Annotated in this window: 35 protein-coding genes and 2 pseudogenes; 16 read left to right on the top strand and 21 right to left on the bottom strand. The window is 65.6% G+C overall.

Annotated features, from left to right (window positions below):
• The 3 genes from ACYOEI_RS39430 to ACYOEI_RS39420 all read right to left on the bottom strand — a co-directional run.
• Positions 1-440 (bottom strand): hypothetical protein (locus ACYOEI_RS39430; protein ID WP_462856053.1); only part of this gene is annotated, 440 nt, incomplete at its 3' end.
• Between the two features lie 256 nt (positions 441-696).
• Entirely contained in the window at positions 697-1,935 is a 1,239-nt protein-coding gene (locus tag ACYOEI_RS39425) for an ISAzo13 family transposase (RefSeq protein WP_462856052.1), read from the bottom strand.
• A gap of 36 nt (positions 1,936-1,971) precedes the next feature.
• On the bottom strand, positions 1,972-2,991 hold the full coding sequence (locus ACYOEI_RS39420) for an ISAs1 family transposase (protein WP_462856050.1): 1,020 nt from the start codon (positions 2,989-2,991) through the stop codon (positions 1,972-1,974).
• A gap of 656 nt (positions 2,992-3,647) precedes the next feature.
• Between ACYOEI_RS39420 and ACYOEI_RS39415 the strand changes: the two genes are divergently transcribed.
• Positions 3,648-5,168: an RNA polymerase sigma factor gene (locus tag ACYOEI_RS39415; protein WP_462856048.1), complete on the top strand. Its 1,521-nt coding sequence runs from the start codon at positions 3,648-3,650 to the stop codon at positions 5,166-5,168.
• A gap of 140 nt (positions 5,169-5,308) precedes the next feature.
• Here ACYOEI_RS39415 and ACYOEI_RS39410 read toward each other — a convergent pair whose 3' ends face one another.
• From ACYOEI_RS39410 to ACYOEI_RS39400, 3 genes are all read right to left on the bottom strand, one after another.
• Complete coding sequence (locus ACYOEI_RS39410) at positions 5,309-6,496, bottom strand: hypothetical protein (RefSeq protein ID WP_462856046.1); 1,188 nt, start codon at positions 6,494-6,496, stop codon at positions 5,309-5,311.
• A 71-nt stretch (positions 6,497-6,567) separates the two neighbouring features.
• Entirely contained in the window at positions 6,568-6,858 is a 291-nt protein-coding gene (locus ACYOEI_RS39405) for a hypothetical protein (RefSeq protein ID WP_462856045.1), read from the bottom strand.
• Between the two features lie 121 nt (positions 6,859-6,979).
• Positions 6,980-8,026: a hypothetical protein gene (locus ACYOEI_RS39400; RefSeq protein WP_462856044.1), complete on the bottom strand. Its 1,047-nt coding sequence runs from the start codon at positions 8,024-8,026 to the stop codon at positions 6,980-6,982.
• Between the two features lie 263 nt (positions 8,027-8,289).
• On the opposite strand from ACYOEI_RS39400, the gene ACYOEI_RS39395 reads away from it, so the two are divergent.
• A complete protein-coding gene (locus tag ACYOEI_RS39395) occupies positions 8,290-9,201 on the top strand; it encodes an alpha/beta hydrolase family protein (protein ID WP_462856043.1) in 912 nt (303 codons plus the stop codon).
• Between the two features lie 27 nt (positions 9,202-9,228).
• On the opposite strand, the gene ACYOEI_RS39390 is transcribed toward ACYOEI_RS39395, so the two are convergent.
• The 3 genes from ACYOEI_RS39390 to ACYOEI_RS39380 all read right to left on the bottom strand — a co-directional run bounded on the left by ACYOEI_RS39390 (position 9,229) and on the right by ACYOEI_RS39380 (position 11,812).
• Positions 9,229-9,363, bottom strand: a complete 135-nt coding sequence (locus ACYOEI_RS39390; protein ID WP_462856042.1) for a hypothetical protein — start codon at positions 9,361-9,363, stop codon at positions 9,229-9,231.
• Between the two features lie 222 nt (positions 9,364-9,585).
• Positions 9,586-11,043, bottom strand: coding sequence for a hypothetical protein (locus ACYOEI_RS39385; protein ID WP_462856040.1), 1,458 nt, complete (start codon positions 11,041-11,043; stop codon positions 9,586-9,588).
• A gap of 25 nt (positions 11,044-11,068) precedes the next feature.
• Positions 11,069-11,812 carry a MerR family transcriptional regulator gene (locus tag ACYOEI_RS39380; RefSeq protein ID WP_462856039.1) on the bottom strand — a complete coding sequence of 248 codons (744 nt, stop codon included), beginning with the start codon at positions 11,810-11,812 and terminating at the stop codon, positions 11,069-11,071.
• Between the two features lie 324 nt (positions 11,813-12,136).
• On the opposite strand from ACYOEI_RS39380, the gene ACYOEI_RS39375 reads away from it, so the two are divergent.
• The gene (locus tag ACYOEI_RS39375; RefSeq protein WP_462856037.1) at positions 12,137-12,691 is read left to right on the top strand and encodes a YqgE/AlgH family protein; all 555 of its coding nucleotides are present in this window, start codon (positions 12,137-12,139) and stop codon (positions 12,689-12,691) included.
• 35 nt (positions 12,692-12,726) lie between these two features.
• On the opposite strand, the gene ACYOEI_RS39370 is transcribed toward ACYOEI_RS39375, so the two are convergent.
• Positions 12,727-14,112 carry an MFS transporter gene (locus tag ACYOEI_RS39370; protein WP_462856035.1) on the bottom strand — a complete coding sequence of 462 codons (1,386 nt, stop codon included), beginning with the start codon at positions 14,110-14,112 and terminating at the stop codon, positions 12,727-12,729.
• Positions 14,113-14,402: 290 nt separating this feature from the next.
• Between ACYOEI_RS39370 and ACYOEI_RS39365 the strand changes: the two genes are divergently transcribed.
• The 3 genes from ACYOEI_RS39365 to ACYOEI_RS39355 all read left to right on the top strand — a co-directional run bounded on the left by ACYOEI_RS39365 (position 14,403) and on the right by ACYOEI_RS39355 (position 17,242).
• Positions 14,403-15,275 carry a PDZ domain-containing protein gene (locus tag ACYOEI_RS39365; protein ID WP_462856033.1) on the top strand — a complete coding sequence of 291 codons (873 nt, stop codon included), beginning with the start codon at positions 14,403-14,405 and terminating at the stop codon, positions 15,273-15,275.
• Positions 15,275-16,156, top strand: coding sequence for a PDZ domain-containing protein (locus tag ACYOEI_RS39360; protein ID WP_462856032.1), 882 nt, complete (start codon positions 15,275-15,277; stop codon positions 16,154-16,156). The genes ACYOEI_RS39365 and ACYOEI_RS39360 overlap by 1 nt, the downstream gene beginning before the upstream one ends.
• Before the next feature lie 648 nt (positions 16,157-16,804).
• Positions 16,805-17,242, top strand: a complete 438-nt coding sequence (locus tag ACYOEI_RS39355) for a MarR family winged helix-turn-helix transcriptional regulator (protein WP_462856030.1) — start codon at positions 16,805-16,807, stop codon at positions 17,240-17,242.
• 432 nt (positions 17,243-17,674) lie between these two features.
• Here ACYOEI_RS39355 and ACYOEI_RS39350 read toward each other — a convergent pair whose 3' ends face one another.
• Positions 17,675-22,639 (bottom strand): M56 family metallopeptidase, encoded by a 4,965-nt coding sequence (locus tag ACYOEI_RS39350; protein WP_462856029.1) that lies wholly within the window; start codon positions 22,637-22,639, stop codon positions 17,675-17,677.
• Positions 22,640-22,789: 150 nt separating this feature from the next.
• A complete protein-coding gene (locus tag ACYOEI_RS39345) occupies positions 22,790-23,170 on the bottom strand; it encodes a BlaI/MecI/CopY family transcriptional regulator (protein ID WP_462856027.1) in 381 nt (126 codons plus the stop codon).
• Positions 23,171-23,350: 180 nt separating this feature from the next.
• Between ACYOEI_RS39345 and ACYOEI_RS39340 the strand changes: the two genes are divergently transcribed.
• The 3 genes from ACYOEI_RS39340 (at position 23,351) to ACYOEI_RS39330 (ending at position 25,137) form a co-directional block, all read left to right on the top strand.
• Entirely contained in the window at positions 23,351-24,043 is a 693-nt protein-coding gene (locus ACYOEI_RS39340) for a Uma2 family endonuclease (protein WP_462856026.1), read from the top strand.
• A 292-nt stretch (positions 24,044-24,335) separates the two neighbouring features.
• The gene (locus ACYOEI_RS39335) at positions 24,336-24,662 is read left to right on the top strand and encodes a type II toxin-antitoxin system HigB family toxin (protein WP_462856025.1); all 327 of its coding nucleotides are present in this window, start codon (positions 24,336-24,338) and stop codon (positions 24,660-24,662) included.
• Between the two features lie 61 nt (positions 24,663-24,723).
• Positions 24,724-25,137 (top strand): helix-turn-helix domain-containing protein, encoded by a 414-nt coding sequence (locus ACYOEI_RS39330; protein WP_462856023.1) that lies wholly within the window; start codon positions 24,724-24,726, stop codon positions 25,135-25,137.
• Between the two features lie 170 nt (positions 25,138-25,307).
• Here the strand turns inward: ACYOEI_RS39330 and ACYOEI_RS39325 are convergent, their stop codons facing one another.
• Together ACYOEI_RS39325 and ACYOEI_RS39320 are read right to left on the bottom strand one after the other, a co-directional pair.
• Positions 25,308-25,904: a 3-keto-disaccharide hydrolase gene (locus ACYOEI_RS39325; RefSeq protein WP_462856022.1), complete on the bottom strand. Its 597-nt coding sequence runs from the start codon at positions 25,902-25,904 to the stop codon at positions 25,308-25,310.
• Between the two features lie 113 nt (positions 25,905-26,017).
• A complete protein-coding gene (locus ACYOEI_RS39320) occupies positions 26,018-26,917 on the bottom strand; it encodes a LysR family transcriptional regulator (protein WP_462856020.1) in 900 nt (299 codons plus the stop codon).
• A gap of 135 nt (positions 26,918-27,052) precedes the next feature.
• On the opposite strand from ACYOEI_RS39320, the gene ACYOEI_RS39315 reads away from it, so the two are divergent.
• From ACYOEI_RS39315 to ACYOEI_RS39305, 3 genes and pseudogenes are all read left to right on the top strand, one after another.
• Entirely contained in the window at positions 27,053-27,712 is a 660-nt protein-coding gene (locus tag ACYOEI_RS39315) for an O-methyltransferase (protein WP_462856018.1), read from the top strand.
• 39 nt (positions 27,713-27,751) lie between these two features.
• A pseudogene (locus ACYOEI_RS39310) lies at positions 27,752-28,036 on the top strand (formylglycine-generating enzyme family protein); the annotation flags it as partial.
• A gap of 56 nt (positions 28,037-28,092) precedes the next feature.
• Entirely contained in the window at positions 28,093-28,626 is a 534-nt protein-coding gene (locus tag ACYOEI_RS39305) for a hypothetical protein (RefSeq protein WP_462856016.1), read from the top strand.
• Between the two features lie 80 nt (positions 28,627-28,706).
• On the opposite strand, the gene ACYOEI_RS39300 is transcribed toward ACYOEI_RS39305, so the two are convergent.
• The 3 genes from ACYOEI_RS39300 to ACYOEI_RS39290 all read right to left on the bottom strand — a co-directional run bounded on the left by ACYOEI_RS39300 (position 28,707) and on the right by ACYOEI_RS39290 (position 30,167).
• Positions 28,707-29,153 (bottom strand): hypothetical protein, encoded by a 447-nt coding sequence (locus ACYOEI_RS39300; RefSeq protein WP_462856015.1) that lies wholly within the window; start codon positions 29,151-29,153, stop codon positions 28,707-28,709.
• Positions 29,150-29,356 (bottom strand): hypothetical protein, encoded by a 207-nt coding sequence (locus ACYOEI_RS39295; RefSeq protein ID WP_462856014.1) that lies wholly within the window; start codon positions 29,354-29,356, stop codon positions 29,150-29,152. Before ACYOEI_RS39295 ends, ACYOEI_RS39300 begins: the two co-directional genes overlap by 4 nt.
• Before the next feature lie 280 nt (positions 29,357-29,636).
• Entirely contained in the window at positions 29,637-30,167 is a 531-nt protein-coding gene (locus ACYOEI_RS39290) for a hypothetical protein (RefSeq protein WP_462856013.1), read from the bottom strand.
• A gap of 300 nt (positions 30,168-30,467) precedes the next feature.
• On the opposite strand from ACYOEI_RS39290, the gene ACYOEI_RS39285 reads away from it, so the two are divergent.
• From ACYOEI_RS39285 to ACYOEI_RS39270, 4 genes are all read left to right on the top strand, one after another.
• Positions 30,468-32,840, top strand: a complete 2,373-nt coding sequence (locus tag ACYOEI_RS39285; RefSeq protein WP_462856011.1) for a DUF1592 domain-containing protein — start codon at positions 30,468-30,470, stop codon at positions 32,838-32,840.
• A complete protein-coding gene (locus ACYOEI_RS39280; RefSeq protein WP_462856010.1) occupies positions 32,837-34,183 on the top strand; it encodes a DUF1552 domain-containing protein in 1,347 nt (448 codons plus the stop codon). The genes ACYOEI_RS39285 and ACYOEI_RS39280 overlap by 4 nt, the downstream gene beginning before the upstream one ends.
• Positions 34,184-35,828: 1,645 nt before the next feature.
• Positions 35,829-36,740: a ThuA domain-containing protein gene (locus ACYOEI_RS39275; RefSeq protein ID WP_462856009.1), complete on the top strand. Its 912-nt coding sequence runs from the start codon at positions 35,829-35,831 to the stop codon at positions 36,738-36,740.
• A 152-nt stretch (positions 36,741-36,892) separates the two neighbouring features.
• The gene (locus tag ACYOEI_RS39270; RefSeq protein ID WP_462856008.1) at positions 36,893-37,900 is read left to right on the top strand and encodes a Kelch repeat-containing protein; all 1,008 of its coding nucleotides are present in this window, start codon (positions 36,893-36,895) and stop codon (positions 37,898-37,900) included.
• A gap of 93 nt (positions 37,901-37,993) precedes the next feature.
• Here the strand turns inward: ACYOEI_RS39270 and ACYOEI_RS39265 are convergent, their stop codons facing one another.
• From ACYOEI_RS39265 to ACYOEI_RS39250, 4 genes and pseudogenes are all read right to left on the bottom strand, one after another.
• Entirely contained in the window at positions 37,994-38,944 is a 951-nt protein-coding gene (locus ACYOEI_RS39265) for an MBL fold metallo-hydrolase (RefSeq protein ID WP_462856006.1), read from the bottom strand.
• A gap of 156 nt (positions 38,945-39,100) precedes the next feature.
• Complete coding sequence (locus ACYOEI_RS39260; RefSeq protein ID WP_462856005.1) at positions 39,101-40,582, bottom strand: TAXI family TRAP transporter solute-binding subunit; 1,482 nt, start codon at positions 40,580-40,582, stop codon at positions 39,101-39,103.
• Positions 40,583-41,222: 640 nt separating this feature from the next.
• Complete coding sequence (locus tag ACYOEI_RS39255; protein WP_462856054.1) at positions 41,223-41,453, bottom strand: transposase; 231 nt, start codon at positions 41,451-41,453, stop codon at positions 41,223-41,225.
• Positions 41,359-41,571, bottom strand: a pseudogene (locus ACYOEI_RS39250) (hypothetical protein); the annotation flags it as partial. The gene ACYOEI_RS39255 and the pseudogene ACYOEI_RS39250, both read right to left, overlap by 95 nt.

Below are 41,571 nucleotides of genomic sequence, written 5' to 3'. Positions count from 1 at the left end.
CGGAACTGAGTCCGCTGCAGCGCAGGCTCCTGAGCCTGTTGCGAATGACGGCGGCTTATAACCGCTGACGTGGCGACCGCCGGAAATTCGGAGAAATTGAATGCCGGATGTGCGGAACGTAGGCTGAAAGTAAAGCTTGGCAGGGAAATCTCCTCCTCATCGCACTCTTCTCTCTCGTCGCGATCTCTCTCCTCGGCCGCGTGGACGGGATATTCGATGTCTACGGCAACCATCAATCCCATGTGAATCTGGCTAGCCAACTCCGCGATCTGCTGGATCGTGGCCGTCTCGAGGTCAAAGCACGCAAGAGCGTCGGCAATCGAGGCGAATGATGGGCATGGTTGACATAGTTTCTGAATTGTCGAACAGTACTCCCTTGCTCCCGACAAATCGTTGCCAATCATTCGTGCGATTTCGCCGAGGGCCTCCGATTTCTCCATCGTTACACCTATTCTTCTTTCTGTAATTTCCGAAAAGTGTATCGATATAGTTGGATGACGGTGCAAAGCCAGCGCATGTCAAACCGCTTGCGGAGACAGGACTTGTGTAAGGTGGTCCGGATTTAGCATGCAGGACATCATCTTTCCGCGGAGGCTATCCTTGTCAGGATGACACTTGAGCAGAGTCACGGCGAACCGACGTAGCCAGCTCAAATTGTTGCCCAATTTAAGTCGGAGTTGTCGCAAAATAACTTTGTCAATTTATTTGCGGCTTGGGTTGTATCGTGTAATTCCATTCCCCATGGAATTCATCTCTTGTGATCCGCACACCGGCTAGCTGTTTGTCCGTGACTTTAATGCCTTTTGGATAGTGATTTTCGTCCAACTCTGCTTTGATGTGCAGGCCGGCTCGAGTCTTGGTATTCCCGATCAGATTCACGATGACCGCTCGACTGACCAAAGGTTTACCTCGCCAATTCTCTGTGATATGGCAGAACATGCGATGTTCAATCGAGTTCCATTTGCTTGTACCCGGAGGAAAATGACATACCGAGAGACTTAACCCTATGTCATCCGCCAACTCCTGGAGGGCGACTTTCCAGAGTCGCAGACGGCTCCAATTGCTGCCGCCAGAGTCGGCTGTTATCAGAAGTTCCTTGGCGTGAGGGTAAATCCTCGAACCCATCCTGGACCACCAACGTCTCACCGACTCTGTGGCGAACCGAGCGGTATCGTGATCGATTCCTACACTGACCCATCCGGCATTGGCCGTCAAATCATAAACGCCATAGGGAGCGACTTTCCCAAGTTGTTTGTCTTTGAAATCCTTGGAGCGCACCTTTTCGGGCTGACCGTTGGGGCGCCATTCGCTACCGGGATACTTGAAATCTCCCACCAATTCCTTCTTTTTTGTGTCCACCGAGACGACCGGTTGCCCACGATCTTGGAAGAACCGCACACGGTGGTAGATGTGCTCGAACTGGGCATTGCGATCCGGATGGGACGTCCCCTCAAGGGACTTGTGATTGACCTGGAGACTATAGTCCATCTCCTGAAGCAGTCGAGCCACCGTATGATGGCTGACAGGATGACCCTGACGGACAAGTGCCTCGGCAAGATTTCGAGTACTCTTGCAGGTCCATCGCAAGGGCGATTGAGGATCGCCGGAAGTGGTCGGTTCGACGAGTGCTTCGAGATCTTCAAGCAAAGTCTGGTCGGTTTCCTTGAGGCGATGACGGCCGCCCCCTGGGCGACGGATTCGCCCTTTGGCGAGTGTTGGATTGGACAGCGGCTTGGGAGAGACTTCAAGTTCCGCCAAGCCTGATTGGATCGTAGGTCGAGACAGCCCTGTCGCTTGAGCTACAGCGGTGATTCCACCCCATCCAATACTCGAGGCTTCAGTGGCAGCCCACCAGCGCCGCATCCTTTCGTCCATGATGGGCTCCAGGGCTTCATATTTCTGACGAATGTCGGCAATCAGTTCAGGATCGACCATTACACCAGTATACTGAATTTGCGGAATTTGACAAAGTTATTTTGAGACAATCCCCAACGTCCGTTCCTTGGTCTGGCTGGCGTCTTCTCGGAAGTTCACATCTAGCACCCAGTGCATCGAATCGATCCCCCAATGGCTACGGACCGCTTCGCCGAATCGCTTACCGCTGAGATACCGGCTGCTGATATAGTAACGCACCTCGTCCGAAGTTGTCCCATCGGCATGCTCCGTGATCCTCAGCGTATAACCGATGGCCTTCACCCAGGGCCAGTCCTTCCCGACCGCGAAATCACGCGGGACCTTCGTGAGGCAGTAGGAACGCTCGTCGATGCGACCATGCCCCGCGTTGCGGGTCTCGTGGCATCGATACCGCAGGTCCGCGAGGTCGCGTTCCAAATGATCGCAGAAGAATGTCTGGATCGCTTCCATCAGCTTCGGCTGGTTGTTCTTCACCGCGATCACGCAGTCGCCCTTACCCTTGACGATCTGTTCGACGATATCCTTCTGGCAGCCCATCGCGTCGATCGTGATGATCGTGTCTTCCAGTTCGATCGCCTTCAGGAGTTGAGGGATGGCGGTGATCTCGTTGGACTTGGCATCGGTCGCGACCTGCCCCAGCGCGATCCCTTCTTCCCTGGCCCAGGCGCTGACGATGTGGAGCGCCCCCAGGTCCTTGGACGCGACCCTGGACCCGCGACAGGTCTTGCCGTCGATGGCGACGAGTCGATCGGGAGATTCGTCGTCGCTCACCATCGTCTCTGCGACCCAGGCCTGGAAACAACGTTGGAACGCTTCCGGCTTGAGCACGATGAGCAAGCGTCGGATACAATCGCGCGAGGGGATGCCGTTGGGGAGTTCCAGGTGTTGGGCGAGCCAGGGTTGGCGATGTTTGGCCCATCGGTGGATAGCGGTGGGGCCATCGCACCCGCAGATGATCCCACAGATCGCGATGACGGCGATATCGGCGAGTCGGTGTTTGCGATTGCGCGTGTGGCGAGGGTCGGAGAGCGATTCGAAGTAGGAGCCGATGGAGCCGACATCGACGAGCTTTGGCACGGGAAACGTCCTGAGTTCGGTGGGATTGGGACGCCCTAGCCCTAAACCAAGCGTATCGAAAACCCTCTCACGCCCCTCCAACTTGGATTTAAGGGGTTTTGGCAACGGCACTTGCGCGAGCGTGTGCGTTTTCGAGTGAGCGCCTCTTCGATTTCCATAGTTTCGTGGCATGCCTTGTTTTATAGGGCGCAGATCGCTGTCATCCCTATGTCATCGTGCCGGGTACGCTTGTTTTAGGCCTAGCCAAGATGGGAGTCGCAGCGACCCAAGCTCATTGACCGAATCCAGGATATCGAGCCGAGGCGCATCGCGCCAGGCCTCATAAACCTTACAGGTCTCACATTTATGCGCGATGGCCGTGCCACTTTCCCGCCATCGCTTTCCCTCCTCAGAACCATCAATGTAGCTTAACAGGCGGTCCGATACGCGGTCTCCCCTATTCGCTACATGCGAGACCGTTTCGCCGGGTAAGGGCCGTTTGGGGCATCGGTGATGTTCCGAGACAACCCTTGCGCGATTCTTACCGAAGTGCCCGTCACGTCCCGCTCGTTGGCGATTTCCGGGCGATGGCTTGAAGAATTCGCGTATGAAACCGGGGCTGGGCGTGCAATGTAGGTATGGAGGCGGGGGCGACCCGGTTCGGCGAGGGGTGGCGGATGAGCATGTCGGGGCCTGGGCTTGGGGCATCGTCGGGCGACTTGCGGACGCTCTTCGAGGCGGGGGCGGTGGGTACTTTGTCGGACGGCCAACTGCTCGAGCGATTCGTCGTCAGGGGCGATGACGTGGCGTTCGAGGGGCTCGTGCGGAGGCACGGGCCGATGGTCATGGGGGTCTGCCGTCGCGTCCTCGGGGAGCCGAATGACGCGGAGGATGCCTTTCAGGCGACGTTCATCGTGCTCGCCCGCAAGGCGGCGACGGTCTTTCCCCGAGAACAGCTCCCGAACTGGCTTTACGGGGTGGCCCGGCGGGTCGCGACGAGGGCCAGGGGCGTGGCGCTTCGACGGGGGGCGAGGGAGAGGCCGGTGGGGGTGCTGCCCGAGGTCGAGGCGTCGCCCCGGCCCGATGAGGCGGACCTGCGCGAGGTGCTCGGCCAGGAGATCGACCGCCTGCCGTCCCGTTACCGGATCCCGATCATCCTCTGCCACCTCGAGGGCAAGGGGCACCAGGCCGCCGCCGACCAGCTTGGCTGGCCCGTCGGCACGCTCTCGGGACGGCTCTCGAGGGGCAGGGGGATGCTCGCCAAGCGGCTGACCCGTCGGGGCGTGGCCCCCTCGGCCGGGGCCTTGCTCGCATCCCTGTCATCCCGGCACGAGGCTTCGGCTTCCGTGGCCGACGCGCTCGTCGGCGGGACCATCCGGGCCGCGGGCGTGTCCGCGGCGGGCTCGGCGCCGGGGTTGGCCTCGGCCTCGGCCGTTTCGCTGGCGGAAGGAGTGTTGAAAGAGATGCTGATGACAAAGATTCGGGTCGGGTCGTGGCTGTTGGTCGCGGCGGCCCTCGGCGTCGGGGCGGCGGCCCAGGTGGCGGAGGCCCGCAGGACGACGCGGGCGGCCGAGGTCGGTGATGCCTCGCAGGCACCTCCCCCCCGGAAAGATCGAGACGTTCGAGGAGCGGGGGCGAAATCGCTGATCCAGGGGATGGATTGGGCCCTGACCGCGGTGGACGTCGACAGACGTCGCGTCAGCGCACTGACGCGGTGGACGTGGAATTCGTTGGCCAACGACGAGTTCGCCAAGTCGAGCCTCCGGACCGGGCTCCACCTGTCGATCCGCGACCTCCCCGTCGCCAAGGATGCGGAGATCCTGATCGAAGGGAAGCCGGGGACGCTCGCGAACCTCGCGATCGACAAGGAGACGTACGGGTTGCAGGCGATCCTCTGGCTCTCGGAGGACGGGACGACGATCACGAAGATCGAGGCGAAATCGCAGAATGCTTACTTCTTCCTGAAGGCCGTGGATGCGGCCAGGAGGGTCGTCACGGTCGGTGTCGGTGCCTCGGATCGGCTCGGCCTCCGGGAGGAGCTCCGGTTGGCCGACGACGCCAAGATCTTGATCAGCCGAGGCAAGTCTCGAGTCGTCGAGGGCGGAATCGCCGACCTGAAGCCGGGTATGCGGATCTCTTTCGAGCTGGCGACCGAGGGGGGGCCGATCGCCATCCGGGGGATCCGGGCGGAAGAGTGACAGGGATCCCGGGCCTCGGTCTTGCTCCGTGGGGCCGAGGTCGCAGGATGGTGGATCTCATGGTGCGCTCCCGCGAATCTCGCCGGAGATCGTCCCCGAGGCGTGTGACTCGGGATGGGTCCGGGTCCTGAAACAGAGCCTCATTTCCCGAGGTCGTGCATGTTGAATCGCTTGAGCAGGCTGGGTTTCTTGGCGTGTTCCTGGCGGAGCTCGAGGATGCGGGCGTCGGCCTTGGCGGTGCGGCCCGCTCGCTCGGCGAGCTCGTGGAGCGCGACGAGCAGGTCGACGGCCTGATCGTAGCCCTTGGGCTGCTTCGTGGCGATCAGGTCGTCGACCTCGCGCCAGGCCTCGGCCTCGCGACGGGCCAGGCCGTCGAGGTACTTGGCCCGCTCCTCCGCTTTCTTGCGGGTGCGCTCCGCCTTCTCCTTGGTGGCGAGCTCGGCGGCCTCGCGGGCCTTCTGTTCGGCGATTGTGTCGCGGGCTTTGAGCAGTTGCCGGATGGTCCGGCCTCCTGCGGCGGCCTTCGCGGTTCGCTTGCCTCGGGGGGCGGTCGCCTCGTGGTATCGTTTCCACAACTCGGCATGGAGCAAGGGCCCGGCCTCGTCGATGAGGGCGCGGAGCAGGTATTGGTCTTTGTCGGCGACGGGGAGTGCCTTGATCCACCTGGCCAATTCGTCTCGTGAGGGCGCGGCCGGAGGCTTGCCTTGGCTGCCGGCCGCCGCGGCCTCGATCAACGCACCATCGATCCGCAAAAAGTCCGCCAACGCTCGGAGGGGCGCCGAGAGATTGCCCAGGCCGGGAGGGACGGGGGGCTCTTCCTGATCGTCGTCCTCGTCGACGTCGCTTTCCTCCCGCCAGCCGTTTGCCGAGAGCGTTGCGAGCCAGCCCAGGTAGAGGGCCCGATAGTCGCCCCGGAGGATGTCTGCCCGGAGGGGGATCAGCGAGGACAGCAACTCCTCCTCGCCCTCGAACCAGTCGTCGCCCGACTCGTCTTCGGACGAGAATTCGAGGACGACGTTCTCTCTCCTGGCTTCGAAACGCAGGTGCTCTTTGTCGCAGTAGGCCGAGGCCGCCTCCTCGTCGAAGAGTCGTTTGGGAATGCGGAACATCACCCTGCGAGTACCCCAATTGGCGAAGTAGACGAACGCGTCGAAGTAGTCATGCATGAGGGCAACGGGGTTGCCCTTGAAGTCGCCCCATTGATACGTGTTCGTGAAGCTCGTCGGGGTGATCTCGGCCCGCGTCGAGAGGTCGCGCAGGTCATCCATCTCTTCCCGGTTGAGGGGCCGATCGATCGTGCGGAACTCGTAATATTGATATTCGCTCATGACAGGAATCTCGCGAGGCGTTCAAATATAGCGGCGTGAGGAGCTATCTTCGGTGATTGAGCCACTCGGCCTCAAGGGAGGCGTCTCCGGTGATCGACGTCCCACAGTCGGTAGCCGAAGTCGATGTCGAGCAGGTTGGGCTTGTGGTTGTTCAGGTTCCCGCCGTTGTCGCGGAGGTCTGGGCCGACGGAGTAGATGATGAGGCCGTCGTCGGTGCGCTTCAGCCGGAATGGGGCGGGGATGAACGGGTCGAGCGGGAGTTTGACCGAGAGGGCTTCCTCGATTTGCGGGATCGACTCGGGCCATCGTCCTTGGGCTAAGCGATAGCATTCGGCCGCGAGCATCACGACGGAGATGCCCATAACTGCTCACAGATTCGCATGAGAATCCACGACGGTCCGTAGCGCGGGGATGAGCAAGTATGCGGGCTGATCGGTGAACCAGGAGAACTTCTGCTTGCTCCGGGCGGATGCGACGGAGAGGCTACGCTGCCAACGCTCCCAAAGGGGACGTTGCTCGTGCAAGGGTTTCTTGGCGATCTCCACCGCCTCGGTGAGGATGCGGAGGCTGATTCCCTGGCCGTTTCGAAAGATCAGCTGCGTTCGATAGGAAGGACTCGGTGGGTTCGGCTGGACTCCCCCGGTCGTCGAGGGAGATCACCCCGAGGTCGAGGTTGTGGAAGAGGATGTACAGCGTGGCTCGCTCCCCCCGGCATGCATGGAGACTGAGGGGCTCGAGGGCCTCGGCGGAGAGGGCCGTCTGCATGTCGGCCAAGGCCTGGTCACTCGGCTCGCCTCGAGCCAGGACGCGTTCGACGGCATTGGTCGTGAGCCGTTCGATCGACAATCGCACGAGTTGGCTGATGGCAATGGGTTCGTCGCCGAGGGATCGGCCGGCATTGAGCAGGGCGTGGCAGGATTGGAGTGCACCGTCGGCGTCACCGTCCTGCGCCAGGGCGGTCACGTCGAGGTCGAGCAGTCGAGCCACGTGGCGGACCGACTCGGCGTGGGGCAGGAGCGTATCGAACGGGTTTGGCTGCAGCGTGAAATCGTTACGCCCCTTCGGGTGGTCGATCAATTCTCTGGCCAGGGATACGGCGTCGTCGACCCGCTCGAGCTCGGCGCCAACGGCGTCGGCCTGCTCGTCGGTGAGCAGGGTGTTGGGGCGATCGATGGGGATCGCGTCTCGGAGTGCCAGGCCCCGGAGCTGCGACCAATCGGGCGAGCCTTCCGGTTTCTTGGGAGGCTGGTTCGTCCATTCGTCGGGGAGGACGTCGATGATCTCGGCGACGAGATTGGCGCTGTTGGTCTCGTCGCTGAGGACCTCGCGGCGGGCCTCGATCTCCTCCCACCTCCAGCCGGGATCGAGGCGATCGGCCTCGGCCTCGGCTTCGCGGACGGTTTCGGAGACATAGTAGGGGATCGCCAGGACCGCGCCGACGAGACAGAGGGTGGCGAATACGCCGAGGCCGATGAGGGTCTTGAGGACGGGAAAGGATCGTCGGGTCGTCTTGGGATGGTTCGTGGTCACGTGGAATTCCGGGGATGACAGCGGGTTCCGAAATTCACCCTCTCCCAAACGACGCGGGCCTCGGGCGGAAGGGTGGGGGGAGTCGTTGATCAAGGTGCTCGGCTTCGACATAAGAGTCTGCGAGCGTCATCATGCACGATCGGCGAACTCGTCCGCGAGAGGCCGTCTCGGGTGGATCTCGCCTCGACACGCGACCTCGCGACCGCGAGCCAATCGAGGAGGCACGCGGTCGCGGGCCTCGTCAGTCATGACTATGCTATCGGATGATGAGACATCAATCCTGGATGACCTTGATCCTGATGCTCCTGGCGGGGTACGGCGACCGTGGCGCCGGGCCTCCGCCCTCGACGACGCCGGTCCCGGCCGGGACGAGGGGACTTGGGATCTCGGGGGAAGTTTATGCCGAGGCGCGGGCCGGGTTCAAGACCAGGCTCCTACGCCGGGGACCTTCGCCGGGATCCGAAGGGACACTGCGGACGCCGAGCGGGGCAATCGCGATTGAATATGTCTCGGGTCCGTTAAGGTTGAAGGCCTTTGCAACGCCCGACCCCGGCGATCGCCGGAGACGGCCGGCGGTGCTCTTCCTGCACGGCGGGTTTGGACTTGGCGAGGCACACTGGGAGATGGCTCGGCCGTTTCGCGACGCCGGGTTCGCGGTCATGATGCCCGCCCTCCGCGGCGAGAACGGCCAAGAGGGGGACTTCACCCTCTTCTACGACGAGGTCGAGGACATCCTCGCCGCGGCCCGAGCCCTCTCGGCCCTGTCCTACGTCGACGCCGATCGTCTCTACCTCGCCGGTCACAGCGTGGGCGGGACGCTGACGATGCTCGCGGCGATGCTCCCGAGCGTCCGGTTCCGGGCCGCCGCCTCGTTTTCGGGCTCCCCCGACCAGGTGGACTACCTACGCGGTCGGGCCAGCCTCGTCCCCTTCGATGCGTCCGAATTCCAGGAGTTCCGGCTCCGCTCGCCGGTCGCCTTCGCTTCGAGCTTCCGGTGCCCGGTCCGGCTCTATTTCGGCGACGAGGAGTATTGGGTCCAGGCCAGCTCCATGCGGACGGCCCTGCTGGCGAAGCAACACGGGATCGACGCCGAGGCGGTCGAGGTGCCGGGCGACCACGCCTCGTCCGTGCCCGAGTCGATCCGCCGCTCCATCGCGTTCTTCCGATCGAGATAATCACCGCCCTTGGCGGAACGCTCGACCTCAGCGGACGGCCTGCAATCCGGGCAAGGCCTTCTGCAAGGCCTCGACGGCCGTATCAGCCACGGAGGTTTTCTGGAGGAAGAGCTGTTTCAATTTTGCGAGGCCGGCGAGCTTGGCGAGGCCCGCGTCACTCATACGGGTGTCGCTGAGGTCCAGGGCCAATAGGTCCTTCAATCCGGCGAGGTGATCGAGCCCCGCGTCCGTGACGTCCGTACCCCTCAAGGTCGGCCGTATAATAGATATAAACATATCGAGACAATTGATAGGTAAGCTTTGTCTCCAAGCCTGGGGCATGCGCTGCCAGGCGACATTTTGTCGCTCCTCCGGACCTGGGAGGAGGGATCGCGGGCCGTGGCGTCAAGGGAGGCGTCGCCGCTGGGGGACGTCCCAGAGGCGGAAGCCGATGTCGTAGTTCTTCGCGTCGAAACTCTTGGGGATGGTGAGGTTTCCGCCGTCGTCGAGGCCGTCCGGTCCGACGGAGTAGACGAGGAGGCCGTCGACGGTCCGCTTCAGGTGGAAAGGGCGGGGGGCGCAGGGGTCCTGGGGGAGGGTGATCGAGAGGGCTTCTTCGATCGACTCGATGGACTCGGGCCATCGGCCTCGGGCTCGGCGGTAGCGTTCGGCTGCGATCGTGACGACGCAGGCGCCTAGGCTGGCTCGCCGTCGGTCCTGAGCATGGGCGAATGCGTCCATCGCTGGGATCATGAGATAGGCCAACATGCCGCTGAGCTTGTCGATTTGGCTCTTGGTCTTGGGAGACGTGTCGGCCCGCCACTGCGCCCAGAGCGGGGGCTGTTCGTGAACGGGCTTCTTGCCGATCGCGATAGCCCGGTTCATGAAGTTCAGGCATATGCCTTGGTTGTAGCGATACATGAGGTGGCCGCGGTGGGTGATGACCGAGGGTGACCAGGGCCCGCCAGCCAACTGGCCGAGTGTGAGTTCTCCGCGATCGAGCTTGCTGAAGAGTTCATAGAAGACAGCCCTCTCCCCTCGCAAGCCATGGAGCAGGATGGGTTCGTTGAACTCATCGGTGAGCGAGCCCTGCATGATCGCCAGTGCCTCTTCGGATGGCTCTCCTCGGGCCAAGGTCCGCATCACGGCACGCGTGGCGAAGAAACTCTCCGCAATTCGGACGAGTTGAGAGATGCTGAACGGCTCGTCGCCGAGCGACCGGCCGACGTTGAGCAGGGCGTGGCAGGATTCGAGGGCGCCGTCGGCATCCCCGTCTTGGACTCGCGCAGTCACATCGAAGTCGAGGAGCCGGGCCACGTTGCGGCCGTTCTGGGCGTGGGGCAGGGGCGTTTCCAGGGGGTTCGGCTTCAAGTCGAACTCGTTGCGACCCTTCGGATAGTGGACGAGCTCCCTGGCCAGGTCCAGGGCCTCGGCGATGCGGTCGGACTCGGCCCGGACGGCGTCGGCCTGCTCCTCGTTGAGGAGGACGTTGGGGGGATCGATGGGGATCGCGTCGTAGAGGGCCAAGCCCTGGAGCTGCGACCAGTCGGGGGGCCCTTCGGGTTTCGGCGGGGTCGTCTTCCAGTCGTCGGGGAGCGCGTCGAGGACCTCGATGACGACAAGGGCCCCGTTGCTTTCATGGGGAATGACTTCGCGACGGGCCTCGAGCTCGCGGAGCCTCCAGCCGGGGTCGAGGCGGTCGGCCTCGGCCTCGGCGGCCCGGGCGATCGCCTCGACGCGGAACGGGACGTAGGCGATCCCGCCGAGGATGGCGAGGATGGCGAGCACGCCGAGGCCGATGAGGGCCTTGAGCGTCGGGAAGGGGCGTCGTCCTTGCTCGGTCTTGATGGCGTCCGTGGTCATCGTCCCTTCCCGGAGATTGGGAGGCTCAGGCGTCGTGCTTCGGCGTGGCCAGCGCCTGGCCGATGTACTCTATCATCTCACGCATGGGAGCCATGTCCATGCCGTGGATGGTCGACTCGTCCTGATACATCGTCTGGAGCGATCGCGCAATGCCGGGGTCGCCGCCGGTGAACTCATCGACGAGGGCCTTCCAGCGCCCGGCGAGCGACCGGACCGTCGGGCTGGTCGGGTCGGTCCCCTTGTCCATCTCGGCCCGGACCTGGGCGATCAATTCGGGCCAGGCGGCCTGCTCGACCTCGCGGATCCGCTCCGGGCCGACGGCCTGGGCACGCCGCCGGAGCATTTCCAACTGCTCTTCGGTATAATACGTTTCGAACATGGTCATCTCCTTGATCACGTTGAGGAATTCGTCGACGGGGGCCTCCCCCGCCCGCGCCAGCATCCCCTCGAGCGCCTCCAGGCGTCGCTTCAGACGCCCGAGGTGCTCGATCTGCTCGTCGAGCCGGGCGACGTGCAGCCCGATCACCCGGGCCGGTGAGAATTCGGGGTCGGTCAGCGCCTCGCGGACCTGCTCCAGGCTGAAGCCCAGCCCTCGCAGCGACGCGACCTGCTGGAGTCGCTCGACGTCGCGAGCGGCGTAGAGGCGGTGGCCCGACTCGGTGTGGTGCGACGGCACGAGCAGGCCGATCTCGTCGTAGTAATGCAAGGTCCGCACGGTCAGGCCCGAACGCCTGGCCAGCTCGCCGACCTTCCAGGGCGGAGGCCGCATGATCGTTTACCTCGAAGTCCCTCCCGATCGTTCACTCGCCCGCGACGTCCCGGGCCGAGGCGCCGGCGAAGGGCCCTCGGGAAAGGTACGGCCTCACGTCGCGTGAGGATCAAGGGCCCCGCTCACGATTTTTCGTCGATTGGTCGAAATTAAATAGGAGGATGTCTTGAATGAAACGCGCGAGGCGCGCCCGAACCGTGGCTTCATGACAACGCGTGTCGAGGAGGTGGCCTTCGGCCTGAGGGACCGGTTATACTCGGCGGTCGAGCACCCGCGCCGTCTTAAACCCTCTGGCTACCGGCCCTCGAGCTTGGCGACCCGCCCATGGAATCTTTGAAAGGCCATCTCCTGGTCGCCAGCCCGAAGCTGATCACGCCGGTCTTCACGAAGACGGTGCTGCTGATGCTCGAGCACACCGAGGAAGGGGCGGCGGGCGTCATCCTGAACCGGCCGACCGACGCGACGGTCTCGGACATCGCGGAGCGGATCTTCGACGAGCCGTTCGAGTGGGATAAGGCCGTGAGCCTGGGCGGCCCCGTGCCCGGCCCTTTGATGCTCGTCCACGCCGAGGAAGGGCTCTCCGACCAGGAGATCCTGCCGGGCGTTTATAACACCGTCGACTCGGACAAGATCCGCGAGATCCTCCGCAACAAGACCGAGCCTTCGCTGATCCTCGCGAATTACGCCGGCTGGGGCCCCGGCCAGCTCGAGGGCGAGTTCGAGGAGGATTCGTGGCTGACGCTGCCCGCCTCCCCGCGTCACGTCTTCTGGGAAGGCGAGGCCGACCTCTGGGACGTCGTCATCAAGGCGATCAACGCCGCGCAGCTCTCGAAGCTCCTCGGCCTCAAGAACGCCCCCGAGAACCCGGCGGTGAATTGAACGTTCGCCGGGCCCCTCGGATGGGACGCATCACGTCAGTCCTGGAGGCTCGGCACGGCCCCGGCCATCGGCTTGGGGTCGAGGTCTCCGGCACTCTCGCGCCGACCGAGACCGAGCGAGATGATGATCGTGGCCGAGATGGTCATCGACACGCAAAGGAAGATGATGCCGGGCGTGAACGACCCGGTCTGCGTCTTGACCCAGCCGAGGACCTTGGGGCCGACGAATCCGCCGAGGTTGCCCACCGAGTTGATCAGCCCGATGCTCCCGGCGGCGGCGGCCTCGGTCAGGAAGAGGTTGGGTAGCGTCCAGAAGGCCGGCAGGTAGGCTTTCAAGCCCGTGGCCGCCACCGTGAAGAGCACGATCATGAGCGGCAGCGGATGCTGGCCCAGCGTGCAAACCAGGGCCGCGGCCCCGATGTAGATCGGCACCGCGGCGTGCATCCTCCGCTCGCTGGTGCGGTCCGAATTCCAGCCGACGAATCGCTGGCCGATCAGCGAGCCGAGCGCGGGGAACAGGAGGAGGTACTGCAACTGGTCCTTGCTCAGCTTGTACCAGTCCTTCAGGATCGTCGGCAGGAACGACTCGATGCCGTAATTGCCCGTCACGATGAAGAAGTAGGCGGCCGCCAGGATCATCACCTTCGGGTGCCGCAACGCCTCGGCCCAGCTCATGTGCGCGCCGGTCGACTTGTGCAAGGCCTTCTCGCGCTCGAGCTCGTCGGCCAGCGCCTCGCGCTCTTCGGGGGAGAGCCAGTTCGCTTGCCGGGGATGGTCGGTGAGGAAAGCGAGGACGATTAGCCCGAGCACGACCGCCGGGATGCCCCAGGCGATGTAGACCCACTGCCAGCCCTCCAGGCCGAGGAACTCGGGGTAGTGGACCGTGACGCCCTCGATCGTCTCGCTGGAGCCGATCTTCAGCAGCGGGTACGAGAGCAGGGGGCTGGCGACCTGCGCGATCGGCGTGCCGATCAGGAACCAGGAGAGGGCCCGGGCCCGGTCTCGGCTCGGGAACCAGTGTGTCAAGTAGACGATGACACCGGGGAAGAAACCCGCCTCGGCCAGGCCGAGGAAGAATCGTGCGGTGTAGAAGTGCCAGGGCTTGGTGACCAGAGCGGTCAGCGCCGCCATGATCCCCCAGGTGACCATGATCCGGCAGATCCACTTCCGCGCGCTCCACTTCTCGACGAGCAGCGTCCCCGGGATCTCCAGCAGGAAGTAGCCGAGGAAGAAGACCCCGAACCCGGTCCCGAGCACGTCCTCGTTGAAGTTCGGGATGTCTTGCTTCATCGTGTCGAAAGCGATCGCCACGTTGTTGCGGTCGACATATGCGATGACGTAGCAGAGGAAGAGCAGGGGGAGGAGCCGGCGGTAGGCCTTCATTCGGGCCCGATCCAGCGCGTTCGTCGGGGAGGTCGACATGGGAGGACGCTCGCTGAGTGTTGGCGGTCACCAGGAGGAGAGATCGCGCCCGAACATTGACCCGTGCGACACCCGTGACCCGATCGCACTCCTCGTTCGGCCTTGGAAGACGAAGTTACCGCGCCGCTCGAGGGTCCGCAAACCTCCAACGCCGATTCATCCCGACTTCCGGAAAGGTCGAAAACCCCGGTCGGGCACGGTTTCCGGCCGGCCGGCTTCGGCGTAGACTGAAAAAGCAGCGGACCGCGATCGCAATAGAATGACTCGGACACCGAAGGCGAAGCGCACCCATGAATCGAAGACCCTGGCGGCTCGGCCTAATTCTGGCCCTGTCGGCGATGGCGCCGGCCCCCGGGCCGGGCCGGGATCCGGAGATCGGCAAGTCGTACCGAGTCCCTTACCGGCTCACCGACACGAACCATTTTTTGGTCAGGGTGCGGGTCAACGGCAAGGGGCCGTTCAACTTCCTGGTCGACACCGGGGCCCCGGCCCTTTACGTCTCGACCGAGACGGCGAAGAGGGTCGGCCTCGTCGCCGCGAAGGATAGCTTCTGGACCAAGGTCGACCGCCTCGACTTCGAAGGCGGGGCCCACCTCGATCGCATCAAAGGCCGCGTCGAGGACCCGTTCCAGCTCATCGGCATGAACGCCCTGGGCTTGCCGGGCGCGTCGATCGACGGCATCCTCGGGTTCACGATCCTGGCCCGGTTCCGCCTCGAGCTCGACCCGAGCCGGGACCGGATGACCTGGACCCGGCTCGACTACGAGCCCAAGGACCCGCCCGTCCCGGACCGAGCCCAGGGAGAGGCCCCGCCGGCCGAGATGCAAGCCATGAACATGCTCGGCCCGGTCGCCAAGTTCGCCGCGGCCCTGGTGGGCAAGCAACCCGAGGAGCAGCTCCACCCGCGCGGGTTCCTCGGCCTCGAGCTGGCCGAAGCCCAGGGCGAGGTCCGGGTCGCCCGGGTCCTGGCCGACAGCCCCGCATCCAAGGCGGGCGTCCAGCCCGGCGATCGCCTCGTCCGCCTGCTCGGCCGCGAGGTCGACGGCCTGAAGTCCGCCAGGGAAGCCGTCGCCACCTTGAAGCCCGAAGACCGGGTCCCGCTGCTCGTCGGGCGCGGGGCGAGCTCTCGAGAACTGACCGTCATCGCCGGGGAGGGCTTCTGATGCGGACTTCGATCCACGACCTCGCCTTCCTCGCCCGACGCCGGGCCGTCCTTGTCCTCCTGGTCGCCGGGCTCCTCGCGATCGGCCCCGGCCCGACGCCGGCCCCGGCCGACGACCCCCCGGCCGCCGAGTCCAAGGGGGTCGTCCCCTTCGAGATGCTCGCGACGAACCATATGGTCGTCCGCGCCCGGATCAACGGCAAAGGCCCGTTTGCCCTGATCTTTGACGTGGGTGCCCCGATCACCCTGCTGAGCAACAGCGCGGCGGTGGCCTCGGGCACGATCAAGGAAGACGCCCCGCGCTCGTTCCTGTTCTCGATCCGAGGGGAGTCGGAGGCCGAGTCGATCAAGGTCGGCGACCTCACGGCCAAGAACGTCCCGATCATCGTGCTCGACCACCCGCTCCTGAAGGTGATGAGCCAGATGCTCGGACGCCCGCTCGATGGGATCATGGGGTACACGTTCTTCGCCCGGTTCCGGACGACGATCGACTACCAGGCCAAGACGATGACGTTCGAGCCGGTCGACACGAAGGTCCGCAACCTCATGAAGGACCTCCCCGACCGCCTGGCGGGCCCTCGCGTGGCCAAGCACCGCGTGCTCGCCCCCTCCGGCCTCTGGGGCGTCGACGTCGCCGAGCCCGAGGACGCCCTGTCCTCCCCCGGCGTCCGCGTCCGGGCCGTCCTCGACGACTCCCCCGCCGCCGTCGCCGGCCTCAAGCCCGGCGACGTCCTCACGACGCTCGACGGCCGATGGACCTCCTCGGTCGCCGATACCTACGCCGCCGCCTCGACCGTCACCCCGGGCCAGGCGGTGCCGGTCGTCGTCCTCCGCGACGGCCAGGAACTCACCCTCTCCGTCCGCCCCGCCGAGGGCTTCTGACGCCGCTTTCCCCAGCGAGCCGGCGCGAGCCCGAAGCGCAAGCGAGCGAACCTCATCACGAAAAATCAAGAAGTCTTCGCTCGATTGTGTCTTTGGCTCGTCAACGGATGTTGAGAATCTGTCCCGAATCCCGTTGGCTCAAGGGGCGAAATCGGTGCTGGAAGTGACGGATCAAGGGTAGCACCGGTCGGAACAACCGGGGTCGCGCAGCGACAAGAGGCCTACCCCCGTGACATCGACCTCCACGGCAACGCGGTCGACGGAACAATCAGGCGAGCGCGGACGGGGCGCAAGTCCGTGTTTAGCGAGAACCTTCGATCTCGATGACCTGACGACGACCTCCTGTCGCTGCGCGACCCCGGTTGTTCCGACCGGTGCTACCCTGATTACGCAGGAGCAACACCATACAGCCGACTTGTGCGACAGCAACGATCTCGCGACATGAGCCAACAGGTTCCGAGACAGAATCGAACTCGCATCTCGGCGCGACGACACACATTCCTGGAATCTGGGGATATTTGTCCGGCAGCTCCTTCCCCTTTACCTCGGGGCGTCGGACAATGGGTGCATTACGGCCCCGATCGTACGTGGGCGTAGCACGATGGTCCGGTGAAGGACGCGACCGTGGTTACGGGACACGACTTCGCGATGCATTTGCGAAGTGCCTACCTGACGATGCACCGGATTGCCAACGTCCAGTTCGCGAAGTTCGGTGTAACGGCCGACCAGTTCGTCCTGCTCACGGCCCTGGCGAGGGAAGATGCGGTCACCCAGCAGGAGCTCGTCCGACGCAGCTCCTCGGACCCTAATACGGTGAGGGCCGTCCTGATGCGGCTGGAGAAGCAGGGCCTGGTGACCCGCGAGCCGCACGCGACGGACGGCAGGGCGCTGAGCGTCTTGTTGACGGAGCGCGGGCGGCAGTTGCAAGAAGAGCTCTGGCAGGTCAACCAATCCTTCCAGACCAACTTCATCTCGCTCTTCGCGCCGGAGGAGATGACGACCCTGCTCACCTACCTCGACCGGATCGCCAAGTCCTCGTCCACTACGAAGAAGCGCTCCCCCCGATCGCGCAACCCCCGCCCGTGAGCTCCAGTCCCGTAGGTTTACCCTGTATTTATAGATCCACGATCATTCATTTCTCGTTACCACGGTCCCCGTGGGAATGCCGTCTTGCACGCTCTGCGTGCCGTGCCGCGGACCTCGAAGTGCCGCCGTTTGGGGAACTCACGCACCCCGGTCGGCTCGAAGGCATCGAATCGAACCCGTTGATGTTGCGATCGGATCGGAGCTCATTGTGGGAAGTTTGGACGGTCAATCCCGCCGTCTCGGGTGGGATGGACGATCGCCGCCGGTTGGCTTTCCGAGGCCGACCGCGACGACGCGGAGCGTCCAAAACGGCATTCCTACGGGGACCGCAGGAACGAGATATTTGCAGATCGTGACTTGTGGATAATTGGTGGGCCCTGTGCGGTAGAAATCGCCCGTCGAATCACGTCGATTTCTTAATCATTGGGATTGTTACTTGAAATAAAGTGCGCCGACATCGGTCGTCTCCCCCGGCCGGACCGGGGCCTTGGCCGAGGCGATCTGGGTGAATGAGCCGGATATGTTCCGGTCGGCGATGAGGACGTAGTCGCGCCCGACCGGGACGCCCTCGACTCGGAAGCGGCCGTCCCGGTCCGAGGTGACGAGCGGGAGGTGCAGGCCGAAGTCGACGATGGGGCTTATATTTGTGCGAATGTTCACATTTGCGACCGGCTTTCCGGCGCCGTCGACGAGGCGGCCGACGATCGTCGCCAGGGGTTCGAGCGTCACGACGGCGGGCTCGTCCGTGTCGCTGTCGCTTCGGGGGCGGACGTCCGCGACCTTGCCGAGGGCGCGACCGTCGTGGCGGATCAGGATCGTGCGGGCTTCGTCGGGTCCGAGCTGGTTGACGGAGAACTCGGAGTCGGCGACCGGCTCGAGGTGGTGGATCGAGGTCCGTCCGTCGACCTGCGTGCCGTCGACGGGCACGCCCTTGGGGTCGACGACACGGACGCGGACCGAGCGGCCGGGGTCCATCTCCAGGTCGAGACGGACCTCCTCGCTCGGCGAGGTGGGGTCGATCTCCTTCATGGAATAAGGCCAAGATCGGCCTGCGTTGATCGGGTTGTTCCAGGTGGGGAAACGGCCGTCCTTGTCGAGACCCTTGATGGAGTCCGCCCCCACTCCGCTGCGGAAGGGGAGCCTGCCGTGGTCGACCCCGACGATCGCCCGGCCGGGCAGGCCGAGGAGCCGGTACGTGCCGTCGGCTTTGCTCTGATACCGATCCTGGCGCGGGTCGCCTTGGAAGGTGCCTCCCGAGAATTCGGGCAAGGCCTGGACGTAGACGTTGTCGAGGAACGGGAGGTAGTAGAGGCGGGCGGCCTCGATCGGCCGGCCGGTGATCTTGTCGGTGACTCGGCCGGTGATCCAGAGGCCCTCGTGGAGCTCGACGTCGAATGTCACTGGGCCTGCGCCGGGCGGGTCGGGGAGGTCGACCACCCTGGAGAAGAGCGGGAGATCGTCCCCGGGCCGGACGGTGATTCGGTTCCCGGCGCCCTTGGGCAGTCCGTCGAGTCGGTAGTGGCCCTGGTCATCCGTCGTGGCCCGGAGCCCCTGGACGCCGCCGCCGAAGCTCGAGCCCGCGAACGCTTCGCTCAGGACCTCGACGCCCTCGAGCCCTCGGCCAGTCTTCGCGTCGCGGACGACCCCCTCGACGGGGCGACTTGTCCTGGCCGTGATCGTGGCCTCGGACCCGTAGATCGTCACGGGCTTCGGCCCGAACCGGGAGAGGAACCCGGGCGCGGAGATCGGCTCGACCTTCCGCGTCACGATGGTCCACTCGCCGAGGGCGACGGAGGGCCCCTGGAGCTTCAGCGCGACGACCCGGTCGGGGCCGATCCCGTCGAGCCGGAATCGGCCTTCGCCGTCGGTCGAGACGGTGCGAGGGAGGCCCTCCGGCCTCGGGTCGAAGACGAGGCCCCCGCGGACGTCGGCGTCCCAGTCCGGCTTCCCCTGGCGGGCCGCTTCTAGCCAGGGGGAGAGGTCGCCGGACTTCGCCTTCTGGATCCGCTCGACGGAGACCGACGCGCCGACGACCGGCTTGCCCTCCGGGTCGATGACCCTCCCGACGATCGGCACGGCGTCAGGCCGTCTCGGGGCCTCGGCCTTCTTCGGTTCGGCGGCCTTCGGCGCGGGGGCCCCGGCGCGTCGGCCGGTCGAGACGTCGAAGGTCCCGAGGTCGACCACCTGGCCCGCCTCCGCGGCGAACCCTTTCTCCGACAACTCGAACGGGCGGAACTTCTCCGGCGCGATCGGGGGGTAGCTGTGGATGAGGCTGCTCTTGGCCATGACGACGAACGTCCCCCCCGGCGGCAGCCCTTCGGCGCGGAAACGGCCCTGGTCGTCGAGCGGCACCCCGGCGAGGTGCATCGCGGACAAGGGGTGCTCACCCCCCCTGACGAGCCGGATGTCGACCCCGCCCGAGGCGGGCTTGCCTTCGGCGTCGACGAGCCGACCGACGACGGTCGCGCTCGGGCGGAGCACCACCGTGCGCTCCCGGCCGACGTCGGGGTCGGTATCGCGGACGACGGTCACGGCCCCGAGCTTCCTCGCCCATTGCCCGACGACGACGGTCCGGGGCTTCCCGGGGTCGATCCCGCCGACCTTCGCCCGGGTGTTGGCCCCGAGCGTGTTGTCGCCCACGAGACCGTTCACCGCGGGGAACCGGCCCCAGGCTGCCGCCCCTTCCACCGGGACGCCCGCCTCATCGACGAGGCGGATCGTCAGCGAGGCGCCGGGGTCGGCCGCGAGGTCGTAGCGGGCCGACTCGGCCCCAGCGGGTGGGTTGACCTCCTTCACGACGTTGAGAGCGGTCGGCCAGACGTGGTTGTAGGTCAGCAAGGCACCTCCCTCGCCGCGCCCCTTGATCGCGTCCGCTCCAATGCCCAGGCGATAGGCGAGGTCGAAGCTCTTCGCCGCGACGACCCCACGCCCCGGAAGGGCAACCACGCGGAAATTCCCCTCCGCGTCGGTGCGGTATCGCTCGCCCGTCCATTCGAAGGAGACTCGGCCCGTGTTGAAGTTCCGGTAGGCCCGGGCGCGGTCGTTGTCGAGGAACGGGTAGTAGTGGATCGCCGCCCGGACGGGCGCCCCGGTCCGGACGTCGGCGACCTTGCCGGTGATCCAGATCCCGCGCTTCAGCTCGATGTCGAACCGCAATGCCGCGAGCCCAGGCCCGTCGCCGACCTTCAGGTCGTCGGTGATGAAATAAGGCTGGTCGAGGGGCGGGTAGACGGCGAGCGTGTGCCCGCCCGCTTTCGGCAGGCCGACGAGGCGATAGCGGCCCTGCGTGTCGGTCACGGCCGAGATGCTCCCCTCGATGCCCAGGAACGACCCGGCGAGCTTCACGGCGGTCACGATCGCGCCGGGGATCGGCGCCTTCGTGTCCAGGTCGCGGACGACCCCTTCGACCGGCCTCCCCGGCGGGACGACGACGGTGCTCTCGGCGCCGTAGTAAGCCGGATCCTGTATGGACGGCCCGCCCCTGCCCGGTCTTTCAACCCGACCCATGCGCCGGGTGATCACGTTGACCCGTCGTAAGGCCGCGGTCGGGCCGGTGATCTCCAGGATGGCGAGCCGGTCGCGGCCGAGCCCTTCGAGGCGGAACCGGCCGTCGGCGTCGGTCGTGACCGGGCCGGGCAGGGCGGGATCCCCATCGCGCAAAACGGTGTCGCTCGGCGTCGGCAAGTAGTTCGAGGTGGGCATCTCCTTGAGGGGTTTGGCCTTGCCTTCGAGGACCTGGAACCAGCGCTCGAAATCCGGGGCGGGGGGTGGCGGATAGAGCTGATGGATCCGCACCGAGGCGCCGGCGACCGAATTGCCTTCCAGGTCGACGACCCGGGCGACGATCGGGACGTCGTCCCCTACGAGCGTCAGCGCCTGGCCGTCCTTCGGCCCGTCGGGGCCGATGGTCATCGGCCCGAATCCCCGGGCCGAGGCCGTGATCGCGGTCGACCACCAGCGGTCGGGGCTCTGCGGCTTCTCGCTCGAGCCCGTGTCGGGCGGCTCGAACGACAAGGAGAATCGCCCCTCGGCATCCGTCACGGCCCTGGCCAACTCCTGGCGCTCGTTACCCCAGTCCCAGCCGATCGACCCGACCCACGTCGGGCGATACCGTGAGGCGGTCACCAAGGCGCCTGAGACGGGCTTGCCCGACGGGTCGACGACCCGGCTGCGGACCGTCCGCATCTTGCCCTCCGCACGCTCGGGCTTCGTCGGGGCCTTCTCGTCCGCCGAGGCGGGGGCCGCCGCGCCGAAGCCGAGGAGGCCGGCCGTGAAGGTGCCGAGCAGGCCCGCCAGCAGGGTCGCGGCCACCGCCTTCGCCCCGGCCCGGGTCGACAGGGCCCGGCTCGGGTCGAGGATCCGACGCACCCGGACGGCCAGCATCGACCGCAAGGCGATCATCCCGACCCCCGAAGGGGCGACCGGCGGGAGCGTCCGCTCCGCCAGGTCGAGCAGCAGGCCCGCATACCGGGCGCGGTCGGCCCCCGACTGCACCACGACGTCGTCGCAGACCTCCTCGGCCGTCGCCTCCATCCGCCTGGACAGGGTCCAGAGTAGCGGCTGGACCCAGAGCAGGGCGGTGCTCGACCTTCGGATCAGGTTCCACAACGGGTCGCGACGCGCCAGGTGGGCGAGCTCATGCACGAGCGCCTCGCGGAGGTCCCCCTCGGCGTCCTCCTCCGGCAGCAGGATCGTCGGCCGCCAGAGCCCGTCCAGGCAGGGGCTGTGCAGGAACGGCGTCCGCAAGAGCCTGGGCGTCCGCACACGGAGCCCTCGGGCGAGCTCGCGGCAGAAGCTTTCCGCGTCCGGCCCCGCGGGCACGGCCGAGGCGCGGAGCCTGAGCATCCTCGCCTGCGCGACGACCAGCCGGGCCACCAGCACGGCCGAGACCACGAGCCACGCACCGAGCCCGAGGCGGATCCCGGTCGAGACGATCGTCGCCCGATCCAGACTCTGCGGCCGTTCCGGGGCGGGATCGGGGGTCGTCGGGATCCATCGAGGCCTCGCCCGGTCGGGACTGGTTCCCGAGACCGGCGAAGCCTCGGTCGTCGCCCTTGCGAGGCGGAGGGCCCCATCGGCCCCCGCTCGGCCGGCCTTAGTGACCTCGCGAGGCGCCGGGGCCTCGGGCGTGATCACCTCGGAAGTCTCGCGGTCGGGCAGTCGGATCGTGACTCCGTGGTAGCCGGCCAGGGCCAGCAGCACGGGCGCGGCCGGGCAGAGCAGCACGGCGACGAGCGTCGTGCGGTAGACGGCCGACAGAACCGCCGCGCCCCCTCGGCGTTTCAACGCCCGGCCGGCCAGCAGGCCGGCGGCCAGGAGCACCGTCGAATGGATCAGCCACCCCAGGGCCAGCTCCGCCGGGGCACTCGGCCCCCTCGAGACGATTTCCCACCCCATCGTCGGAACCCTCTCTCACCAAGGAAAGGATCGATTCGGCCTCATCTCCACACGCTTCGATTCGAGGAGAAACCGCCATCGACGCCCCACGTTGCGCACCGCGAGGGGCCGAGAGTCGACGTCTCGGAGTTGACACGGTCTCGCGGTCGATCAGTCCCGGCGCTCCCGGTCGATCATCCGCCGGAGCTCGTCGAGCTCGTCCCTCGAGAGCTCTTCGCTCTTGAGCAGGTACGACACGAGCCCGCCGACGCTCCCGCCGAAGACCCGGTCGAGCACGTCCCGCGCGGCCTTGAGCTTGACCTGGTCTTCCTTGAGCCTGGGCGTGAACACGAACGTCCGGTCCTCGGCCTCGTGCCCCACCGCCCCCTTCGCCTCGAGCTGCCGCAACAGCGTCTGCACCGTGCTGTGCGCCACCGCCTCCGTCTCCGCCCCGTTCAGGACGTCCGTAATCTCCCTCGCCGTCGCCCGCCCCCGATCCCAGAGCACCTGCATGATCCGGAGCTGCATCCGCCCGAGCTGCGTCTCGTCCATCGCCACCCCCTCCTGGATCGGATGTCGTTTACTTTGGTAAATCTATCGAAGTAAATCAAAAGGTCAAGGGCCTGGTGGGGACTTGATCCGGAATGATGTCGTGGCCTTGTTGACCCGGTCAACCGGCGGGTAGGCTTGGAGGGAGTCGCATTCGGGAGCCGATCGAGGAGGATCCGGTCGATGTCCGAGCCCGTCCTGGTGGTTGGCCCGCCTCGACCGTTGGTCGAGGGCGAACGGCTCGATCAACCGACCTTCCACTCTCGATATGAGTCCATGCCGCCCGGCGTCCGGGCCGAGCTGATCGGCGGAGTCGTCTTCATGCCCAGTCCGGTCGGCCGGGCCCATGGCCGGGCCCATGTCTCCACGGTCGTCTGGCTGAGCTACTACGCGGAGAACACGCCCGGCCTCGAGGTCCTGGACAACGCCACGACGATCCTGGGATGGAGGAGCGAGCCGCAACCTGACGCCTTGCTTCGCATCTTGCCCGAGGCCGGCGGCCGGACCCGCCTCGATCGCGGATACGTGCGCGGGGCCCCCGAGCTGGTCGTCGAGGTGGCCAAGGCGACCCGATACGTCGACCTCGGCCCGAAGCTGGCGGACTACGAGCAGGCCGGGGTGCTCGAGTACATCGTCCACGCCCTCGACCCGGACGAGATCCAGTGGTTCGTGCAAGGGCAGGGCACCCTCTCGCGGAGCGCCCCCGACCCCGACGGCCTCCACCGTTCGACGACCTTCCCCGGCCTCTGGCTCGACCCCCAGGCGCTCCTCTCGGGCGACACCCGCGGGCTCCGTGCGGTCGTCGACCAGGGCCTCGCCACCCCCGAGCACGCCGAATTCGTCGCCCGCCTCGCCGCCGCCCGGCCCCTCCCGTAACGCGTCGGCCGTGCGGCCGAAAGCCGGTGATGGGGCTTGCTAATCCCCTCTACCGCCCCTTGGATCGCTTTCGCCACAAGGTGGGGCGGATCACCAAGCGACGGGCAACGCGCAATCATCCGGCCGAAATTGTAGCAACAGCGGTTTTTTGTGAAGGAGGACGCGGGAGGCCAGAGGGGTCGCCCATCGCCCTGCGGAAGATTTCGAAGAAATTATGTGAATTACTAATAGATTTTCAGGATGATCGAAGTGACACGAAGCTGCCAATGATTGAGCGGGCGACGTGGGGTGGATGATGACCGACGCGAAGAACCCGAAGAACCGCCTGATCTCTCGCCGGAAGGTCCGGGAATTTCTCACCAGCCACCCCGGAGCCAATCAGGATCGTGATGTCCTCTTCCATTGGTGCAAGCTGGTCGAAGCGTCGGACTGGCGCAACTTCGGAGACGTGCGCAGCCTGTTCGCCTCGGCGGACCAGGTTGGCGAGAGGGTCATTTTCAACGTCGGGGCGAACAAGTATCGCTTCATCGCCCAGGTCCGATATCGTAAGGACAACGGCGCGAAGGTCTTACTCCGGTGGATCGGGACCCACCGGGAATACGATCGGCTCAACCGTTAGGGGAGGGCCGTCGTCCCGGTCGAAGGTGTTTTCCTGGGCTTCAACATAAGGGATTCCGAACATGGCTCCTTCTGCTACCGAGAGCCGTTACCTCGAACTCGTCCGCCAATTCCCGCTCCGGCCGATCCGCTCCGACGAGGAACTCGCCGCGGCAATCGCCCAGATCGACTCCCTGCATCCGCTCGAGGGTAATGCATCGCCCCTCACGCAGGATGAATCGGACTACGAGGATGTGCTCTCGACCCTGATCCATGAATACGAGGCCGTCCACGACCCACTCCCCAGCATGACTCCGCACGAGGCCTTGCAGTTCATCATGTCCGAGAATGGCTTGACGCTCCGCGCGCTGGCCGAGCAGACGGGCTTGCCGCTCGCGATCCTCGGGGCGGTCGCGTCCGGCAAGCGGCCCATGAGCCCTCGGGTCCGGGAGGCCCTCTGCAAGCGGTTCCGGGTCCTGCCGGAACTGTTCATCTGAGGATCCCTCTCGCCGCGCATGCAAGAGGCCTGGGATGAACCCGGGGTGTCGTCGTTGGCCGCTTGAAGCGGTGCTCGGAGGCCGATCGGCTGCGCCTTGCGATGGAGCTGCCAGGGGCGGAGCATCGTTATCCGGTCATCAAGTACGATGAGTTCATGTTCGACCGGCTCTCAGTCGGCCTTCTTGACGCGGATCTTGCGGTATTCGAGGACGTTGGTTTCGGACTGCAGGGCGAGGGGACCTTTGGCGGGGATTTCGAGGGCGGCTTCGAGGAGCTCGCCGTTGCAGGTGCAGCGGGCCTTGGTGCCGGTGACGACGACTTCGATGGCGTTCCAGTCGCCGTCCTTGTAGCTCTTGAGGGCCTTGTACGGGCCGACACGCGGGTAGTCGCGGATCTGGAGCTGGTGGGCGAAGATTTTGTCGCGGAGGTGGAGGCCGCTGTTGGCGTCCTTCGAGGCGCGGAACTCGAGGCGGAGGGTGAAGTCGCCGTCGAACGACTCGACCGTGTCGATCTCGGTGTTCTTGGGGGGCTTGTCCTTCGAGTCGGTGATGACGAGGATCCCGTCCTTGACCGCGAAGCGGCCGTCGTCGGAGGACGTCTTGCCCGTCAGGTCGGCCTGGCCATAGCGCCAGCCGGTCAGGTCCTTGCCGTTGAACAGGGGCGTGAAACCCGGGTCTTCGGCCCGAGCGGACGTCAGGAGGAGCATGGCGCCTAGGAGGGCGGGCGCACTGAAGCGGACGGCCGGTCGTCGGTGATTGCAGTTCATGGGAGGATGCCTCGGGGAAGTCGGGAGGAGCCTGCCCCACCGTTATCGTCGATCCGGCGTGGTCGATCAATCGAGGGGTGAAGGTCTCGGCGAAGGGGGGGGCGCCGTGCCGTTCAGATCGTCTCCGCCACCGCACGGACCAGGCCGCGCAGCCAGCGATGGGCCGGGTCGGCGTCGAAGCGCGGGTGCCAGGTCTGGAAGACGTCCAGGGGCGGGGTCGTCACCGGGAGTGGGAACGCGTGCAGGCCGAGGCGCCGGACTCCTTCCTCGGCGAGCCGCCTCGGGGCCGCGCCGACCAACGTCGAGGAGCCGGCGACCGCGAAGAGGACCGCGGAGAGCGATGGGACGACGAGGGTGACGGCCCTGGCGAGCCCCTTGGACCTCAAGGCCTCGTCGATCGGCCCGGAGGCTCGCCCTCGGCGCGAGGACGAGATGTGCGGGAATCCCGCGTAACGTGCCGCGGTGACGGGGCCGGATGCCAGGGGATGGCCGGCGTTGACGATGCCGACGAAGACGTCCGAGAAGAGGTGCTGGGTCCGCATCTCCGGGCCCATCGGCCCGAGCACGCCGATGTCCAGGTCCACCAGGCCCGACCGCAGGCTCTCCGAGTCTTCGTCCCCCTCGGGCACGAATCGCAGCGTCACCGCCGGGGCCTCCGCCGAGACGCGCTCGACCAATTTCGAGGCGTAGGCCCCCGCGAAGGCGTCGTTCGCCCGGATCGAAAAGGTCCGCTCCAATCGCGCCGAGTCGGCGGGCACCTCCTCGCGGAAGAGGTCTTCGGCCTGTTCCACCAGGCTCCGCACCCGACCGCGCAAGGCCAGGGCCTTCGGCGTCGGCACGAGCCGGCGCCCCGCGCGGACCAGCAGCGGGTCGCCGAGGGCCTCGCGGAGCCGGGACAGGGCCCGGCTCGCGGAAGGCTCGCTCAGGTTCAGCCGCCGGGCCGCGCCCGCGACGCTCTCCTCCGCCAGGAGCGCGTCGAGGGCCAGGAGGAGCGACAGGTCCAATGGTTTCATTGCGCGAAAGTATTCCTTGTCGAAGTTTCTCTTTTTGAAAGTAACTTGCGACCCTACGATGCCCGAGAGGCCGGAGGATTTCCAGGTCATTACCAGGCCGAAGCGTTAGTGATTTCGACATGCAAGGAGTGACGCATGCAGACTCTCAACTCTCCGCGCGTTTCCGGGGTTCTGGACCGGCTGTTCGCCGACACCGAGACGAACGACGCGCCGATCTTCCAGAGGCTCAAGGCCGAGTCCCGGAGTGGCCCGCTGGATGATCGCCAACTCGCCGGACAACTCGCCCAGGCGTACATCCCCGTGGATCGCCCCACCGGCCGGTTGCTCTACCTGCTGGCGAAGACCCATCCGAGCCGGCGGATCGTCGAGTTCGGCACGTCGTTCGGAATCTCGACCCTCCACCTCGCCGCGGCGCTCCGCGACAACGGGGGCGGTCGGGTCATCACCACCGAGCAGGTCCCGGAGAAGGTGCGGAGGGCCCGGGAGCATCTCGCCGAGGCGGGGTTGGCCGACCTGGTCGAGTTCCGGGAAGGCGACGCGCTCGAGACGCTTGAGGACCTCGACGGGCCGATCGACCTGCTCTTCCTCGACGGCTGGAAAGCCCTTTATCTGCCGGTGCTCGAGCTCCTGGAAGGGAAGCTCCGGCCCGGGGCGATCGTCGTCGCGGACGACCTGCGCGTCATGCCGGAGATGATCCGGCCGTATGTGGATTATGTACGGGACACCGAGAACGGCTACGACTCGGTCGAGATCCCGATCGGGGACGGCCTCGAGCTCTCGCTCCGGGCCCGCTGAGAGGATGACGGGCCAGGCCCGGCCCGCGCAGCCAAGGTCGGCAGCTATCCGCCGAATACCTGGGGTATCCACGACATGCCCGGCAACACCTACGAGTGGTGCCGGGACTGGTATCACCCGACGCTCCTGGCGGGCGACGACCCGGATCGGTACGACGCGAGGGCCTCGGCCGCCGTGAATCGCGACGGGACAAAATCCCGAGTCCGCCGCGGCGGTGCCTGGTCCGACGACGGCTGGACCTGCCGATCGGCCTGCCGGCTCCGCTTCGAGCCCGAGCGAGGATACGACCACATCGGGTTCAGGGTCGTGGCGGTGAGGCGATAACGCCGTCCCCTCCGCGGAGAGGAGACGACTCCGAGATCCCGAGGGGATTGATTCTCATGGGCCTCCTCCGCGTCCTTTCCACCTGGCTCATTCCTTGGCGTCGATCGGTCGAGGAGACCGCAAGGACCGAACCACCGTCCCCAGTGGAGCTCGACCCGATCGACCTGACGCCCGTCCAGGCGGCCGAGGTCGAGGCGAGGATCCGAGAGGTTCTCGAGGATTCGACGTCTGTTCATGCCTGTTTCCATGAAGCGATCGCCCGGGAGAACGTCCTCCCGCTCCTCTTCGGCTGGGACGGCTTCATGGCGATGACACCAGGGGGACGAGTGGTCTGGGTGTCCGACGAGGAACCGGAAGTGGTCACGGCGATCCAGGACGAGCGCTTGCGGAACATCGGGCGATTCCGAGGAGCCCGTCTTCACCCGGGCCTCTCGTTCCTCTTGCCGGCAAGGCCGACGGATGCGGTCCCATGCCCGGATTGCCAGGGGACCGGCCGGGTGAAGCTTCCGAAAAGCCTCGAGCGCCATGAGTCCCTCATGGTCTGTTACTGCGGAGGGCTCGGGTGGTTGCCGGGGGCTCGAAGGCCGTAGCGAGGCTCATGCAGGGACGCTGGGATTATCCTGACTTGAGATGCCTCCAAAGTTGGATCCCATTCGAGTGAGGTCACCCTCTATTTTCCGGCCTTCTGGCGCAAGGAATTGATGAGGACAACCAGCTTCGATTCGGGTCTTGAGAGCAACCATATGAAGTTGCTGTTGACGTCATTGATATCGGAATGGGTGCTGTCGGGGCTCTCTGGTCTATCCTCCCAGCCTCGCCGCGAGCCCCAACGTTCGATGGGATAGCCGGCCTCGGAGAGGCGGAAGATCCCGAGATCCGACGCGGGGGCGTCGCTCCGGTCCCTGCGCAATTGAAGCTGGTATGTGGTACACGGATCCCCGTCCGAGACGATCGGGACGAGTTCGAGGGTCGCCGCCTGGTCGGTCACCTTCGAGACCGCGTCGGCCGCCTGGGAGGCGAGCCGGACGAGGTCCTCGTTCGCCTGCGATTCGTTGGCGGCGGCCTTATCGAGGGCCTCTCGCAGCAGGTTCTCGAAGTCGTTGGTCGCCGTGCTCATCGTGTGGTCTCCGGGAGGACGAGCTGGCCTACGATCGGCAGATGGTCGGAGACTCCACGCGAGCGGTCCGGCTCGAAGGGGCAGGGGAGGCCACGTTCGTCCTGGAGGATCGGGAGCGGGAGGATCCGAGTGTTTGCCTCGTCGATGTAAGGCGGGAGTTCCCCGAGAAGACCGCCGGAGACGAGGATGGGGTCGAGAGTCATCCAACCTCTCTCTCGATCATACCAAGTTCCTGCGGCGCCGTCCGTAGGCGGCCGTCCGGCGCCGTGGAGCACCTGCTCGCCGAGGTAGCGCCAGGCGAGGTTATAAAGCCGGACTCGCCTGACATCGTCGTCCCTCCAATGCCGTTCGCGGGTCGATCTCCGGTCCCTCCGACCCTCGAGGTGACTCTTGAAGAGCTCCGCCGTCGGCTCCTCATTCAAATCACCGAGGACAACCACGTGGCGAGCGACGTTCGGGGCAGGGGCCCCCGGGTACAGAAAATCATAGGTGTCGCGGCGAAAGGAAGTCGGCCAGGCGAACCCTGGCCGCGCGGGAGGATGGTTCGTCCAGGCCCGTCCAATGGCATGCCACGAACCTGATGATATGGCCCGCGAAGGTCAGGTGGACTGCCACCATCGGCCGTGTTTCGCGCGTGACATCCTCGGACTCCGAGGGGAGAAGCGGAAGTTCACGCGTGAGGCCGAAACCCATTCGGTAGAAGATGGCGACCTGGAAGTCATCCTCGTGGGGGTGGGCGGGGGCGATCACGACATCGAAATCCTGCGGCAATCTGCTGACGAGGTCGGCCGCGGCTTCACGAGTGATCTCACAGACGACGAAAAGGTCGGGACAGCCCTCGGGTGAGAATCGGGGGATCAGGTCCAGGATGCGATCTCGCTTCGTTTCATAGTGCCATCGCTGCTTCGGCCAGCGCTTCAGGCTGATTCGTGCGGGGTCGTAATGCGCGAAGCTATTCAAATTCCACCATGCGAATGTGAGCCGGTTCGGTCCCCCGATCGCGACGGCGTCCATGGTCAGAGCTCGCCTCCCCTTTCAAGAGATTTGATTTTTTATCGAGGACATATGGGGTGAGACGGGAGATGTTCGAACACCTTTCCACCTCGAACGTTAGCATGATTTCGGGGAGTCATGAAGGCTTTGAATCCCCTTCGTCGGGATCTTCCCGTTCGATTCACGAGACGTTTTCTTTGGAAACCAGGGTGAGGCTCGGGAGAAACGTCGCTAAAGTAGAAAAGCCCGGTCGAAGGAGGATGCTGCGCGCCGTCGGCGCTTCGGACCCGGGGGCGGGAAACCTGGCGAGGATGAGGACTCGTGAAGCGACGTGATCTCCTCCGGGGCGTGTTCGCCATCCTGGCCGTTTCGGCCCTAGGCGGGTTCATGGCCCGAGCCGCCGCTCCCGGCACCCCCACCGCGTCGCCGACGCCTGCGGTCAAGGTCGACGCGATGGCGGACTTCACCCGGGATACGGGGTCGTTCCTCGCCAAGCACTGCCTGGCCTGCCACGGGAATGGAAAGAAGCGCGGGGACGTCTCGCTCGAGGGCTACCACGACGCCGACGCGATCCAGAAGGATCGGGACGTGTGGGAGACCGCCGTCGAGGCGGTGCGGACCGGGACGATGCCTCCCAAAGACCGACCCAGGCCGGCGGCCGAGGAGGTCGACGTTGCGGTCAAGGCGATCGATGCGGTGCTCGCCCAGTTCGACTGCACCGGCGAACGCAACGCGGGGCGCGTCACGCTCAGGCGACTCAACCGGAACGAGTACAACAACACGATCCGTGACCTCGTCGGCGTCGACTTCAAGCCCGCGGCCGACTTCCCCAACGACGACGTCGGCTACGGCTTCGACAACATCGGCGACGTGCTCTCGCTCTCCCCGTTGCTCTTCGAAAGATACCTCGCGGCTGCCGAGGACATCTTCGAGCGGGCGGTCGTGATCGCCGAACCCCCCAAGCCGGTCAAGGCGAAGCTCGAGGGCCTCAACGTCGACATGCGGGCGAGCGACAAGCGGAAGGGGATCGGCGACTTCCTCCACTCCCGGGGGACTTACAACACGCAGACCTACTTCGACGAAGGGGACTACACGTTCGAGGTTGAGGCCTTCGCCCAGCAGGCCGGGGCCGACCCGGTCCGGGCCGCCTTGCGGATCAACGGGTCGGTCGTCAAGGAGTTCGAGATCCGGGGCGAGGACCGCGCGACCGCGGAGACGTTCGAGGCGAAGACCCACCTCAAGGGGGGGACGAACTACATCTCGCTCGCCTTCCTCAACCCGACGCCCGGCAGCAAGTACGAGAAGACGACCCCCGACTTCGTCGGGCCGGTGAAGCCGAGGCGACTGCTCTTCCTCCGCCGGATCACCATCGACGGGCCCTATAACTCACCCCCGCCGGTCTTGCCGGAGAGCCATCGGCGGATCATGGCCCACACGCCCGACCTGGCCCCGCGTGAGGCGGCCCGGGAGATCGTCGCGCGGTTCGCCACGCGGGCCTTCCGCCGTCCGCTCAGATCCGGAGAGGTCGACCGGCTGATCGAGCTCTACGACCGCGCCGAGAAGGAAGGGGAGCGGTTCGAGGACCGGGTCCGGCTCGCCCTGATCGGCGTGATCGTCCGGCCCGACTTCCTCTTCCGCGTCGAGCTCGACCCGGCCGACGCGAAGCCGGGGACGATCTACCTCGTGAATGAGTACGAGCTCGCCAGCCGACTCTCGTACTTCTTCTGGAGCAGCATGCCCGACGAGGAGCTGTTCGCCCTGGCGGCCGAAGGGAAGCTCCGGCAGGAACTCGACAACCAGGTCCGCCGGATGCTCAAGGATCCGAAGTCACGCGCCTTCGTCGAGAACTTCGGCGGCCAGTGGCTCACGCTCGGGAAGCTCGCGTACGTCGCCCCCGACCCGAAGACGTTCCCCGGCTTCGACGAGGAGCTCAAGACGTCGATGGTCCGCGAGACCGAGCTCTTCTTCGAGGCGCTCGTCCGCGAGGACCGGAGCATCCTCGACGTGCTCGACGCCGACTTCAGCTTCGTCAACGCTCGTCTGGCCAAGCACTACGGGATCGATGGGGTCGAAGGCCCTGAGTTCCGCCGCGTGACCTTGCCGGCCAACCGGGGCGGGGTCCTGACGCAGGCGAGCGTCCTGACCCTGACGTCGAACCCGACCCGGACCTCGCCCGTGAAGCGCGGGAAGTGGGTGCTCGACCAGATCCTGGGCACTCCGCCCCCGCCGCCTCCGCCCGATGTCCCCGACCTCGCCGAGGAGAAGCGCCTGACCGGCTCGCTCCGCAAGGTCATGGAGATGCACCGGGAGAAGGCGATTTGCGCCTCGTGCCACCAGCGCATGGACCCGCTCGGCTTCGCGTTCGAGAACTACGACGCCGTGGGCGCCTGGCGCGACCGCGACGGCGAGTTTCCGATCGACCCGTCGGGCGTGCTCCCGGGCGGGCAATCGTTCCAGAACCCGGCCGAGCTGAAGGCGATCCTCAAGGGGCAGAAAGAGACCTTCAGCCGCTCCCTGGCGGAGAAGGTGCTGACCTACGCCATCGGACGCGGGCTCGAGTATTATGACCGTTGCGCCGTGGACAAGATCCTCGACGCCCTGAACCGAGACGGCGACCGGTTTTCCGTCCTGTTGGCGGAGACCGTCAAGAGCGAACCGTTCCAGATGCGAACCGCGACGGGGGACGAGCGATGAGCCACGGCTGTATCTCGAGGCGGACGGTCCTGCGCGGGCTCGGCACGATGATGGCGTTGCCGGCGCTCGAGGCGATGGCCCCGAGCGTGCTCGCGGCGTCCAGCTCGGCGACGGCCGCGGCCCAGGCTCCTCGCCGGATGGCCTTCATCTACGTCCCGAACGGCGTCCACATGGCCGACTGGACCCCCACCGCCGAAGGGCCGGGGTTCGCGCTCCCGTCCATCCTCCGGCCGCTCGAGTCGGTCCGCGAGCACATCTCGGTCCTCACCGGGTTGACCTGCGACAAGGCCCGTCCCAACGGCGACGGTCCCGGCGACCACGCCCGGGCCGCCTCGGCCTTCCTCACGGGGGCGCAGGCCCGGAAGACCGCCGGCTCGAACTTCCGCTCGGGGACCTCCGTCGACCAGGCCGCCGCCGCCCGAGTCGGCGACCGGACCCGGCTCCCGTCGCTCGAGCTCGGCATCGAGCGCTACCGGGGCACGGGCAACTGCGACAGCGGCTACTCGTGCGTCTATGAGCACACGATCTCCTGGCGCAACGCAACCTCACCCTTGCCGACCGAGGTCGACCCGAAGCTCGTCTTCGACCGCCTCTTCGCCGAGCGTCCGAACGACCCCGCCCGCCTCAAGCGGAGCCGGCTCCGGGCCAGCGTCCTCGACGCGGTGCTTGACGACGCCAAAGGGCTCGAGCGCCGCCTCGGTGGCGCCGACCGGCAGAAGCTCGACCAGTACCTCTCGTGCGTCCGGGAGCTCGAGCAGCGGATCGTCCGGGCCGAGAGCCTGCCGCCCGTCCCCCCCCCGCCGGGCGCGGTCAAGCCCCAGTCGGTGCCGGCCGACCTCACCGAACATCTCCACCTGATGTCCGACCTGATGGTCCTCGCCTTCCAGACCGACGTGACCCGCGTCATCACCTGCATGTTCGCCCGCGAGGGGAGCGGCCTCAAGTACGAGATGGTCGGGGTCAACGAGGGGCACCACGAGCTCTCGCACCACCGCAACGACCCCGAGAAGCACGCCAAGATCCGCTCCATCAACACCTTCCACATCGAGCAACTGGCCTACCTTCTCGGCAAGCTCAAGGCGATCCCCGAGGGGGACGGCAACCTCCTCGACAACTGCATGATCGCCTACGGCAGCGGCAACAGCGACGGCAACCGCCACAACCACGACGACCTCCCCGTGCTCCTCGCGGGAAGGGGAGGGGGCTCGCTCAAGTCGGGCCGGCACATCCGCTACCCGAAAGAGACGCCCCTAAATAACCTCTGGCTGGCGATGCTCAACCGGATGGACGTGCATCTCCCGACGCTCGGCGACAGCACCGGGCTCCTCGACGGGCTCGCGTAAGCCCGCCGAGGGCATGTCACCGCTCCGGGTGTGTGTGTTCCAAGTGCATGGCCCTCGGGATTCGGCCTCGGAGGTGGGGCAGGAATGCCTCGCCTCCCGGCCGTTTGCCACGCTCGCACGGCAGGCGGACACTGCTGCCCCGCCTGAAGCTCGGGTGCAACTCGACCGGGACCGGTCCGGATCGACCCTGAAGCCTCCATAACGGCTCGCGTCGAGAGACGGCGCTCGGCCTAGGGGCCCACGTCTTCGCGCGCCCTCCCGCAGACCTGGCCGAGCGCCGACTTCCTGGAAGCGTCGGGCGCTCGGCTTTTTCCCGATAATTCGGGGCCCGAGAGCCGAAACCTATAAACAGAATGTGACGGCCACGGCAATCTCCTACGTCGGCTCGGCCGAAGGTTGATATGGCGTCCAGGCCCCCGTGTTCACGTAGGCGAAGGCTCATGCCTTCGACTTGCGCTGCGTCGAGACTCCAATCGATCCCGTGAGGAAGGTCGGAGTGTCGTGATGTGAGCATGGCGGTTCTCGAAAATAGGCGGCGGTTTACATAGTCTAGGATGTTCGCTAATTCTTTGATCCCTGCGGGATTGCTGAGATGGGACTTGTTCCACTCTGGGAAGAGAGGAAATCTTGGGAAATGTTGAGTTTGGGAAACATGGCCAAATTGGGCGCTGAAATTGCTTGAAGTCTCTAGTGAAACCGCGAGATCGAGACGGACTCAGTCGATATGTTTCTCTGAGGCTGTCGCGTGGCCGATTGAGGTCTCTGAATTCTCGGTTGTCACACGCGTGTGAGTATGACGTAGAACATAGTGGGAGATGACAAGCCTGTCGTCGTGCATGGGCTTGTGTGCTCGACTCCCAATCCTGCCTCTCGACGTTTCATCCATCGACTTCAAGGTCTTCCCCCCCCCACCCGGCCTGAGGTGCGTTGCCCACCGGGGAATTGGAAGGATGACCCGTACCGTTTTCGAGGCCACGGCCCGCGCCGTCGCCTTTGAGACGAGGGGACTTCCCGCATGAGCCATCGAACGAACTGTCCAGGGTGTAGCCAGCCCATCAATCCGAATGCCGATCGTTGCCCCAGGTGCAACTTCCGGTTGAGGCAACTGTCCGGGATGCTCAGCGCACCGATTATCGGCCTCGGAATCTTCGGCCTCCTGTGCACCGGCGGGGTTGTGTTGCTGATCATCTCCTTGTGAGTCTCGCACCTCGGGGCCTGGGTCTTCGGCTCGGGCATCCGTCCGGTCCTCGCGGCCGGTATTCAACACCCGGAGGGGCGTTGGCTCTCCTCGAATCGACAATTTTGCGTCTGCCAGAAGTCGTTCAACGCCCTTCTCCGAATCCTCCCGTCATCTCGCCCCTCGATCCTCCCGATCGGCGTAATCCGAAAGATGGCCCGCCCCACGCGGGGATTCTCGTTGAGATCGAGACGCGATCGCGTCTTCATGGCACGACGTGAGAGCGGAGCTACGTCTTCGCCCTCTTGGGCATTTGGCGAAGGCCGACGCGGTGCGCGAATCGGTCGAGAGTCCCGGGTGGGCCGTTGTGCGGGGGGTGAGGTCGAGTATCCTGGTCGGGCGATGATCCGCCCTCGAGTCCGCGCCCCTTTGAGGTCGGCCGGGGCGGCCGGATGGGAGACAACCTCGATGACGCTCCGACGAAGGCCGATGATTCTGGGATTGCTGGCGACCTTGGCGATCAGCCTCCCTGCGCTCGGTGACGAGAAACTGGGACTCCTGATCATCGACGGGCAGAACAACCACACGTGGCAGTCGATGACTCCCGTGATGCGCGAGTCGCTCGAGAAGACCGGACGGTTCCGGGTCGACGTCGCCACCACGCCTCCTCGAGGGGCCAAGGCCGAGGACTGGGACAAGTTCCGGCCGGACTTCGCCAAGTACGACGTCGTGCTGAGCAATTACAACGGCGAGCCCTGGCCCGCTCCGGTCGAGAAGGCCCTGGAGGCTTACGTGGCGGGGGGTGGCGGCCTGGCCGTGATCCACGCCGCGAACAACGCGTTCACGAACTGGCCCGAGTGGAACAAGATGATCGGCCTGGGTTGGCGCGACAACACGTTCGGCGACCGGCTGACCCTCGATGAGCAGGGCCAGGTGGTGCGTACGCCGAAGGGCCAAGGCCCGGGCGCCGGGCACGGCCCGCAGCACGCTTATAAGATCGTCGTCCGCGACCCCTCTCATCCCATCACAAAGGGACTGCCGGTCGAGTGGATGCACTCCAAGGACGAGCTCTACCACGGCCAGCGCGGCCCCGCGGCCGACATGGAGGTCCTCGCCACCGCCTACTCCGACAGGGCTAAGGGGGGCACCGGCACCAACGAGCCGATGATCTGGGTTATCCCCTATGGCAAGGGCCGGGTCTTTACCACCGTGATGGGCCACGTCTCCGCCAACGATACCGAGGCCATCCGCTGCGTCGGTTTCGAGACGGTCGTCGCCCGAGGCTGCGAGTGGGCCGCGACCGGCAAGTCCACCCTCCCCGCCCCCGCCAACTTCCCGACCGCCTCCGCCACGAGCCTGACGCCCGCCCCGTCGAAGTGAGAGCCTACCCCGAAACCCGGTCTTTTCTTAAAACCGGGCTCCTGCTCCCACCAACCCCGACGACTCCTCGCCGGGAGTCGTCGCCTCCTGCCACGGAAGCCCGATTTTGAAGAAGAAATCGGGCTTCGAGACAGACATTGAGAATGTATGTTATGAAACAACTTGTATTCATTGTGCCGCTCGTCTTGCTCGCCGCCCCGGCCTCCGGGGAGGACCGGGTCCTCGACTGGGTCAAGGTTGCCGACCGGGCGGGCTGGCAGGCGCGCGACTCGAGCGGGGAGGTGGTGTTCCGCGACCGGCTCTGGATCCTCGGCGGGTGGTTCGACTCGTTCGCGGCGCCCCCGCGCGACGTCTGGAGCTCCCCGGACGGCAAGGCCTGGACGATCGAGACGAAGGACGCCCCCTGGAAGTACAGCGACCTGCCGATGAGCCTCGCCTTCAAGGACCGGATGTGGCTCATGGGGGGGTGGTACAACGGCAGGCTCCCGGGCCACGGCGCGAGCCGTGAGGTCTGGTCGTCGGCCGACGGCGTCGCGTGGGAGCCGGCGACGAGGGAGGCCGGCTGGTCCCCTCGCCTCGCCTCCGGCGTCGTGTCGTTCAAGGGGCGGATGTGGATCCTCGGCGGGATCGAGGACTACTACTTCGGCGACGCCTCGAGCCTGAAGAACGACGTCTGGTCGTCGGCCGACGGCAAGGCGTGGAAGCTCGAGGCGGCCCACGCCCCCTGGTCGCCGAGGGCCTACCACGCGGCCGTCGTCCACGACGACAAGATCTGGGTCTTGGGCGGAGGCAACTACGTCCCGAAGTACCAGGCCTTGAACGACGTCTGGAGCTCTCCCGACGGCGTGAACTGGACCCGAGCGGTCGAGAACGCCCCCTGGAATCCCAGGATCTGGTTCTCGAGCGTCGTCTACCGAGGTCGGATCTGGGTCCTCGGCGGTTGGTCGAACAACCCCTCGAAAAACTGGGGCGACGTCTGGTCCTCGAAGGACGGCGTGCACTGGGACCAGCTCAAGTCGAACGTGAGCTGGAAAGAACGCCACGAGCACTCGACCTACGTCTTCCAGGACAAGATTTGGGTCGCCGGCGGCCACGCCCAACCCCTCAGCAGCGAGGTCTGGTCGCTGGACGTCCCGAAGGACTGGTTCAACGACAAGTGAACATGTCGGGCGTCCTTAGGACGTCGGGCACGCCGAATCCGGCGTGCCCGACGCCGACGCACATTCGACCCTTCGGGACGGCCTCGTCCCCCGTCAGCCCTGGATCGCCCGGATGTAGCGATCGGCCGAGCGTTGGACGACGTCCTTGGCCTTCGTGGGGACGATCCCTTTGCCCCGGACGAAGAAGGCGCCGTAGAGCCGGTCGTAGGCGAGTCCGTCGAGGCACTGGACGATCCGGCGGATGGCCGGCGTGTTGAGCGGGATGTAGTTGGGATAGCTATACATGAAGCTAACCTGGCGCGGGTCCATGCAGATCTGCGGCTGGTCGCCGGCCATGAGGGCCCCTTGGCCCTTGGCCCCGGCGGGCCAATGCAGGACCTGGTAGCCCTCGAAGTGCCCGCCGGTGCGGACGAGGCTCAGCCCGCCGCGGAGGGCGAGGGTTTCGCCGCTCCAGAAGTGGAGGCAGGGGTCGGGGCGCATCGCCCAAGGGCGCTCGGCCTCATGCAGGTGGACCGGGGCCCCGCCGAACGCCCGGCTCCACTCGACCATGGTCGTGTAGTAATGGGGGTGCGAGATCGCGATCTCGGCGATCCCTCCCAGTTCCTTGACCCGCGCGATCGTCGGCTCGTCGATCAGGGCGACGCAATCCCAGAGCACGTTCCCCTTCGGCGTCTGGATCAGGAACGCACGCTGGCCGATCCCGAACTTGGGCGACGTGTTGATCGAGTAGAGCCCCGGCTCTTCCTCGGTGATGGTGTTCTTGTGCGTCGACCGGAGCGCGTCGAGCGTGGTCCACTCCTGGCCGTTCGGGCTGACGTACTGGCGCTCATCCTCGCAGACCGGGCAATGCTGGGGCGGCCGGGCCGTCTCGGAGAACTGGCTGCCGCACGTCACGCACACGAAAGGCGTGCCCCCGTGGCCAGCGTCGGCGTCAGCGTCCTCAGCGTGGGCGTCCCCCTCCGTCGATGCCCCCGAGGCCATTGCGACCATCGCGGCGGTCAAGGTCGTGCCGTCTTTCATAAAGGTTCGCCGTGTCCTTTGCATGTTCAACTCCGCGCGTGCCTCTCGGATGCGGACCCCTCCGCAGTCGGTCCCCCGACGCGCTCATGATAACCCGTCCGCGCCCGTGCCAGGTGGGTTTTCGCGGCGAAGGCGCCAAGGCATTAAGGGAATCAATTTCAAGGAAAAAATATTTTTAAATTAATACTCGAATTCTTGTGTGCCTTTGTGCCTTTGTGGTGAATCCCCGATCAAGTCGTGGGGCTTTTGCGCGGCGTCTTCGCGGAGCCGGCGGATCATGCCCGTCAGGTGGGTCCGCGCGTCGTTGATGTGGGCGAGGAAGCTGGTGATCAGCTCGGTGCCGTCGAGCTCGCCCCGGGAGAAGTGGCCGAGGGCCTCGGCCTTGAGCTTGCCGAGCTCGCGATGGAGGTTGTGGAGGTCCCCGAGCAGGTTCGTCTCGAACGGGGCGTTCAGCTCCAGGTCCATCGCCCTGCGCTCGAGTGCGGTAACCTTGGAGATATATGCCTCGAAGCTCCGCTCGCGATGGAACCGGGTCCGCTGCCGGAACCACTGCCAGACGCAGAAGAGGCCCCCCGAAGTCGGGCCGAAGATCGCCACGATCTCGCCGAGCTGCTCGAGCATGCTCGAGGTGACCAGCGGGTCGTCCTTCTGGATATACCGGAGGGCCGCCGGGTGCCAGGGGATCTCCGGGATCGCGTCCCGCACCGCGAAGCCCTGCAACGGCAAGAGGTTCTTGAGGAAATGCGTGTGGAAGATCGTCTCCAACAGCCGGTCGACCACCCCCGAGTCCACCTTCCGGTTGGCGACCAGGAGGACGCGGGCGCCCAGCGTGTGGATGGTCTGGGGCGGGACCCCGGGGTCGATCTGGTACGTGAATGCCGGGATCACGACGTCGTAGATATGCTCCTTGAGCAGGGCGATGCCCTGGTCCGACGCCGGGCGCCGATCGGGTTCCTCCGCCGTGAGGGCCCCGAGCGCGAAGGCTTCGCGGAAGGGCAGGGGGATGAGCCGATAGCGGTACTTGGACACGAGCTCGCGAATGGCTGGGGTCGGGAGTGTCGAGGTCATGAACATCGCGTCGGGCATCCCGCGCCGGTCCGGCTCCGCCTTGATCTCGGCCAGCGTCTTCGCCGTCGCCGTGTAGCCGCCCGGCTCCGGGTAGAGGTTCGCGAAGGCCAGGACCTCGTAGGCCAGCCAGTACGAGAGGTTCTTCCGACCGCCCCCGAGGTTGACCACCTTCCCGCGCAGCTCGTGCAGGTTTCGCGTGACGGCCTCGGAGATCTCTTCCTTGACGAGCAGGTGCAGGGGCGCGACATACAACGAGGCGATCTGGCGGAGGTTGGGGTATCGCGAGAAGTCGCGCCCGCCCAGGATCAACGCAAAGTCGAGCGTGCCGGCGTTGACCTTCTCGACCGAATCCTCCGCGCTGTTCGGGTCGACGAGGTGGACCTCGATCCCCCGTCGGTTGGCCTCGCGGGCCAGGGCCTCGACGAGCGTGTACCGGAGATTCTCGCGGCCTCCCCCCGACATGGTCACCCGGATCGGCCCGTTCGTGCGGTGATTCCGGAACGCCGCGACCGCCGCCAAGGCGAACGCCAGCGTCCCCAGCGCCACGATCCTCCAACCCCGGAACTTCGGCAAGTGCGTGTTGCGCAACTCCATCAGACCGACCGGACCTCTCGCATCTCGTCCCGCATCCCTCGGGCAAACTTCGCCACGATGGCCAAGCCCCTCCGCCGGCCTCCATTGGATCCCAAGCCCGGACTCATTGCCAGTGCCAGGGGGGACCGACCTCGATGAGGCCGGTCTTTCTTTTGGCTTATGTTTTGGGCCAATAAAGTACGACGACCCAACATCGGGCGAGAATCTGCCACGAGTGGAAAACGAAACCCATTTGCCACGGATGAAACACGGATAAGACGAAGAAAGAGGGCAATCAACAGATGACGCAGATTGTCGCAGATAATAAATTTAAACGATTAATATCTGATATTGGATTTCCAGTCTGTGTCCATCTGCGTTATCTGTTGATGAATCTTCCTCTCCCGTGATTTATCCGTGTTCAATCCGTGGCTAAAAAATCCTTTGCCCTTTCTGTGGCGGATCCTCTCTTAATAGCCTGAGCATCCGATGAATTAAACTGATCTTGATCATCGCTTCGCTCGACTCCGTACGCACCTCGTAGTCGCGGCTATGCCTACGATATCGACCCAGCCACGCGAACGTCCGCTCTACCGTATACCTCCGCGGCTGTTCCACGAAACCCGTGCTACCCAACGGACGACTCACGACCTCCACCACATTACCCGCACACATGTCCACCAGCCAACGCTGGAGCGTCTTGTTCCGGTACTTCGAATCCCCCCCACAACATCTTCAGCCGAGACCGATGTTCGGCCGTCAACTCGCCCAGGACCCGGGGCGCGATCGTCCCGTCGTCAGCCGACGCCACCGTGACCGCGACCGCCAGCAGCAAACCCAGCTTGTCTACGACGATATGGCGGTTCCGCCCGTTGATCTTCTGGCCCCCCATCGTACCCCCGGGTCTCGGCATTCTCCGTCGCCTTGACCGTCTGGCTGTCGATGCTGCCGACGCTCGGGCTGGGCTCATGGCCGTCGGCGACGCGGACCATCCGCCGCAAAGCGTCGAG

It is taken from the genome of Singulisphaera rosea (assembly GCF_054877945.1).
This window is presented reverse-complemented; position numbering and strand designations above follow the sequence as displayed.

Excerpts from the sequence above, each read along its gene's own strand:
- ACYOEI_RS39425 (WP_462856052.1), bottom strand. The coding sequence starts at position 1,935 with ATGGTCGATCCTGAACTGATTGCCGACATTCGTCAGAAATATGAAGCC.
- ACYOEI_RS39415 (WP_462856048.1), top strand. The coding sequence starts at position 3,648 with ATGAGCATGTCGGGGCCTGGGCTTGGGGCATCGTCGGGCGACTTGCGG.
- ACYOEI_RS39410 (WP_462856046.1), bottom strand. The coding sequence starts at position 6,496 with ATGAGCGAATATCAATATTACGAGTTCCGCACGATCGATCGGCCCCTC.
- ACYOEI_RS39405 (WP_462856045.1), bottom strand. The coding sequence starts at position 6,858 with ATGGGCATCTCCGTCGTGATGCTCGCGGCCGAATGCTATCGCTTAGCC.
- ACYOEI_RS39395 (WP_462856043.1), top strand. The coding sequence starts at position 8,290 with ATGATGAGACATCAATCCTGGATGACCTTGATCCTGATGCTCCTGGCG.
- ACYOEI_RS39390 (WP_462856042.1), bottom strand. The coding sequence starts at position 9,363 with ATGAGTGACGCGGGCCTCGCCAAGCTCGCCGGCCTCGCAAAATTGAAA.
- ACYOEI_RS39385 (WP_462856040.1), bottom strand. The coding sequence starts at position 11,043 with ATGACCACGGACGCCATCAAGACCGAGCAAGGACGACGCCCCTTCCCG.
- ACYOEI_RS39380 (WP_462856039.1), bottom strand. The coding sequence starts at position 11,812 with ATGCGGCCTCCGCCCTGGAAGGTCGGCGAGCTGGCCAGGCGTTCGGGC.
- ACYOEI_RS39375 (WP_462856037.1), top strand. The coding sequence starts at position 12,137 with ATGGAATCTTTGAAAGGCCATCTCCTGGTCGCCAGCCCGAAGCTGATC.
- ACYOEI_RS39370 (WP_462856035.1), bottom strand. The coding sequence starts at position 14,112 with ATGTCGACCTCCCCGACGAACGCGCTGGATCGGGCCCGAATGAAGGCC.
- ACYOEI_RS39365 (WP_462856033.1), top strand. The coding sequence starts at position 14,403 with ATGAATCGAAGACCCTGGCGGCTCGGCCTAATTCTGGCCCTGTCGGCG.
- ACYOEI_RS39360 (WP_462856032.1), top strand. The coding sequence starts at position 15,275 with ATGCGGACTTCGATCCACGACCTCGCCTTCCTCGCCCGACGCCGGGCC.
- ACYOEI_RS39355 (WP_462856030.1), top strand. The coding sequence starts at position 16,805 with ATGCATTTGCGAAGTGCCTACCTGACGATGCACCGGATTGCCAACGTC.
- ACYOEI_RS39350 (WP_462856029.1), bottom strand. The coding sequence starts at position 22,639 with ATGGGGTGGGAAATCGTCTCGAGGGGGCCGAGTGCCCCGGCGGAGCTG.
- ACYOEI_RS39345 (WP_462856027.1), bottom strand. The coding sequence starts at position 23,170 with ATGGACGAGACGCAGCTCGGGCGGATGCAGCTCCGGATCATGCAGGTG.
- ACYOEI_RS39340 (WP_462856026.1), top strand. The coding sequence starts at position 23,351 with ATGTCCGAGCCCGTCCTGGTGGTTGGCCCGCCTCGACCGTTGGTCGAG.
- ACYOEI_RS39335 (WP_462856025.1), top strand. The coding sequence starts at position 24,336 with ATGATGACCGACGCGAAGAACCCGAAGAACCGCCTGATCTCTCGCCGG.
- ACYOEI_RS39330 (WP_462856023.1), top strand. The coding sequence starts at position 24,724 with ATGGCTCCTTCTGCTACCGAGAGCCGTTACCTCGAACTCGTCCGCCAA.
- ACYOEI_RS39325 (WP_462856022.1), bottom strand. The coding sequence starts at position 25,904 with ATGAACTGCAATCACCGACGACCGGCCGTCCGCTTCAGTGCGCCCGCC.
- ACYOEI_RS39320 (WP_462856020.1), bottom strand. The coding sequence starts at position 26,917 with ATGAAACCATTGGACCTGTCGCTCCTCCTGGCCCTCGACGCGCTCCTG.
- ACYOEI_RS39315 (WP_462856018.1), top strand. The coding sequence starts at position 27,053 with ATGCAGACTCTCAACTCTCCGCGCGTTTCCGGGGTTCTGGACCGGCTG.
- ACYOEI_RS39305 (WP_462856016.1), top strand. The coding sequence starts at position 28,093 with ATGGGCCTCCTCCGCGTCCTTTCCACCTGGCTCATTCCTTGGCGTCGA.
- ACYOEI_RS39300 (WP_462856015.1), bottom strand. The coding sequence starts at position 29,153 with ATGAGCACGGCGACCAACGACTTCGAGAACCTGCTGCGAGAGGCCCTC.
- ACYOEI_RS39295 (WP_462856014.1), bottom strand. The coding sequence starts at position 29,356 with ATGACTCTCGACCCCATCCTCGTCTCCGGCGGTCTTCTCGGGGAACTC.
- ACYOEI_RS39290 (WP_462856013.1), bottom strand. The coding sequence starts at position 30,167 with ATGGACGCCGTCGCGATCGGGGGACCGAACCGGCTCACATTCGCATGG.
- ACYOEI_RS39280 (WP_462856010.1), top strand. The coding sequence starts at position 32,837 with ATGAGCCACGGCTGTATCTCGAGGCGGACGGTCCTGCGCGGGCTCGGC.
- ACYOEI_RS39275 (WP_462856009.1), top strand. The coding sequence starts at position 35,829 with ATGACGCTCCGACGAAGGCCGATGATTCTGGGATTGCTGGCGACCTTG.
- ACYOEI_RS39270 (WP_462856008.1), top strand. The coding sequence starts at position 36,893 with ATGAAACAACTTGTATTCATTGTGCCGCTCGTCTTGCTCGCCGCCCCG.
- ACYOEI_RS39265 (WP_462856006.1), bottom strand. The coding sequence starts at position 38,944 with ATGCAAAGGACACGGCGAACCTTTATGAAAGACGGCACGACCTTGACC.
- ACYOEI_RS39260 (WP_462856005.1), bottom strand. The coding sequence starts at position 40,582 with ATGGAGTTGCGCAACACGCACTTGCCGAAGTTCCGGGGTTGGAGGATC.
- ACYOEI_RS39255 (WP_462856054.1), bottom strand. The coding sequence starts at position 41,453 with ATGGGGGGCCAGAAGATCAACGGGCGGAACCGCCATATCGTCGTAGAC.